Genomic DNA, 57,671 nt, shown 5'->3' with positions numbered 1-57,671 from the left:
GTTCATTTCCGCTTCGAACGCCGGCAACTGCTCCTTGGGCACCAACGGGTCCGATGCGCCATGCAGCACCAGTACCGAGCCCTTGATGCGTTTGCCATCTGCCGGATCCGGCGTGTCCAGGGTACCGTGGAACGACACGGCGGCCTTGAGGTCGGCACCGGTACGGGCCAGCTCCAGCGCGCAGCAACCACCGAAACAGAAACCGAACGCCGCGACCTTGCCCGGCTCGAGCAGCGCCTTCGATTGCCCCACCAACTGCGCCAGCACTTCCTGCATGCGCTTGCGCAGCTCAGCGCGATCATTCTTCAGCGGCATCATCGCCGCACCTGCCTCGTCGGCATTGGACGGCCGCACCGACTGACCATACAGGTCGGCGATCAACACCACGTACCCCTGCTCCGCCACTTCCTTGGCGATGCGCTCGGCGCCCTCGCCGATACCCATCCAGTTCGGCGCCATCACCAGGCCCGGCTGCGGCAGCGCGCCGGGGGTATAGACCAGGCGACTTTCATAGGCCTTGCCTGACAGGTGATAGACCAGCGACTCGACGATGACCTTGCTCATTCAGCTCTCCTTGGGCTTTCACGGGTCTGCACAGGATAGATGCATTCGTGGGTGCGGGCTTGCCCGGCGAAAGCGGCTTCGCGGGACAAGCCCACCCACAGATCAGCCGTGCGCAGACATGAAAAAGCCCGCCGAAGCGGGCTTTTTTTGCATCGGGTCAGGCAGACAGCTCGACCAGCAGCTTGTTCAGGCGACGGACATAGGCCGCCGGGTCCTTCAGGCTGTCACCAGCCGCCAGGGCCGCCTGGTCGAACAGGATGTGCGACAGCTCGGCGAAGCGATCCTCGCTCTGCTCGCCATCGAGCTTCTCGATCAGCGGGTGGGTCGGGTTGAACTCGAAGATCGGCTTGGAGTCCGGCACCTTCTGCCCACTGGCCTCGAGGATCTGGCGCATCTGCAGGCCCAGGTCCTGCTCGCCGATGGCGAGGATCGCCGGCGAGTCGGTCAGGCGGTGCGAGACACGCACCTCGGCGACGCTGTCACCCAGGGCACCTTTCAGGCGCTCGACCAGGCCTTCCTTGTCCTTGGCGACTTCTTCCTGGGCCTTCTTGTCCTCTTCGGAGTCCAGCTTGCCCAGGTCCAGGTCGCCACGGGCAACGTCGACGAAGGCCTTGCCATCGAACTCGTTGAGGTAGCTCATCAGCCACTCGTCGATACGGTCGGTCAACAGCAGCACTTCGATGCCTTTCTTGCGGAAGACCTCCAGGTGCGGGCTGTTCTTGACCTGGGCATAGGATTCGCCGGTCAGGTAGTAGATCTTGTCCTGGCCTTCCTTGGCTCGGGCCAGGTAGTCGGCCAGGGAGACACTCTGCTCGCCGCTGTCGTCGTGGGTCGAGGCGAAGCGCAGCAGGCCGGCGATCTTCTCCTTGTTGGCGAAGTCTTCGGCCGGGCCTTCCTTCATCACCTGGCCGAAGTTCTTCCAGAAGCCCTTGTACTGCTCAGGCTCGTTCTTCGCCAGTTTCTCCAGCATGTCCAGCACGCGCTTGGTCAGCGCCGTCTTCATCGAATCGATGACCGGATCCTTCTGCAGGATCTCGCGCGAGACGTTCAGCGACAGGTCGTTGGAGTCGACCACACCCTTGATGAAGCGCAGGTACAGCGGCAGGAACGACTCGGCCTGGTCCATGATGAACACACGCTGCACGTACAGCTTCAGCCCGCGTGGCGCTTCGCGCTGGTACAGGTCGAACGGTGCACGGGCCGGCACGTAAAGCAGCGAGCTGTACTCGAGCTTGCCTTCGACCTTGTTGTGGCTCCAGGCCAGCGGGTTCTCGAAGTCGTGACCGATGTGCTTGTAGAACTCCTGGTACTCCTCGTCCTTGACCTCGGTGCGCGGACGAGTCCACAGGGCACTGGCACGGTTGACGGTTTCCCACTCCTGCTCCGGCTGTTCCTCGCCTTCGGCGGCGGCAGCCTGCTCCTTGGGCAGCTCGATTGGCAGGGCGATGTGATCGGAGTACTTCTTGACGATATTGCGCAGGCGCCAGCCATCGGCGAATTCATCCTCGCCCGATTTCAGGTGCAGGACGATACGGGTGCCGCGCTGCGGCTTGTCGAGGGTGGCGACATCGAACTCGCCCTCGCCCTTCGACGACCAGTGCACGCCCTCGGCGGCCGGCAGGCCGGCGCGACGGCTGAACACATCGACCTTGTCGGCGACGATGAACGCGGAATAGAAGCCCACGCCGAACTGACCGATCAGGTGCGAGTCCTTCTTCTGGTCGCCGGTGAGGTGCTTCATGAAGTCGGCGGTGCCGGACTTGGCGATGGTGCCCAGGTGCGCGATGACGTCTTCGCGGCTCATGCCGATACCGTTGTCTTCGAGGGTGACCGTGTTGGCGGCCTTGTCGAAGCTGACGCGGATCTTCAGGTCGGCGTCGCCCTCGAGCAGCTCAGGCTTGGCCAGGGCCTCGAAGCGCAGCTTGTCGGCAGCGTCGGAGGCGTTGGAGATCAGCTCGCGAAGGAAGATCTCCTTGTTCGAATACAGGGAATGGATCATGAGGTGCAGCAGTTGCTTCACCTCGGTCTGGAAGCCCAGGGTTTCTTTTTGAGTCTCCACACTCATGGTCTTCAAAACTCCAATCTGTTGGTTGTGGCGCCTGGCGGCCGTCATGGCCTGCTTTTGCTGGCGGATGTCCAACAGATGGGGGCATGCCCGACTATTTCAAGGGCTTTTCCGGCTCAATCTTGAAATGCGCGCGCGCCGTGGCGATAGGCGAGTCGCGATCGCCCTGCCAGGCGGTGATGGCGACGTTGGTCACCCGCCTGCCCTGACGCCACAGGCGGCACTGGGCGAAGGTGTCGCGAAAATGCCCGGCGCGCAGGTAATCGATGGAAAAGTCGATGATCTTCGGAATGCTCGCGCTTTCGCTGTAGATCAGCAGGTACAGCGCCGCCGACAGCTCCATGAAGCCGGCGATGACCCCACCATGGATCGCCGGCAGCAATGGATTGCCGATGTTGTCCGGATTGGCCGGCAGGCGGAACAGCAGGTCGTCGCCCTGGCGCTCGCAGACGATACCGATCAGGCCGGCATAGGGAATCAGCGCCAGCAACGGCTGGTAGTCACCGCGGGCATGGGCCTCGTTCAGTTGCTGGCGAATATCGGCCGGAATCATGGGCGCGTCTCCTTAAGGCCGCGACCGAAACGCAGGCCGCCCTTGACCTCCTGGCCGAGGCGCATGAAGGTGCCAACCACCTGGCAGATCGGCTGCGTGGGATCATCCTGATAGGCCATGCCTCGGGTAAAGATCACATCGCGAGTCACCCGGTAGCACAGGGCATGACCGTAGATATCCTTGCCGGCCTCGGCCGGGTGCATGTAGTCGATACGCAGGTCCAGCGTGGGACACACCTCGAAGTCAGGCAGCGCACAGAGTGTAGCCATGCCACAGGTGGTATCCATCAACGTGGTCAGGGCACCACCGTGGATCGCGCCGTTCTGCGGGTTGCCGACGATCAGCGGCGACCAGGGCAGGACCAGGGTCATGCCTTCGGCATCGGCCTGATGCACGCGCATGTTCAATACCTGGCAATGTCTGAGGGCCGAGAGAAAACGCTCGGCCATGGCCTTCAAGGAATTGTCGCTCATTGATCCGTCACTGCATGAAATCGTTGGAAAGTCCATATAGCCCGGACAGTTATATATCTGTAACCTTTGTGGAACTTATTCGCCAGCGGCGAACTCGAAGGACCAAGAAAAGTTATTCCACCAAGGAGAGACACCCCCATGCGTAAACCTTTTGCTTTTGCTCTGATGCTGGCCGCTGCCATGGGTCTGGCTGCTTGCGATAAAGCGAGCGAAGACAAGGCCCAGGACGCACAGCAACACGCCGAGCAGGCCCAGGAAAAGATGGGCGAAGCTCAGGATAAGTTGAACGACGCCGCCAAGGAAAACGCCGAAGCTGCCAAAGATCAGGCCGAAGCGCAGCAGAAAGCCGCAGAGGAAGCCGCTCCGGCTACTCCAGCGCCAGAAACCGCGCCTGCTACCCCTGCCGAGCCTGCCAAGCAGTAATCGCGCAGCAGCTATAAAAAAACCCGACAATGTCGGGTTTTTTTATAGCTGGAACTTGCAATACCAAAAGGCTGAAAGGCTTCAGCCTGCAAACTCCGAAGTATCCTTGCCCGCCTCCGCAGAGGCACTTTCCGTCGGGGTGAACACCATCACTTCCAGCACCCTGGAATGAAACTCGCGGCGATACAAGATAAATACCACGCCCACACTCATGCCCATGAACAGCCACGGGCTGATGAACCAGCTCAACATCGCCATGCCGAAATAATACGAGCGCAGGCCGAGGTTGAACTGGTTGGCGGCCAGCGACAGTACCCGCGCCGCCCGCGAGGCAAAGGCCTTGCGCTCGAGCTCATTGACCAGGCGCTCGCCAATCATGGGCGCCGACCCCACCAATACGGCGGCGAAGTTGTATTGGCGCATGCACCAGCTGAAGGTAAAGAAGGCATAGACGAACACCATCGCCAGGCACAACAACTTTATTTCCGACATGCCCTGGGAGGCCTGCTGCACCAATGGCAGGTCGGCCAGCAGCGACAACGCCCGATCCGATGCGCCGAGCACGGTGAGGATACCCGCGAGGATGATCAGGGTGCTGGAGGCAAAGAACGAGGCGTTGCGCTCGAGGTTGCCAATCACGCTGGCGTCGGCGATACGGTTGTCGCGCAACAACATGCGGCGCATCCAGTCCTCGCGATAGAGATGCAGGACGCTGGCCAGGCATGCGGTGTCACGCCCTTTCCAGATGGCATAGCGGGTATAGCCACCCCAGCAGATGGCGAACCAGCAGGCTGCCAGGAGGTTACCCAGGTTGCTTTGAATGAAGCTCATGCGGGAATCCCATGAAACAGAGACAGACCAGCTTTCGACGCCCGGGCTCGGGAAAAGACACGCCCGGATTCGCTGCAGCGCCTGGCGTGGGAGCGGGCTGGTCCCGCGATAGCGCGTCGGCACAGCCACAAAAAACCCCGCTCCTTTGCAGGAAGCGGGGTTTCGATATCCACCTTCGGCGAGCGCCTTTCGGCTTGTGGCCGGCGCCCGCCCCTGGGTTTCAACCTGTCAGGCCAACGCCTCGCGCGGCTTGCCGAGCATGCGGTCGCACGCCACGGCCAGGGCCAGGGTGATGACCGAAGGCACCAGCCAGGCCAGCCCCTGATCACTCAGCGGCAAGTGGGCCATGAAGTCTGGCAGCACATGAGCGATGTCGCTGCCCTTGACTGCATCGACTACGCCGAACAGCAGCGAGACCAGCATCACTGGCGCCAGAATGCGGGTCGGCGAGTTCCACAGCTCCTTCACGAAGCTCAGGCCCACCACCACGATGCACGGCGGATAGATGGCGGTCAGCACCGGGATCGAGAACATGATCAGCTTGGTCAGACCCAGGTTGGAGATCACCAGCGAGAAACCGGCCAGGATCACCACCAGGGTGCGGTACGACAGCGGCAGGATCTGGCTGAAGTACTCTGCGCAGGCACAGGTCAGGCCTACCGCGGTGACCAGGCACGCCAGGGCGATCAGCACGGCGAGGAAGCCACTGCCGAGCGAACCGAAGGTGTGCTGCACGTAGGCATGCAGGACCGCGGCGCCGTTGGTGGCGTCCGCGGCAATGTCATGGCTGCCGGCGCCCAGGCGGAACAGGCTGACATAGACCAGAGCCAGGCCGACACCTGCGATCAGGCCGGCAATGATGGCATAGCGGGTGATCAGCTTTGGCGACTCGACACCGCGCGAGCGGATGGCATTGACGATGACGATGCCGAAGACCAGCGCGCCCAGGGTGTCCATGGTCAGGTAGCCGTCGGCGAAGCCCTTGGAAAACGCGGCAGCGGCATAGGCCGGCTGCGCTTCGCCGATGGTGCCGGCAGGAAGCGCGAAGGCCGCGATACCCAGCACGGCCAGGGCGATGATCTTCAGCGGGGCGAGGAAGCGGCCGACGGTATCGAGCAGCTTGCCCGGATACATCGACACCGCCAACACTACCAGGAAATACACCAGGCTATAGATGAACAGCGCGGTCGGGCTTTCGCCGGTCAGTGGCGCAACGCCCACTTCGAACGACACGGTCGCGGTACGCGGAGTGGCGAACAGCGGGCCGACCGAGAGGTAGCACACCGCCGCCAGCAGGCCGCCGAAGAACTTGCCGATCGGGCTGCTCAGGGCGTCCATGCCGCCGCCGACCTTGGCCAGGGCGACCACGGTGATGACCGGCAGGCCGACTGCGGTGACCAGGAAGCCAAGCGCCGCCATCCACACGTGTGGACCGGACTGCAGGCCGACGATGGGCGGGAAGATGATATTGCCGGCGCCGACGAACAGCGCGAACGTCATAAAGCCAAGCGCCAGGATATCCTGGCCTTTTAACACTTTCATTTAAGGAAATACCACACTGCTGAATCGGGAGTCGGAGGGGATTTCCCACAGGATTAAGGGAAATGCTGCCCGGCTTGGTGAGCCAGACCCGTTTAGCGTGTCGTTCCCTTTTGGGGTACGGGCACAGAGTGAACGCGTAGGGTACCTGTTTTGTCTGACAAACGCACTGGCACAGTGCTGCTTGTCCGATGTGCGTATGTGTTTGTCGTCTGGTTGAATGTGTTGGACGACAATTTATTGCTCATTTGCGCAGATGTCTGGTTGAAAATTCTGATTGAGGTGATCGAAATTTCTGTAGGAGCTGGCCTTGCCGGCGCCGGCACGAGGCCGTGCACTGCCATGGAAACGACAAAGGCCACCCGAAGGTGGCCTTTGTGCGCGTGGGGGGTCTTACGTGTTGCTTACTTCTTCATTTCCCAGCCGGTCAGCTCGGCCAGGGCCTTGCCGATGTCAGCCAGCGAACGCACGGTTTTCACACCAGCGTCCTGCAGGGCGGCGAACTTCTCGTCCGCAGTACCCTTGCCACCCGAGATGATGGCGCCAGCGTGGCCCATGCGCTTGCCCGCAGGTGCAGTCACACCGGCGATGTAGGAAACGACAGGCTTGGTCACGTTGGCCTTGATGTAGGCCGCGGCTTCTTCTTCAGCCGAACCGCCGATTTCGCCGATCATGACGATCGCTTCGGTCTGCGGGTCTTCCTGGAACAGCTTCAGGATATCGATGAAGTTGGAGCCCGGGATCGGGTCACCGCCGATGCCGACGCAGGTCGACTGGCCGAAGCCGGCGTCGGTGGTCTGCTTGACGGCTTCGTAGGTCAGGGTGCCGGAACGCGACACGATACCGACCTTGCCCGGCAAGTGGATGTGACCCGGCATGATGCCGATCTTGCACTCGCCCGGGGTGATGACGCCTGGGCAGTTAGGGCCGATCAGGGTAACGCCGAGCTCGTCGCACTTGACCTTGGCGTCCAGCATGTCGAGGGTAGGAATACCCTCGGTGATGCAGACGATCAGCTTGATGCCGCCAAAGGCAGCTTCAAGGATCGAGTCCTTGCAGAACGGAGCCGGAACGTAGATCACCGAAGCGTCAGCGCCGGTAGCTTCTACCGCTTCCTTGACGGTGTTGAACACTGGCAGGCCCAGGTGGGTGGTACCACCCTTGCCTGGGGTAACGCCGCCGACCATCTTGGTGCCATAGGCAATGGCTTGTTCGGAGTGGAAAGTACCCTGCGAGCCGGTGAAGCCCTGGCAGATGACTTTGGTGTCTTTATTGATCAGGACGCTCATTACTTGCCCTCCGCAGCTTTGACAACTTGTTGAGCAGCGTCGGTCAGGCTGGTTGCCGCAATTATGTTCAAACCGCTTTCTGCCAGTACTTTAGCGCCCAGTTCGGCGTTGTTGCCTTCGAGGCGAACGACGACCGGAACCTTGACGCCGACTTCTTTCACAGCACCGATGATGCCTTCGGCAATCATGTCGCAGCGAACGATGCCGCCGAAGATGTTGACCAGAACGGCCGCGACATTGCTGTCGGACAGAATGATCTTGAACGCTTCGGTAACGCGCTCTTTGGTAGCACCACCGCCAACGTCGAGGAAGTTGGCCGGCTTGCCGCCGTGCAGGTTGACGATGTCCATGGTACCCATGGCCAGGCCGGCACCGTTGACCATGCAGCCGATGTTGCCTTCGAGGGCGACATAGTTCAGTTCGAACTTGGCAGCGTGGGCTTCACGGGCGTCGTCCTGAGACGGGTCGTGGAAGGTCTTCAGCTTTGGCTGACGGTACATGGCGTTGGCGTCGATGTTGATCTTGGCATCGAGGCAGTGCAGATCGCCATCGGCCTTGATCACCAGCGGGTTCACTTCCAGCAGGGCCAGATCGTGATCCTTGAACAGCTTGGCCAGGCCTACGAAGATCTTGGCAAACTGTTGCACCTGCTTGCCTTCCAGGCCCAGCTGGAACGCCAGTTCACGACCCTGGAACGGCTGAGCGCCGACCAGCGGATCGATGGTGGCCTTGAGGATCTTCTCAGGAGTGTCGTGAGCGACTTTCTCGATGTCCACGCCACCTTCGGTGGAGGCCATGAACACGATGCGACGGCTCGAACGATCGACTACAGCGCCCAGGTACAGCTCTTTGGCGATGTCAGTGCAGGATTCGACCAGGATCTTGGAAACTGGCTGGCCATTGGCATCGGTCTGGTAGGTCACCAGATTCTTGCCCAGCCACTGTGCAGCGAACGCCTTGGCGTCTTCCTTGCTGCGAACCAGCTTGACGCCGCCCGCCTTGCCGCGACCACCAGCGTGAACCTGGGCTTTGACGACCCACTCGGAACCGCCGATCTTGTCGCAGGCTTCTGCCGCTTGCTCAGGGGTATCGACAGCGAAACCCTTGGAAACTGGCAGGCCGTATTCAGCGAACAGCTGCTTACCCTGATACTCGTGAAGATTCATGCTTTTTACCGTCTTCGTTAGGTACTGCGCTTCGGCGCTGCGCCATCACTGGCGCCGCACCACCTGTGACCGTTGACCCCGGGTTATCCCATGTGATCCGGTCCGGCGGACGTTCCGCGGTGAGTCTTGCACGCAAGACCCACGACGGGCAGCCCGCCGTGGTTTCTTATAATTAACGCTTCTTACGGTTGGCGACGTGAATGGCACCGCCATTCACCGCCAGCGCTGCTTCATGCAGCGCTTCGGACAGGGTTGGATGGCTGAAGACCATCATGCCCAGGTCCTCGGCACTGGTGCCGAATTCCATTGCGATCGCGCCCTGCTGCACCAGTTCGGCAGCCGATGGGCCGATCACGTGAACGCCCAGCACGCGGTCGGTCTTGGCATCGGCGATGACCTTGACGAAACCACCGGTGTCGTTGGCCGCCATCGCACGGCCGCTGGCCGCGAACGGGAAGGTGCCCACGTTAACCTCAACGCCTTCGGCTTTCAACGCCTGTTCGGTCTTGCCGACCCACGCGATTTCCGGGTGGGTGTAGATGACCGACGGGATCAGGTCGTAGTTCATCTGGGCCTTGTGGCCCTTGATGCGCTCGACGACCATGATGCCCTCTTCCGAGGCCTTGTGCGCCAGCATCATGCCGCGCACCACGTCACCGATGGCGTAGACGCCCGGCACGCTGGTGGCGCAGTGATCGTCGACGAAGATGTAGCCACGCTCGTCGATGGTCACACCGCTGTCGGCGGCCAGCAGGTCGGTGGTCACCGGACGGCGGCCGACCGCGACGATCAGCTTGTCGAAGACGATCTTCTGCTCGCCTTCGGCGTTGGTGTAGGTCACTTCGACTTCGTCGCCGTTGACTTTCGAGCCGGTGACGCGCGCACCCAGCTTGATGTCCAGGCCTTGCTTGGTCAGGGTCTTCTGGGCTTCTTTCGACACCGCGGTGTCGGCAGCCATCAGGAAGGTGTCCAGGGCTTCCAGGACGGTGACTTCAGCACCCAGGCGCGCCCAGACCGAACCCAGTTCCAGGCCGATGACACCTGCACCGATGACGCCCAGGCGCTTCGGAACGGCCTGGAACTCCAGGGCACCGGTGGAGTCGACGATGACTTTCTGGTCGACCGGCGCCGGCGGAATGTCGATCGGACGCGAGCCGGAGGCCAGGATCACGTTCTCGGCTTCGATGATTTCGGTGGTGCCGTCAGCCTTGGTGACCTCGACCTTCTTGCCAGCCAGCAGCTTGCCGTGGCCCTGGATCGAAGTGACGCCATTGGCCTTGAACAGGGTGGCGACGCCACCGGTCAGGTTCTTGACGATGCCAGCCTTGCGGCCAACCATCGCGGCGACATCCATCTTCACTTCACCGGTGGAGATGCCGTGGACGTTGAAGCTCTCCTTGGCTTCCTTGTACTTCCAGGAGCTGTCCAGCAGCGCCTTGGAAGGAATGCAACCTACGTTCAGGCAGGTGCCGCCCAGGGCCAGCTTGCCCTCGGCGTCGGTGTATTTCTCGATACAGGCAGTCTTCAGACCAAGCTGGGCAGCCTTGATGGCAGCCACATAGCCGCCAGGACCTGCACCAATCACCACTACGTCGAATTTCTGGGTCATAAAAGATTCCTTTTTAGCTTCAAGCGGCAAGCTGCGAGCCGCAAGACCGGCAGGCTTCTATCCGAAGCCTGCCGCTTGCAGCTCGCAGTTGAGCGTTAGATGTCCAGCAGCAGGCGGGACGGATCTTCCAGCAGGTTCTTGATGGTCACCAGGAAGGTTACCGCTTCCTTGCCGTCGATCAGGCGGTGGTCGTAGGACAGCGCCAGGTACATCATCGGACGGATCACCACTTGGCCATTGATGGCCATCGGGCGCTGGATGATGTTGTGCATGCCCAGGATCGCGGCCTGCGGCGGGTTGACGATCGGGGTCGACATCATCGAGCCGAAAGTACCACCGTTGGTGATGGTGAAGGTACCGCCGGTCATCTCTTCGATGGCCAGCTTGCCGTCACGGGCCTTCTTGCCGAAGGTGGCGATGCCGTTCTCGATCTCGGCCAGCGACATCGATTCGGCATTGCGCAGCACCGGAACCACCAGGCCACGGTCGCTGGAAACAGCGACGCCGACGTCGGCATAACCGTGGTAGACGATGTCGTTGCCGTCGATCGAGGCGTTGACCGCCGGGAAGCGCTTCAGCGCCTCGGTGGCCGCCTTGACGAAGAACGACATGAAGCCCAGGCGCACGCCATTGTGGGTCTTCTCGAACAGGTCCTTGTACTTCGAACGCAGGGCCATGACTTCAGTCATGTCGACTTCGTTGAAGGTGGTCAGCATGGCCATGTTCGACTGGGCTTCGACCAGACGCTCGGCAATTTTGGCGCGCAGGCGGGTCATCGGCACGCGCTTCTCGGTGCGGTCGCCAGCGGCAACGACAACCGGGGCAGCGGCAGCTGCGGCGGCAGGCTTGGCAGCCGGGGCCGGGGCCGACTTCTTGTTGGCGACGGCAGCGACGACGTCTTCCTTGGTGATGCGACCGCCCTTGCCGGTACCGGCAACGGTAGCCAGGTCGATGCCGTTCTCTTCAGCCAGCTTGCGCGCGGCCGGGGCGGCAACCGGGTCGTCTTCGCCGGCGTCGGCAGCAGCGGCAGCCGGAGTAGCAGCGGCCGGGGCCGCAGCCGGGGCGGCGGCGGCGGCGGCGGCGCCACCTTCAACGATCGAGCCCAGGACTTCGTCGGACAGGACGGTGTCGCCCTCGCCCTTGACGATGGCGCCCAGCACGCCATCGGCGGTGGCCAGGACTTCCAGGACGACTTTGTCGGTTTCGATGTCGACGATCAGCTCGTCACGCTTGACAGCGTCGCCCGGTTGCTTGTGCCAGGTGGCAACGGTGCCGTCGGCGACCGATTCCGGGAAGGTTGGGGCTTTGATCTCGATAGCCATTATCAGTGTTTCCTTAAATTCGGTTTCAGGTGCGCGAAGGCGTTAGACAGTGAAGGCGTCTTGCAGCAGTTTTTCCTGCTGTTCGGCGTGCTTCGATGCGTAACCACAGGCTGGCGCGGCGGAAGCGTCGCGGCCGGCGTATTCCAGGACCAGTGCCTTGTTGTGGCGGCCCAGGATACGGCGCATGTGGTGCTGGCTGCTGTACCAGGCGCCCTGGTTCATCGGCTCTTCCTGACACCAGACCGCATGCTTGAGGTTGGTGTAAGGCGCCAGGATCTCGACCAGGTCGTCCTCGGGGAACGGATACAGCTGCTCGATACGCACGATGGCGATGTCTTCGCGGCCTTCGGCACGGCGTTTTTCCAGCAGGTCGTAGTAGACCTTGCCACCGCACAGGACCAGGCGCTCGACCTTGGCCGGATCGATCGCGTCGATTTCCGGGATCACGGTCTGGAACGAGCCATCGGCCAGGTCTTCCAGGGTCGAGATGGCCAGCTTGTGGCGCAGCAGCGACTTCGGCGTCAGCACGATCAGCGGCTTGCGCAGCGGACGGATGACCTGGCGACGCAGCAGGTGGTAGATCTGTGCCGGGGTGGTCGGTACGCAGACCTGGATGTTGTGCTCGGCGCACAGTTGCAGGTAGCGCTCCAGACGCGCGGAGGAGTGCTCCGGCCCCTGACCTTCATAACCGTGCGGCAGCAGCATGGTCAGACCGCACAAACGGCCCCACTTGTGCTCGCCACTGGTGATGAACTGGTCGATCACCACTTGCGCACCGTTGGCGAAGTCGCCGAACTGGGCTTCCCAGATCACCAGCGCGTTCGGCGTGGTGGTCGAGTAGCCGTATTCGAAGGCCAGTACGGCCTCTTCCGAGAGGAAGGAGTCGTACAGATCGAAGCGCGGCTGGCCCGGGAACAGGTTCTTCAGCGGTACGTAGGTGCTGGCGTCCTTCTGGTTGTGCAGCACCGCGTGACGGTGCGAGAAGGTGCCACGGCCGATGTCCTGGCCGGTCATGCGGATCGGGTGACCTTCGAACTGCAGCGTGGCGTAGGCCATGGTCTCCGCGTAACCCCAGTTGATCGGCAAGCCACCGGCCTGCATCTTCTGGCGGTCTTCGTAGATCTTCGCGACCTGGCGCTGGACGACGAAGCCTTCTGGCAGTTCCAGCAGCTTGGCCGACAGTTCCTGCAAGGTCTTGAGGTCGAAGCGGGTGTCGTGACGCGCGGTCCAGGCGTGACCCAGGTACGGGCGCCAGTCGACGAACAGCTCGCGATTCGGCTCCTTGACCAGGCTCTTGACCACGTGCAGGCCGTTGTCCAGCGCGTTGCGGTACTCGTCGATCTTGGCCTGGGCGCGCTCGGCATCGATGCGACCGGCCTGGATCAGCGCATCGGCGTACAGCTCACGGGTGGTGCGCTGCTTGCTGATCTGCTGGTACATCAAAGGCTGGGTGCCGTTCGGCTCGTCGGCCTCGTTGTGGCCGCGACGACGGTAGCAGACCAGGTCGATGACCACGTCACGCTTGAACTGCATGCGGTAGTCGATGGCCAGCTGGGTGACGAACAGCACCGCCTCTGGATCATCGCCGTTCACGTGCAGGATCGGCGCCTGGATCATCTTGGCAACGTCGGTGGCGTACTCGGTGGAGCGCGCGTCCAGCGGGTTGCTGATGGTGAAGCCAACCTGGTTGTTGATCACGATGTGCACGGTGCCGCCGGTCTTGAAACCGCGGGTCTGCGACATCTGGAAGGTTTCCATGACCACGCCCTGGCCGGCGAACGCAGCGTCGCCGTGGATCGAGATCGGCAGAACCTTGTCACCCACGGTGTCGTTGCGACGGTCCTGACGGGCGCGCACCGAACCTTCCACCACCGGCGAGACGATTTCCAGGTGGGAGGGGTTGAACGCCATGGCCAGGTGCACTTCGCCACCCGGGGTCATCACGTTCGAGGAGAAGCCCTGGTGATACTTCACGTCACCGGAGCCAAGCTCGTTCATCTTCTTGCCTTCGAACTCGTCGAACAGCTCGCGCGGGTTCTTGCCGAAGGTGTTGACGAGCACGTTCAGGCGGCCACGGTGGGCCATGCCGATCACGACTTCCTTGGTGCCGTAGGAACCGGAGCGCTGGATCATCTCGTCCAGCATCGGGATCAGGCTTTCGCCGCCTTCCAGGCCGAAGCGCTTGGTGCCCGGGTACTTGGTGCCCAGGTACTTCTCCAGGCCCTCACCGGCCGTGACGCGCTCGAGCAGGTGGGTCTGCACGTCGGCGGAGAATTCCGGACGGCCACGTACGCTTTCCAGACGCTGCTGGAACCAGCTGCGCTGCTCGGAATCGACGATGTGGGTGAACTCGGCGCCAATGGTGCGACAATATGTCTTCTCGAGCGCTTCGAAAATTTCGCGTAGGCTCGCTTCCTCTTTGCCGATGAACAGGTCGCCGGCACGGAAGGTCGTATCAAGATCGGCATTGGTCAAGCCGTAGTGATTGATCGACAGGTCTACGGGCGCGGGACGCTGCCACAACCCCAACGGGTCGAGCTTGGCAGCCTGATGGCCGCGCATACGATAGGCCTGGATCAGTCGCAGAACTTCAACCTGCTTCTTCTCGTGTTCACTGCTCACGCTCCCGGCGGATACCGGTTGGGCGCGGCGCTGGTTCTTTGCCAGCAGTACGAAATGGTCGCGGATTGTCGAGTGCGATACATCGGTAGCGGTGCTGCCGTCGGCGGGCAACTTCTGGAAGTAGGTGCGCCACTCTTCTGGCACAGCGTTAGGGTCGTGCAGGTAGAGCTCATAAAGCTCTTCCACATATGCAGCGTTACCACCTGAAAGGTGGGCGCTATCCCACATGCGCTGCATCACGCTTTCTTGCATGCTTGGTCACCCTCGATTAGGGGACTGATCGGCGAGAGCCACAGCAAACCTGGAAAAGTCCGAAAACAGCGACTGAACCACGCCACCTGGATCCTGCTGATTTTCCGGGTACCAGCCCGGAAGCCCCTGCTGGTCTCATATCTTCATAGGTAATGAGCGCGGGCTTTGTGGGCCCTTGCTCGGGTTTTACCTCAGTGCGGGCTCACCACCCGCACCTCGGCTTACTGCAGGTACAACACTTTGTATCAGGTGCCGCTTTGCAGCAGCATGTTACGTACGTGACCGATTGCCTTGGTCGGGTTCAGACCCTTCGGGCACACGTTCACGCAGTTCATGATCCCGCGGCAGCGGAATACGCTGAACGGGTCATCCAGGGACGCCAGGCGCTCCTGAGTCTTGGTGTCACGGCTGTCGGCCAGGAAGCGATAGGCTTGCAGCAGCGCGGCCGGGCCCAGGAACTTGTCCGGGTTCCACCAGAACGATGGGCAGGACGTCGAGCAGCAGGCGCACAGGATGCACTCGTACAGACCGTCCAGCTTGTCGCGATCTTCCGGCGACTGCAGGCGTTCGATGGCCGGCGCCGGAGTGTCGTTCTGCAGGAACGGCTTCACCTTCTCGTACTGCTTGTAGAAGATGCTCATGTCGACAACCAGGTCACGAATGACCGGCAGGCCAGGCAGCGGGCGCAGGACCAGCTTGTTGCCCTTGACCACGGAGGACAGCGGCGTGATGCACGCCAGGCCGTTCTTGCCGTTGATGTTCATGCCATCGGAACCGCAGACGCCTTCACGGCAGGAACGACGGTAGGAAAAACCTTCGTCCTGCTCCTTGATCAGCGCCAGCACGTCCAGGACCATCAGATCCTTGCCGCCAGTGTCGACCTGGAAGGTCTGCATCTTCGGCGCAGAATCGGTGTCCGGGTTGTAACGATAAACTTCGACTTGCAACATAGCGGCCACCCTTAGTAAGTCCGGACTTTTGGTTCGAAGGCAGGAACTGTCTTCGGCGCAAAGTTGACGCCACGCTTGGCGACGCGCTTCTCACCCGGGTAGTACAGGGTGTGGCACAGCCAGTTTTCGTCGTCACGGTCTTCGAAGTCTTCACGGGCGTGAGCGCCGCGGGACTCTTTACGGGCCTCTGCCGCAATGGCGGTGGCTTCGGCGACTTCCAGCAGGTTCTGCAGCTCCAGCGCTTCGATACGCGCGGTGTTGAAGGCCTGGGACTTGTCGTTGATCTTGACGTTGGCGATGCGGTCACGCAGGCCGGCCAGTTGCTCGATACCCTTCTGCATGTATTCGCCGGTACGGAACACACCGAAGTAGTTCTGCATGCAGCTCTGCAGCTCGCGCTTGAGGCTGGCGACGTCTTCGCCAGTGGTGCGCTCGTTGAGCTTGTTCAGGCGGTTCAGGGCAACATCGACATCGGTGTCGCTGGCATCGCGGTACTCGACGCCATCGCTCAGCGCCTTCTCCAGGTGCAGGCCGGCGGCGCGACCGAAGACCACCAGGTCGAGCAGCGAGTTGCCACCCAGGCGGTTGGCACCGTGCACCGATACGCATGCCACTTCACCCACGGCGAACAGACCCGGGATGATGTGATCCTTGCCTTCGGCGTCCATGGTGATGGCCTGGCCATGAATGTTGGTGGCAACGCCGCCCATCATGTAGTGGCAGGTCGGGATGACCGGCACCGGCGCGACCACAGGGTCGACGTGGGCGAAGGTCTTGGACAGCTCGCAGATACCTGGCAGGCGGCTGTGCAGCACTTCCTCGCCCAGGTGGTCCAGCTTCAGCAGTACGTGGTCCTTGTTCGGGCCCACGCCGTTGCCGGCGATGATTTCCTTGACCATGGAACGGGCGACCACGTCGCGGCCGGCCAGGTCTTTCGCGTTCGGCGCGTAACGCTCCATGAAGCGCTCGCCGTGGGCGTTGATCAGGTAGCCACCCTCACCGCGGCAACCCTCGGTGACCAGTACTCCGGCACCGGCGATGCCGGTCGGGTGGAACTGCCACATCTCGATGTCCTGCACCGGCACGCCGGCACGCAGGGCCATGCCGATACCGTCGCCGGTATTGATCAGGGCGTTGGTGGTGGAGGCGTAGATACGGCCGGCACCGCCAGTGGCCAGCACGGTGGCCTTGGACTTGATGTACATGGTCTCGCCGGTTTCGATGCAGATCGCGATCACACCGACGAAGGCGCCGTCCTGGTTCTTCACCAGGTCAACGGCGTAGTACTCGTTGAGGAAGGTGGTACCTGCCTTCAGGTTGCCCTGGTACAGGGTGTGCAGCAGCGCGTGACCGGTACGGTCGGAAGCGGCGCAGGTACGGGCAGCCTGGCCACCCTTGCCGAAGTCCTTGGACTGACCGCCGAACGGACGCTGGTAGATGCGACCGGTTTCGGTACGGGAGAACGGCAGGCCCATGTGGTCCAGCTCGAAGACCGCGGCCGGACCTTCCTGACACATGTATTCGATAGCGTCCTGGTCACCGATGTAGTCGGAACCCTTGACGGTATCGTACATGTGCCAGCGCCAGTCATCGTTCGGGTCGGCCGAAGCGATGGCACAGGTGATGCCACCCTGGGCGGAAACGGTGTGCGAACGGGTCGGGAACACCTTGGTGACCACGGCGGTCTTGTGGCCGCCCTGAGCCAGCTGCAGCGCTGCGCGCATGCCGGCGCCGCCGCCACCGATGATGATGGCGTCGAAGGAAATCGTTGGAATGTTAGCCATGAATCAGATACCCCAGAGAATCTGCACACCCCAGACGAAGTAGGCGAACATGATGACGCCGCATACCGCTTGGGACAGGAAACGAATCGCAGTCGCCGACTTGCCGAACGCCATCGGCGTCAGGTAGTCGGTGGTGATGGTCCACATGCCGACCCAGGCGTGAGCGCCGAGGGCAACGAGGGCCAGGAGACTGAAGATTCGCATCGCGCTGTTGGAGAACAGGGCGTGCCACTGGGCGTAGTCGATACCCGGGTGGGCGGCGACGTAGCCGATCAGGAAAATGAAGTAAGCCGCGAGAACGACCGCCGAGACGCGCTGTGCCATCCAGTCATAGAGGCCCGAACGCGACAGGTTCGTGACATTAGTTACCATACCCAAACTCCTGCCAGAACGATCAGCACCACGGAGATGACAATCACGATTTTCGAGCCCAGCTTGCCGCCTTCCAGCGTCTCACCGATACCCATGTCCATGATCAGGTGACGCACACCTGCCACGAGGTGATACAGCAGGCCGGACAGCAGGCCCCAGGTCACGAACTTGGCCAGCGGGCTGGTCAGACACGCCTTCACCTCGGCAAAGCCTTCCTCGGAACCCAGCGATTTGCCCAGTGCATAAAGCATGATGGCAATGCCGAAGAACAGGATGACGCCGGAGATACGGTGAAGAATGGACGTGTACGCAGTGACAGGAAGCTTGATGGTCCTTAGGTCTAGGTTTACAGGTCGTTGGCTTTTCACGGCTTTTTTCACACTGAAGAGCCCCTAGCTAACAGGGCAAAGTTGTTGGTAAGTGTACTGGTCAGGTACCCACCACCCAGGAGAGCGACGACACCCAGCAGGACAGGCTTGAAAGCCTCTGGGAGTCGGCTGTCGAGTATAGACAGTTAGGCTGCTCATGACAACGCAAGGGGCTAGCCCGAATAGCGCATTGCCTTTAGTGAACAAAAGGCGTAAATGGGCGGGAATTTCGCGAAAAATCAGGCATCAGAGGGCGTTTCAACCAGCCTTTAGGCAAATTGACATTCGATTTTATCCCTCTATAGTGGTGCGGGCCCTGCGTGGGGGGTCTGTCTGATGATTTCAAGCATTAATAGGAGGCCACATGGCTGACAAAAAAGCGCAGTTGGTCATCGAGGGCAATGCCCCCGTCGAGCTGCCCATTTTAACCGGCACCGTTGGTCCCGATGTTATCGACGTCCGCGGGCTGGGGGCATCCGGTCACTTCACCTTCGACCCTGGTTTCATGGCAACCGCCTCGTGCGAATCCAAGATCACCTACATCGACGGCGACAAGGGCATCCTGCTGCACCGCGGCTACCCGATCGAACAACTCGCCGAGAAATCGGACTACCTGGAAACCTGCTACCTGCTGCTCAACGGCGAACTGCCGAATGCCGAGCAGAAGGCCCAGTTCGTCAGCACCGTGAAGAACCACACCATGGTTCACGAGCAGCTGAAGTCCTTCTTCAACGGCTTCCGCCGCGACGCTCACCCGATGGCGGTGATGTGCGGCGTGGTCGGTGCCCTGTCGGCGTTCTATCACGACTCGCTGGACATCAATAACCCGCAGCACCGCGAAATCTCCGCAGTGCGCCTGGTCGCGAAAATGCCGACCCTGGCCGCGATGGTCTACAAGTACTCCATGGGCCAGCCCATGATGTACCCGCGCAACGACCTGTCGTACGCGGAAAACTTCCTGCACATGATGTTCAACACCCCGTGCGAGATCAAACCGATCAGCCCGGTGCTGGCCAAGGCGATGGACCGGATCTTCATCCTCCACGCCGACCACGAGCAGAACGCCTCCACCTCCACCGTACGCCTGGCGGGCTCCTCGGGCGCCAACCCGTTCGCCTGTATCGCCGCCGGCATCGCCGCCCTGTGGGGCCCGGCCCACGGCGGTGCGAACGAAGCCGTCCTGACCATGCTCGATGAAATCGGCGATGTCTCGAACATCGACAAGTACATCGCCAAGGCCAAGGACAAGAACGATCCGTTCAAGCTGATGGGCTTCGGTCACCGCGTCTACAAGAACCGCGACCCGCGCGCCACCGTGATGAAGAAGACCTGCGACGAAGTGCTGGGCGAGCTGGGCATCAAGAACGATCCGCAGCTGGAACTGGCCATGCGCCTGGAAGAGATCGCCCTCACCGATCCGTACTTCATCGAGCGCTCGCTGTACCCGAACGTCGACTTCTACTCGGGCATCATCCTCAAGGCCATCGGCATCCCGACCAGCATGTTCACCGTGATCTTCGCCCTGGCACGTACCGTGGGCTGGATCTCGCACTGGAAGGAAATGCTCTCCGGCCCGTACAAGATCGGTCGTCCGCGCCAGTTGTACACCGGTCACGAGCAGCGCGACATCGTTGACCTGAAAGACCGCAAGTAAGCCTTCGGGCCCAACGCGAAAAGGCTGCCCTCGGGCAGCCTTTTTCGTTTCTGTGGCAACCTTGTCGCAGGGCAAGCCCACGACAGGACCACCCCATGCCGATCAAGGTTTCTCGGCTTTCTCGCGCAACCCCTTGAGGGTATTGAACGGCGCATCCACCACGAACTTGTTGGCCAGCCACGACGGCACACTGCCGCCCGGCTCGGTGTGCACCTGGTAGGTCACTTCGGTACTGTCGCCCTTGGGCACCAGCTTCCAGAAACCATCCACCTGGGCAACCCGGACGAACCCCTTCTCTTCCGGCAGGTAGGTCGGCTCCTCCTTGAGCTTGCGGGTGACACTGCCATCGGCGTCCTGCACCGTGGTCACATGCAGGATCGAATCACGCGCGGTCACCGGCCACGGCGTATTGAACTGGGTATAGGTCCAGCTCTGGTCGCCTTCGGCCTTGAGCAGCTTCTGGGTCTTGCACTCATGGATCCAGGCACAAGCGCCTGCCACATCTTCCTGTAGCGCCTTGACCTTGGCCAGCGGCGCCTTGATCACGGTCACGCCTCGGTAGGCCTTGTACTTGGAGCCCGCCACCTCGCTGAGGGAAACCTTGATGCCCTCCTCGTCCTTGGCCACCTGCCAGTTCTCGGCCCAGGCTGCCGGGGCCAGCACCACACCCATGCCACACAACAGAGCAATACGCTTGATCGATCTCATCATCTTGTTCCTTGTTGTCGAAGATCCAACCTGTCACGCCGCCGTCATCTGCTCCAGCCATCCGATGATACGGATGGCGTCGTCACGATCGTTGCCGCAAATCTCCGCCTCTGCCTTGAAGCCACCACACACCTGCGGCCGTTCGGGCCTGCCGAACAGCGCGCAAAGGTTTTCGACATTCAGATGCAGGCAGCGTTCGCCAGCCGGCTTGCCATGAGGCATGCCAGGAATCGGCGAACTAATGGACGGGGCGATGCAGCAGGCACCACAGCCCTCGCGGCATTTCATGACAACAGGACTCCCAGGAGCAAAACGGGACGAACGTCCCTGGATACTAACCGCCCAAACATACGTTTGAAATTGCCAGGAGGATGATTTCACCCGTGACCCGGCAGTCAGTTGCGGAATTGAAACTCGATGGCCGCGCCCTCTACTTCCTTGCGACTATCGTTGCGCAACTGCAGCTGCATTTCGTTGCTGATCAGCCGGCCATTGAGCTGAAAAGGACTGTCATCGGCTTCAGGCTTGTCCGAGAACATCGCCGGCAATAACGGTTTGCGCGCAGCCGGCGCAGCGCCACCGACCTGGGGCTTGAGTTCACGCACCATGTCGCTGGGCAGGCTGAGATCCAGCCTGGCCTTGGGCAGCGGTTGCGCGACCGCCTTGCTGACCGGCTTCGCGCGAGGCTTGGATTTGGACGCAGGCTTGGCGACCGGCTTGGTGGCCGGCTTGCCGGACGCTTTTGCTGGCGCCTTGGTTGTCCCGCCCTGCGCCTTGGCCGCTGGCTCCGCAGCCTGGGCCATCACACCCTGGAGACAGGGCACGGCGAGGCAGAACAGAAGGACAAGTGGTCGAAGCGCTTTCATAAGTACCGGGAACAAGCTGGAAAAACGCGTATGCTCCCTGTTCCCCGCTCATCTGACAAGCCTACAAAAGTGAGACTGTCGACTCCCGGCACAATTGCCGCGCCAACAAGCCAAGCGTCACCACCGCCCGTTCGGCCTCCTTGTTCCAGGGAATGCCACAGTTGAGCCGGATACAGTGGTTGAATTGTTCGGTATTGCTGAAGATCAGCCCCGGCGCAATGCTGATGCCCTGCTGCAATGCCCGCACATGCAACTCCTGAGTGTTGATCCGTCCCGGCAGGCTGACCCACAGGATGAACCCACCGGTCGGCCGCGTCATTTGGGTACCCTCGGGAAAGTGCTGCTGCACCGCCAGTTGGTAGGCGCTGAGGTTCTTGCGGTATTCCTGGCGAATGAAGCGCAGGTGACGATCATAGCCACCGTTCTCCAGGTACGCGGCCACCCCCATCTGGGTCACGCTGCACGCCGAATGGGTGGTGAAGGTCTGCAATCGCTGGATCTCGTCCTGGTAGCGACCAGCGATCATCCAGCCGACCCGCACCCCTGGCGACAGGGTCTTGGAGAAGCTCGAGCAGTAGATCACCCGGTCCAGCCGGTCGAAGGCCTTGAGCGCCTTGGTCCGCCCCTGCTCGAACATCAGCTCGCCATAGATGTCGTCCTCGACGATCTGGATATCGAAGTCCGATGCCAGGCGCAGGAGCTGCTTCTGCCGCTCCTCCGGGATGGTGCCACCCAATGGATTGCTCAGTCTCGCAGTCAGCACCAGCGCCTTGATCGGCCACTGGTTGGCCGCCAGTTGCAGAGCCTCGAGACTGATGCCGGTGGCAGGATCACTGGGAATTTCGATCACCTTCAACCCCAGCAGATCGGCCAGTTGCAGCAACCCGTAATAGGTCGGCGACTCGGCGGCGATCAAGTCCCCCGGACGGGTCAGCACCCGCAACGCCATCTGCAGGGCATCGACGCAGCCATGGGTGACGATGACTTCGCGCGGATCGACCAGCACCCCGGCATCACGCATGCGAATGGCGATCTGCCGGCGCAGTGGCTCGAACCCGGGGCTGAACATGTAGCTGAAGGCGCGCGGACTATGGAAGCGAGTAACCTTGGCCAACTGCTGGTGCAACGCGCGCACCGGCAGGTAGTCGACGTGCGGCACCGCCGCACCGAACGGAAACACCCCGTCACGCCGCGCCTCGACCAGCACTTGCTGGATGATGCTGGCCCGCGTCACCAGGCCTGGTCGCTCGACCCGGGCGATATCCGGGGTCTGCGCGGTCAGCGCCGGGGTCTGGTGCACGTAGTAGCCCGACTGCGGACGGGCACGAATCAGACCCTGGTCCTCGAGATTGGCGTAGGCCTGCAGGACAGTGGCATGACTGACATTGAGCTGGGCGCTCATCTTGCGCACCGACGGCACCCGCTCCCCCGGCTGATAGACGCCACGACGGATATCGTCGGCCAGTTGCTGGGCGATACGCTGATACAGCAGCAGGTTGGTCATGGCGTGGTCTCGAAACGCGGACGGGATCGTTGTTCTTGTGCGGCTCACTGCGGAGCCAGAATACCGTAACAGTTGCAAAGTGTACTGGGACAGATCGCAGGATAGTCAACAATACAGTGGCGTGACAGCGAAACGGTGAACAACAACGTCAACGCGCGACGAACGCGTATCCGCCGATCGCAGCGCAACCCCACCTCACGCGACGCCATGGAAGGAGTTTGCCCTGCGATCGGGATGCCCGGCCTCAGCGCGCCGGCGCGAGCTTGCCCTTGTCGTCGGAGAACACGATCTCGACCCGGCGATTCTGCGCCCTGCCCCGCTCAGAGGCATTGGCCTCCACCGGATACTGGTCGCCATAACCCTCGACCAGGATACGCTTCTCGTCGACGCCCAGGTCCGCCAGCATGTCGGCCACCGACTGGGCCCGCTCCCGGGATAGCCGCACGTTGTCCTCAGGCGTGCCGGTGCTGTCGGTATAGCCTTCGATACGCACCACGCGCCGCGGATTGAGCTGCAGGAACTGCACCAGCTTGAGCACGGTGCGGCTGGCCGAATTCTTCAGCTCGGCCTCACCGGTATCGAACAGTACATCCCCCAAGGTCATGACCAGGCCACGATCAGCCTGCTCCGAAGCCATGGCGACGATCTGCGCCTCGACGAACTTGCCTTGCTGCTGCACGCTGGCCAGCTTGGCCTCGCGCAACCCCAACTGCAGGCGCTGTCGCTCCAGGTCGAGCTTGGCCAGGCGCTCCTGGTTCAGCGCCAGCTTGGCGTGCTCGCGAGCAATCTCGCTGTAACGCTGGCTCAGGTAGGCATAGTGGCGCACATCACTGCCCGTACCGACATAGCCGGCAAGGCGCTCGGCCCGCGCCAGCGATTCGCCAGCACGGATCACGTCACGCGGCGCACTGCGCAGCACATCGGAATCGTCCTTGACCTTGAGGAAGGCGGCATTGGCTTCATCCAGCGCCGATGCGCTGCGCTGGCTGGCGCACCCCTGCAACCCGACCAGCGCGAGCAGGGCCAGCGCGGACATCGCCTTGATACGGCTCATGGCTGCACCTCCAACTGCTTGCGCAGGCGCTTGACCCTCGACTGCAGCAATTGCAGCTGCTCGTCGCTCTTCTGCGTCAGCACCTGCGCCTCGGCCAGGCGCGCATCGAGCTCGGCCTGCTCGGCACGCATGCGCGCGTCGCGGTAGCTTTCGCTGATCATGTTGCTCTTGGCCCGCTCCAGCTTGTCCTCGGCCAGCTTGAATGCCGGCACCTGTTCATTGGCACCGACTGCCTTGGCCTGCTCCAGCGCCTGTTCCGACAGACGCAACTGTTCATTGGGCGCCGGGTCGTTGGCGCAGCCGGCGAGACCGACGAAAGCCAGGGCCAGGGCCAATGCCCGAGGAGCCTGGGATGAGAAGGGTGTATTCAAGCCGTTTGAGCCTCTTGCGCTTGATGACAGGGCCCGCGGATGGCTCGCGGGCAAAGCGGCAATAGTAACCTTTCTTTGGCCTCGGTAAAGCCAGGAGCGAGCATCCGCATGCGCCATCCAGACGCCGAGACAGCTCAGCACCGCCAATCTGCAGCGTCGGTCAGCGAGCAACCGGCTGCATCTGCGCCTTCCAGCGCTCGACATTGCGCTGCAGCACCGCCTCGGTGGCGCCGGAAATCGGCAGCTCAGTGAGTTTCTGTGCCAACTGCCCACGCAACCAGCTGTCATTGCATGCCGAGTTGTGCGACACCGCCAGGTACAGTCCCGGCCGATCGACTGGCAGGCCACGGCCGACCAGGTCATCGCCTACCCCGAGGCTCTGGGCCATGGCCATCCCGGCATAGCGTCCGGCAAGCGCATAGTCGACCTGGCCGAGCACCAGCTTCTGGAAGGCTTGCGTGAGGTTCTGCGCCGGCTCGAGCTGCAGCTGGGCCTTGGCGAAGGCGTCGAAGGCCGGCGTCAGGCGCGCCTTCTCCGACAAGCTGCCCCGGTAACGGGCAAGGTCGGCGGGACCGCTGAATTCGAGCGGACTGTCGTGCCGAGTCCAGACCAGGTACTCGTTGAGTTGCAAGGCCGGGTGGATATAGTCCAGGGCGGTCAGCTGGGCAACCTGCATCGGCGTGTCGAGCAGCAGGTCCATGCGCCCGCTGCGGACCTCTTCCAGCGCCTGCTCGCGCTTGCCCGCATGCAGGACCTCGACCTTGAGCCCCAGCGACCCCGCCACCTGGCGCAGCAGGTCGACATTGGCGCCGATCAGGTGTTTCGGATCCTCTGGGTCCTGCCAGGAATACGGCGGGGCATCCGGGCTGCCGGTAGCCACCAGGCGCTCGCACTTGCCCACCGCCCACGCCGGGGCCGACAGCAGCGCCAGTACCAGGACCAGCCCTCCCTTGCTCCTATGCAACACCATGCAACCACTCCCCGACCTTGGCGCGAGCGCCATAAAAAAACCCGGTCCGCCAAGGGCGAACCGGGTTCTTTATAAGTGAAGCAGGCGGATCAGACCAGCTTTTCCAGCTCCGGAACCGCTTCGAACAGATCGGCGACCAGGCCATAGTCGGCCACCTGGAAGATCGGGGCCTCCTCGTCCTTGTTGATCGCGACGATCACTTTCGAGTCCTTCATGCCAGCCAAGTGCTGGATCGCGCCGGAGATACCGACGGCGATGTACAGCTGAGGCGCGACGATCTTGCCGGTCTGGCCGACCTGCATGTCGTTTGGCACGAAGCCAGCGTCGACCGCGGCGCGCGAGGCACCGACCGCGGCACCGAGCTTGTCGGCCAGGGCGTACAGGTGCTTGAAGTTGTCACCGTTGCCCATGCCGCGACCGCCGGAAACGACGATCTTGGCGGCGGTCAACTCAGGACGATCGGACTTGGCCAGCTCTTCGTTGACGAAGGCCGACTTGCCGGCGTCGTGGGCAGCGGCAACCGCTTCGACAGCGGCCGAGCCACCTTCGGCGGCGACGGCGTCGAAGCCGGTGGTGCGCACGGTGATGACCTTGACGGCAGCGCTCGACTGCACGGTAGCGATGGCGTTACCGGCGTAGATCGGACGCTTGAAGGTATCGGCGGATTCGACCGCGATGATCTCGGAGATCTGGTCGACGTCCAGCAGCGCAGCGACGCGCGGCAGGATGTTCTTGCCATTGGTGGTGGCCGGGGCCAGCACGTGGCTGTAGCCCTTGGCCAGCTCGACCAGCAGTGGCGCGACGTTTTCCGGCAGGGCGTGGGCGTAGGCCGCATTGTCGGCGACCAGCACCTTGGCAACGCCGGCGATCTTGGCGGCGGACTCGGCAACGCCACCGACGTTCTGGCCAGCGACCAGCACGTGGATATCACCACCGATCTTGGCGGCAGCGGCGACAGTGTTCAGGGTGGCCGGGGCTACGGCACCGTTTTCGTGTTCAGCGACAACCAGGATAGTCATTTAGATTACCTTCGCTTCGTTCTTCAGCTTCTCGACCAGTTCGGCCACCGACTTGACCTTGATACCGGCGCTGCGGGCAGCCGGGGCTTCAACCTTCAGGGTCTTGGTGGTGGAGGCGATGGAGACGCCCAGCGCATCCGGAGTGACAGTCTCCAGCGGCTTCTTCTTGGCCTTCATGATGTTCGGCAGCGACGCGTAGCGCGGCTCGTTCAGGCGCAGGTCGGTGGTGACGATCGCCGGCAGGTTCAGCGCGACGGTCTGCAGGCCACCATCGATCTCACGGGTGACGTTGACCTTGTCGCCGGCAACCTCGACCTTGGAGGCGAAGGTGCCCTGGGCGAAGCCGGTCAGCGCGGCCAGCATCTGGCCAGTCTGGTTGTTGTCGCTGTCGATGGCCTGCTTGCCGAGGATGACCAGTTGCGGCTGCTCCTTGTCGACAACGGCTTTCAGCGCCTTGGCCACGGCCAGGGAGTTCAGCTCGTCAGCAGCTTCGACCAGGATCGCGCGGTCGGCACCCAGTGCCAGCGCGGTACGCAGTTGCTCCTGGGCGGCAGTCGGGCCGATGCTGACGACGACGATTTCACTCGCCACGCCCTTCTCTTTCAGGCGGACGGCTTCTTCCACGGCGATTTCGCAGAAGGGGTTCATGGACATCTTGACGTTTGCAAGGTCGACGCCGGAGTTGTCCGCCTTGACGCGAACCTTGACGTTGTAGTCGACCACTCGTTTGACAGCTACAAGAACCTTCATGGATTCCTCGTTACTCTCCGGTGAAAAGAAGATCGCCTGGGGACTGCCCGGCGAATGCGCGTGGGTACAAGGGCACCTCTAAAAACGTGTCGACACCGGCAATGTTCAAGTGACCGATCAGTCCTGTCCCGACCTTCACGGGCAAAACCCGCGAGTCATTTTCTGTCGTGGCGTGTAGACTCCACTACAAGACCCGATCCGGCCCGTAAACCCTGCTCTACGCCTGGTCTTTAGGGGTGCACCTGCGCCCGACGGTCAGCCTACGGCGAACGCGAAAGCGCTCGTATCTTGACCGTAACACCCAATCCGGTCAATACGGCAAATTGGCCAGCCTCCAGCCGCCCACCTGTGATTTTACGGGCCTCCGGCAAATTCAAACAAACGTTTGTATTGGACCCGCCAAGTGGTGTAGATATAATGCGCGGCCAAGACAAAACGGTGTAGTCCGTCGCCTGCGCAGCTACAGCAGCTGCACGCCGCGCGTGACCGTGAACACCCATAAAAGACCAGCAACAGCGATGAGCCTTGAGTAGGAGAGAACCTGTGGAACGCGAATACATGGAATTCGACGTGGTCATCGTCGGCGCAGGCCCGGCGGGCCTGTCCGCCGCCTGCCGCCTGAAGCAGAAGGCCGCCGAAGCCGGTAGCGAGATCAGCGTCTGCGTGGTCGAGAAAGGCTCCGAAGTCGGCGCCCACATCCTCTCCGGCGCGGTGTTCGAGCCCCGTGCGCTGAACGAATTGTTCCCCGACTGGAAGGCCATGGGTGCGCCGCTGAACACCGAAGTGAAGCGTGACGACATCTATGTACTCAAGGATGCCGGCAGTTCGACCAAGGTCCCGGACCTGTTCGTGCCCAAGACCATGCACAACCAGGGCAACTACATTATCTCGCTGGGCAACCTGTGCCGCTGGCTGGCCCAGCAGGCCGAGAACCTGGGCGTGGAGATCTACCCAGGCTTCGCCGCCCAGGAAGCGCTGTTCGATGAAAACGGCGTGGTCCGCGGCATCGTCACGGGTGACCTGGGTGTCGACCGCGAAGGCAATCCGAAGGACGGCCTGTATACCCCTGGCATGGAACTGCGCGCCAAGTACACCCTGTTCGCCGAAGGCTGCCGCGGCCATATCGGCAAGCAGCTGATCAAGCGCTTCGACCTGGACAACGCCTCCGACGTCCAGCACTACGGCATCGGCCTCAAGGAAATCTGGGAGATCGATCCGGCCAAGCACGAGCAAGGCCTGGTGGTGCACACCGCCGGTTGGCCGCTGGACGTGATGAGCGCCGAGAACACCGGCGGTTCGTTCCTCTACCACCTGGAGAACAACCAGGTAGTGGTCGGCCTGATCGTCGACCTGTCCTATGCCAACCCGTACCTGTCGCCGTTCGACGAATTCCAGCGCCTGAAGCACCACCCGGTGCTCAGCCAGTACCTCGAAGGCGGCAAGCGCATCAGCTACGGCGCCCGCGCCATCTGCAAGGGTGGCCTGAACTCGCTGCCGAAGATGGTGTTCAACGGCGGCGCGCTGATCGGCTGCGACCTGGGCACCCTGAACTTCGCCAAGATCAAGGGCAGCCACACCGCGATGAAATCGGGCATGCTCGCCGCCGACGCGGTGGCCGACGCGCTGATCGCCGGCAGCGAGGGTGGCAACCAGCTCGATGGCTATGTCAGCGCCTTCAAGGCCAGCTGGCTGTATGAAGAGCTGTACGCCAGCCGCAACTTCGGCCCGGCCATGCACAAGTTCGGCCCGATCCTCGGCGCGGCATTCAACTATGTCGACCAGAACTGGTTCGGCGGCAAGTTGCCGTTCACCCTGCACGACACTAAGCCGGACTATGCCTGCCTGAAGCTGGCGGCGGACGCGCAGAAGATCGACTACCCAAAACCGGACGGCAAGCTCAGCTTCGACAAGCTCAGCTCGGTATTCCTCTCCAGCACCAACCATGAAGAGGAACAACCCTGCCACCTGAAGCTGACCGATCCGAACATCCCGATCGCCAGCAACTTGCCGCTGTACGACGAACCGGCGCAGCGCTACTGCCCGGCGGGCGTCTACGAGGTGGTTACCCAGGAAGACGGCAACAAGCGCTTCCAGATCAACGCGCAGAACTGCGTGCACTGCAAGACCTGCGACATCAAGGACCCGGCCCAGAACATCACCTGGGTCACCCCTGAAGGCGCGGGCGGGCCGAATTATCCGAACATGTAAGCGCCCTGCCCGCGCGGCAAGAAGAAGCCCCCAGGCCGCAAGGTCCGGGGGCTTCTTCGTTTCAGGCGGTTCGCACTTCTTCGAACAGTTCCGGGTGACGGTCGAGCAACTTGAACAACTTGATCAGTGCTACCGGAGGCTGGGTCTTGCCGTTCTCGTAGCGGGAGAAAGCGTTCACTCCCCCGCCGAAGATCTCGCCAGCCTCACGCTGGTCGAGATCGAACTTGCGACGCACGGCGGCGATGAAGCCTGGGTCGACCAAGTCAGCATTGACCCGCTTATTGAAAGACAGCATCACGTCACTGATACGCGCCGCCTCCTCCATGCCCAGGACGGCTTCGCCGCACGCAGGACAATAGTCACCGAAAACAGCAGGAATGACCGTCGATTCGCCCTTGTACCGGTAAGGCATGTCCTGAGCGTCTGCAACCAGCTCTGCCCCCCCACAAATTGGACATTTCATTTCAAAGCTCCTTGAAGGAAACGATCAGCACACCCTCTACCACCATCAGTTTGAGATACACCCTGCCGATGGCAGTCCGGGGGCGGTAGACATCCTGCCAGGTACGGTGATCAGCGTAAGTCGTCATGCTTTTATGGAAATCACCGGGACACAAAGCCTGAACGACTTCGATCACGTCTCTGGAGTGCAACCCCATCAAGGCGGCACTACGGCTCGCCTCACGGGTCATGCCGAATCGGCCCTGCCGCAGTAGCAGGCGCACCCGTTCCAGCGGGCAATGAGGCGTTCTCTTTTCCATGAGAAATTAACCTTCCAGGTTATTTTTGGCTAATAGGTTATTCCAATACCCTACGCCCGGAAGTCTGCCTCACCGCCCCGCAAGCCTTACCGCCTCATTTGTCACCACACATGAGCGGCATCGACTCCGCGCCGAACGACAAAGGCTCGCGCCGCCCGAAATACAGTGCTGTCAGCAGCCCGACCGCGCCCATGGCCAGACAGAAGCCGACACACACCCACGGGCTCCACGGCATCAGCGCGATCAACGCCAGCGGCGTGGTGCTGGCCCACAATGCATAGGCAACGTTATAGGTGAAGGAGATGCCCGACACACGAATCTCGGCCGGGAACAGCCCGACCATCACCGACGGCACCACCCCCACCACGCCACAGGACAGCCCCGCCAGCGCGTAGGCCAGCCAGGCCATGCTCCACTGCCCCACCAGGTTGGCATACAACACGCCGATCCCCAGTGGCAGCAGCAGGCTGTAGATCATCAGGGCGCGCCAGGCGCCGATGCGGTCCACCAGCAAACCGGCCAGCACGCAGCCAAGATTGAGAAAGACGATACCCACGCTGCTCAAGGCAAAGGTCTGCCCGGCCCCCATGGCAAAGCGCTGCTGCATCACGGTCGGCGTGATCACCACCAGTACCACCACCGCCGAGGTCAGCACGCAGGTCAGCAGCGCCGCCGGCATCAGCGCCCGACGATGCCGGCCCAGCACGCTGCGCAGCGGGAACGCCACCGGCTGCGCCTGTTGCGCGCGCAGCGCCAGGAATACCGGGGTCTCGCTCAGCCAGCGGCGCAACCAGACGCCAATGACCCCGAACACGCCGCCCAGCAGGAACGGGTAGCGCCAGGCATAGTCCAGGATCTCCTGGGGCGTGAACACCTGCGCCAGCAGTGTCGCGGTCAAGGCGCCGAGCAGATAGCCGAAGGTCAGCCCCGCCTGCAGGAAGCCCAGTGCGTAACCACGCCGTCCAGGCGGCGCGTGCTCGGCGACGAAGGTCCAGGCACTGGGCACCTCGCCGCCGACCGCGGCCCCCTGGAGGATGCGCAGGGCCAGCAGGATCAAGGGCGCGGCATAGCCGATGTCGGCGTAGGTCGGCATCACCCCGATCAACAGGCATGGCAGGGCCATCATCAGGATGCTCAGGCTGAACACCCGCTTGCGCCCCAGGTGATCGGCGAAATGGGCCATGAGGATGCCGCCGAGCGGGCGTGCCAGGTAACCGGTGACGAAGATGCCGAAGCTCTGCAGCAGGCGCAGCCATTCGGGCATCTCGGGCGGAAAGAACAGCTGGCTGAGGGTCAGCGCGAAGAACACGAAGATGATGAAATCGTAGATTTCCAGGGCACCACCCAGCGCCGCCAACCCCAGGGTCCGGTGGTCGGCGCGGCTCAAACGCGACGGGCAGGCGGTATCGATGGCAGTCATGGGCAGGTTCCGCGGCTCGGCAAAAGGCCAAGAGGATAGCAAAACAGCACGCTGTCGCGGATCAGGGAGTACGGCTGAACAAGGGGTCGGTGTAGTTCAATGACCGCCGCACCTTCAGGTGGCCGGTGGACACGCCCAGTGGCAAGGACAATAGGCCGACCAGCACTGGCTGGTCGATGATCGCCATGAACGACTCCAGCGCCTCTGCATCCGGCGCGCGCGGCAGACTGACACTGACTGCCTGGCGCTCACCCTGTGGCACGGACGGTATCTTCAACTGGCGGGAATGGTACAGCAGCGCATGCTGGACCTGCGGGCTGACCCGGCAGAAACGGGCCAGGTCGACACCGACACGGCTGGCCAGCTCGATGTTGCCCAGCAGCAGGTTGAACGGTTGCAAGGCACTGTGTACCAGGCGTTGCAGGTCGCCGAAGCTCTCTACCGGCGCGATGCGGTAGTAGCCCAGGCCATTGAGCAGCTTTTCCAGCTGCAGGCGCTGGTCGGGGTACTCGTCAGCGATGAGGATGCGCATGGATTTGTTCGGCATCGTTCAGACCTGGTCAGCAAGGTGATCAAGGCAACTCCATGACCATACTGCGCCAATGCAGGCAAACGACGGGCGAGGCCCGGACGGGGTCTTTATTGATAGTTGCCCTGAAACATCTGGAAATCAAGTGGCCAGCACAGGAATTTTTCACCCCGCCTTGACGCCGCGTTCAGGACTCCCACTGGCGCATGCGCACTCGGCAATGCTTCATGGCGTTGACGATGTGCTTCTCCACCAGGCTGCGGGAAATGCCCAGGCGCTCGGCAATCTGCGGATGGGACAGGCCGTCGAGCTTGCGTAGCAGGAAGCTGTCCCGGCACACCGGGGCAAGTTCGTCCAAGGCCCGCTGCATCAGCGCCAGGCGCTGGTCGAGCTGCATGTGCTGGGTCGGTGCCGGGCTGTGCCAGCGCTCGTCGTGATCCAGCACTTCGAGGGGTTCGACCTGGCGCACCTGTTGCCGTCGATGACGATCGATCACCAGGTTCAACGCCGTGCGATAGAGGAAGGCACGCGGGTGCTCGATCTGCTCGCCCTCGCCACGCTCCAGCACCCGCAGATAGGCGTCATGGGCAACATCCTCCGCCGCCTGCCGGTTACCCAGGCGTGCGCTAAGGAAGCTCACCAACTCGCGATAGTAATGTTCCACGACGGCACCTGGCGTGTCCCTGCGCAAGCGCTGGCAGGCATGGGCAGTGGGTCTGGCTGATATCAGGGTGCGATCTTACAAATTATAATTATTCTCAGCAACACACCGCCCCACCTCCCCCGCCATCGGCTAAATCCGCCCATCTGCCCTTCGTCTAACTGGCACCCCGAGCACGTGCCGCTGGCCGCCCTCGGCCACCTTCTCCGGCTGGAAGCTCGTATGACACGCACCCACATCCTGCGCCGCAGACTGTTGCTCACCAGCCTGGGCCTGCTCGGCCTGGGCAGCCTGCTGGCCCTCAAGGGCCTGCCCTTCGGCGGCAAGTCCATCAGCACCGTGGCGGTGACCCGGGCCGATATCGAAAGCAGCGTGACCGCCCTGGGCACCCTGCAGCCACGGCGCTACGTCGATGTCGGCGCCCAGGCCTCCGGGCAGATCCGCAAGCTGCATGTGGAGGCTGGCGAGCCGGTGCGCCAGGGCCAACTGCTGGTGGAAATCGATCCGTCCACCCAGCAGGCCCGGCTCGACGCCGGGCGCTATTCGATCGAGAACCTCAAGGCCCAGCTCGCCGAGCAGCGCGCCAACCTGCGCCTGGCACGCCAGCAGCACCAGCGCCAGCGCGAACTGGCCGATGCCGGCGCCACCCGCCAGGAAGACCTGCAGGCCGCCGAGGCCCAGCTCAAGGTGACCCAGGCCCGCATCGACCGGTTCCAGGCCCAGATCCTCGAGGCCCAGGCCAACCTGCGCAGCGCCGAGGCGGAACTCGGCTACACGCGCATCTACGCGCCGATGGACGGCACCGTGGTGGCGGTCGACGCCCGCGAAGGCCAGACCCTCAACGCCCAACAGCAAACGCCGTTGATCCTGCGGATCGCCCGGTTGTCTCCAATGACCGTCTGGGCCCAGGTGTCGGAGGCCGATATCGGCAAGGTCAAGCCAGGCATGCGCGCCTACTTCACCACCCTGGCCGGCGGCAAGCGTCGCTGGAACAGCCAGGTCAGACAGATCCTGCCGGTACCGCCCAAGCCCCTCGAGCAGGCCGGCCAGGGTAGCGGCAGCCCAGCCAGCGCCAGTGCCGGCAGCGCCGCCGGCAAGGTGGTGCAGTACACGGTGCTGCTCGATGTCGACAACCCCGACGGCGCGCTGATGGCCGAGATGACCACCCAGGTGTTCTTCGTCGCCGGCCAGGCCAGCCAGGTGCTCAGCGTGCCGCTGGCGGCCCTGGACGAGGCCCCCGGCGATGGCCTGCACCTGGCCCAGGTGCTCGCTGCCGATGGCCGGATCGAGGCGCGCCAGGTGCGCACCGGCCTGAGCGACCGCCTGCGGGTGCAGGTCCTCGACGGCCTGCGCGAAGGCGAACGGCTGGTGATCGGCGCCCCCGCCAGCAGTGGAGGCTGAATGAGCACGCCCCTGATCGAACTGTGCGACATCCGCAAGGCCTACGGCGGCATCGACTCGCCGAAGGTCGAGGTACTGCGCGGCATCGACCTGCGCATCCACCCCGGCGAATTCGTCGCCATCGTCGGCGCCTCGGGCTCCGGCAAATCGACGCTGATGAACATCCTCGGCTGCCTCGACCGCCCCAGCAGCGGCCAGTACCGCTTCGCCGGCCGCGACGTGGCGGCACTGGACAGCGACGAACTGGCCTGGCTGCGCCGCGAGGCCTTCGGTTTCGTGTTCCAGGGCTACCACCTGATTGCATCCGCCTCGGCCCGGGAGAACGTCGAGATGCCGGCCATCTATGCCGGCACGCCACCGGCCGCGCGCCATGCACGGGCCCTGGCCCTGCTCGAACGCCTGGGCCTGGCCAGCCGTACCGGCAACCGCCCGCACCAGCTCTCCGGCGGCCAGCAGCAACGTGTGTCGATCGCCCGGGCCTTGATGAACGGCGGCCACATCATCCTTGCCGACGAACCTACCGGCGCACTGGACAGTCACAGCGGCGCCGAAGTGATGAGCCTGCTCGACGAACTGGCCAGCCAGGGCCACGTGATCATCCTTATCACCCATGACCGCGAAGTCGCGGCACGTGCCAGACGGGTGATCGAAGTACGCGACGGTGAGGTGGTGGGCGATTCGGCCAGCGTGCAGCCAGTGCTCCAGCCTGTGCAGCAACTGCAGGCCGGCGAGCTGCGCCAGCGCCTGGATCGCGGCGCCACCTTGCGCGGCGCCTGGAAAGGCGAGTTGCTCGAAGCACTGCAAGCCGCCTGGCGGCTCATGTGGATCAACCGTTTCCGTACCGCCCTGACCCTGCTCGGCATCGTCATCGGCGTGGCCTCGGTGGTGGTCATGCTGGCGGTCGGCGAAGGCAGCAAGCGCCAGGTGATGGCGCAGATGGCCGCCTTCGGTTCGAACATTCTCTACCTCAACGGCAAGCATGCCACTGCGCGTGAGCCGGCCGGCATCGTCACCCTCGACGATGTCGCGGCCATCGGCGAATTGCCCCAGGTGCGCCACGTCATGCCGGTGATCGGCGGCAAGCTGATGGTGCGTCAGGGCAACAACAGCCAGCCGTTCTACGTGGGCGGCAACAACACCTGGTTTCCCGAGGTCTTCAACTGGCCGGTGGTGCACGGCAGCTTCTACAGCGAGGCCGACGAGGCCAGCGGCGCCGCCGTGGCGGTGATCGGCCAGAAGGTCCGCAGCAAGATGTTCGGCGAACACCGCGATCCGCTCGGCCAGTACCTGCTGATCGGCAACGTGCCGTTCCAGGTGATCGGCGTGCTCGCCGGCAAGGGCGCAAGCTCGGGCAGCGAGGACAGCGACGAGCGCATCGTCGTGCCCTACTGGGCCGCCGCCATCCGCCTGTTCGGCGGGCGCGACCCGGAGTACGTCGCCATCGCCGCTCACGACTCGGGCCGGGTCGACGAGACCGAGGCGGCCATCGACCGCCTGCTGCGCCAGCGCCACCAGGGCAAGCACGACTTCGAACTGACCAACGACGCTGCGCTGATCCAGGCCGAGGCGCGCACCCAGAACAGCCTGTCGCTGATGCTCGGGGCGATTGCGGCGATCTCCCTGCTGGTCGGCGGCATCGGCGTGATGAACATCATGCTCATGACCGTGCGCGAGCGCACTCGCGAGATCGGCATCCGCATGGCCACCGGCGCCCGCCAGCGCGACATCCTGCGCCAGTTCCTCAGCGAGGCGGTGTTGCTGTCGATGCTGGGAGGTGTCACCGGCATTGTCCTGGCCTTGTGCATCGGTGGCGGCCTGCTGCTGGCCGGCATCAGCGTCGCCTTTACCCCGGCAGCGATCCTCGGCGCCTTCACCTGCGCGGTACTCACCGGCGTGGTGTTCGGTTTCATGCCGGCGCGCAAGGCCGCGCGCCTCGATCCGGTCAAAGCCCTTACCAGCGAATGAACCATGCCCATGCCCATGCCCAGCCGTATCAGCTTGTTGTCCCTGTGCCTCTGCCTCGCTGCCTGCGCCAGCACCCCGCTGGCGCCCTCAGCAGGCATCCAGCCCCCCGCAGCCTGGCAGGCGGGCAACGCCCTGCCCCCCTCCTGGCCAGAACGCCAATGGTGGCGCGCCTTCGCCAGCCCTGAGCTGGACCAGTTGATCCAACGCGCCCGCGACAACAGCCATGAGCTGGCCGCTGCCGCGGCACGGGTGCGCCAGGCCCAGGCCAGCGCGGTGATGGCCGGCGCGCCCTTGTGGCCCGAGCTGCGCCTGGGCCTGGACGGCAAGCGTCAGCACCTGCTGCACGGTCAGGACAGCGACGCGCTCGACAGCAGCCGTGGCCAACGCACCACCACGTCGTTCGGCACACGCCTGAGCGCCAGCTACGAGATCGATTTCTGGGGCGGCCTGCAGGCCGCCCGCGACAGCGCCCTGCGTAGCCTCGACGCCAGCCGCTTCGAGCGCCAGACCGTAGAACTGACGCTGCTCGGCGCCGTGGCCGACAGTTATCTGCAGGGTCTGGCCCTGGACGAGCGGTTGCGCATCGCCCAGCTCAACCTGGCCAACGCCGAGGATGTGCTGAAGCTGGTCGAGACCCGTGAGCGCTCAGGTTCGGCCACCCGCCTCGAACTGGCCCAGCAACGCAGCCTGGTGGCCGCCCAGCAACGTCAATTGCCGCTGCTCGCGCAGCGTCGCCAGGACAACCGCGTGACCCTCGCCACCTTGCTCGGCGAACCGGTGCAGCGCCTGTCCGTGGCACAGCAATCGCTCGACAGCCTGCGCTGGCCGGCAATCGACAGCGGCGTGCCCAGCGACCTGCTGCAGCGCCGCCCCGACATCGCCGCGGCCGAGGCACGCCTGGCCGCCGCCAGCGCCAATGTCCAGGTGGCCAGAGCCGCCATGCTGCCAAGGCTGCTGCTCGGCGCGGAACTGGGCAGCGGCGCGCGAACCTTCTCCAACCTGCTCGACAGCCCCTACCATACCCTGACCGCCGGCCTGCTCGCGCCGGTCTTCGACAAGGGCCGCCTGGCTGCCGCCCGAGCGTTGGCCCGGGCCCAGCAGCAAGAGTTGCTGGAGGACTACCGCGCCAGCATCCTCGCCGGTTTCGCCGATGTGGAGAAAGCGCTGAACGCGATCGATGGCGTGGAGCACCAGCGTCGCTGGCAGAACCAGGAAGTGGCACAGGCCCGCATCGCCTTCGACCTGGCCCAGCAGCGTTATGCCGCTGGCGCCGAGACACTGCTCAGCGTGCTGGAGACCCAGCGCACCTTGTACCTGGCCCAGGATCAGCAAGCGCAGTTGCGCCTGGCCCGGTTGCAGGGCAGCGTGGCACTGTACAAGGCGCTGGGAGGTGGCTGGGAGATCGCCCAGGCGCTGCCGGATCGGTGAGCAGCCCTGGGCCTCTCCAGGCGCTACCCACACCGGCCCGCTACCACGAAGGACGAGCCCGCCCGGCTCAGGACAGGATGTTCTTCATCGACAGGTGCCGCGCATACCAAGGCCGTTGCGGCACCTTGCGCAGGAACCCATCGATCTTGTCGTCCTGGCCGAAGGTGATGCGCAAGGCCAGTTTCATGACCTCGACATCCATCTCCACCGACTTGCCCGGGCGGGTGCCGGGCTGGGTGCTGCAGCCATGGGTGTCCGGCCCGAGCCAGGGGTCGCCGACCTCGACCCAGCGACCGGGGGCGAACCAGGGCACGCCGTTGACTTCCAGGCGCCGGACCTGGCCGGGATGGTAGCGCTCATGGGCACGGAACCAGTCGTCGATGCGGTCGTCGATCCAGCCATGAAACCCCCAGAACACCGGATTGACGTGGGACGAGAACGGATCGCCGAGGAAGTCGTTCTCACGCAGGAACCAGCGCCCGGCGAAGTCCGACGGATCGCGGGCGAACGGCACCGGGGCGCCGTTGACCGGATCGCGGGGGACGCTCGCCCAGCACATGTGCAGCCAATCGTGCAGGTTCATCTCCAGTTCCGAACCGAACGCGCCCAACGACAACCGCGACAGGTAAACCGGATCCTGGTACTGCGACTCCCACACCTGGAAGTTGCTGCAGAACGTCTCGCCGGCCTTGATCGCCGCCACCCACTGGCCATAGGCATCGTCCCCCGGGGCCTGCCAGGCCGGTGGCACCCGATGGCCGTCATGGTTGTCGTGATAACGGGCAAATCCGGCCCGATCGAACTCGACGCCCGGCTGCGGCAGCGGAAAGCGCTGCCACGACGGCAGGTCCTGCAGGGTACGGGCGTGCATCAGCATGTGCCGGTGCATGAACAAGAAGTCGATGCCCGAACCATTGCGGTGCTTGCGCGGGCCCCGGGCATCGCGCTCGACATCCCGCGGCCCAGGCTGCCAGCCCAGGCCACGCAGGGCGTTCTGCTTGTCCTTCGACAGCTTGTGCCACTTGTCCCGGGTGGCATGCCACAACTGGTGGAACAAACGGTGCTCGGCGCCGATCACCCAGGCCTGCATCCGTGGGGTGTAGGCGATGCGCTCGCGGGCTTCGGGAAACGGTCGCTTGGTCGCGACGAAGCGGTTGTCCTGCAACGGCAGGGTCAGTGGCCGGTCAAGGCGCTGCAGGTGTCCACTCAAGGTACCGCTACCGGCATTGGCGAACGCGCCCCAGACTTCGTCGAGCTTGGCCACGCACTCGTAATCCACCCCGCCCGAACGGGCGAGCAGACGCCAGCGCACTTCGCCAGTGCCGGCACCGACCAGGTCGCCAAGCACCCGGTAGGCTGCCTCGCCTTCACCACGCAGGCGCTCGCCAAGGTCGACGAAGCCGCGCAGGCCACGGCCTTTGGTGGCCACGTCGAGAAACACCTCGACACCCTCGAGCGGCAGGCCTTCGAGACCGCCATCGACACCTTCGAAACGCAGGTCCCATACGCCACGCAGGCGCTCGGCCAGGATCTGCCCGGCCGGATCGGCCAGTTCCACGCTCGCCTCCCCCGGGGTGACGATGTCATCCTCGGGGTCATGGGTCAGCTCCCTGTGGGCGTAGTAAGCGGCAGAGCCGGCAGCACCCGCCACGGCCAGGCCCGCGATGAATCCTCGTCGAGAAATTGTCATTGCGCCTCAGTCCACTCCCGCCCGCGGCGGTTTCTATCCAAGCTAGGACGTAACCTGCACGGTGAAATTTAAGCCGGGGCAGCCCGCTGCTAATTCGCGCCTTCAGTGACTCGTCTGTTCAGTACCCCTTGCCGACAGAGGCTCGACCATGACCGCCCTGATTGACCGACTGATCCGTCCAGCCAAAGCCACTCCCTACCGGATCTTCGACCTTCGCCTCAAGGCCATCGAGCGCCTGAGCCCTTCGCTGTGCCGCTTCGTCTTCAGCGGCGAGGACGTGACGCAGATGACCACCCTCGCCCCCGACCAGCGCGTCAAGCTGTTCTTCCCCACGCCATCCGGCGCCGCGCCCGGCTTGCCCAAGGACGGCCAGTGGCAACAAGCACGCCGCAACCTCGCGCCCGAGGACACGCCACCGATGCGCACCTATACCATCCGTGCCCTGCGCCGCGAAGCCCGCGAGGTGGACGTCGACTTCGTCCTGCACGGCGTCAACGGCCCCGCCTCGGCCTGGGCCACCCACGCCCGGATCGGCGACCGCCTGCAGATGGCCGCGCCCAACCTGGCGTACGCCGGCGACCCCGGTGGCTATGAATGGAAGCCGCCGCGCAGCGCACGGCGCATCCTGCTGGTGGGTGACGAGACCGCCTTGCCAGCCTTGGCCGGTATCCTCGAGGCGCTGGCCGACAACGCCACCGAACTGCCGGTGGAAGCCTTCATCGAGGTGCCCCTGGAGACCGATTGCCTCGACCTGCGCCACAGCCCGGCGACCCGCCTGCACTGGCTGCCCCGCGACCTGCTGCGCTGCGATCATGGCCAGGGCATGCAGCATGCCGTGCGCGAACTGGCCACGCTGCCAACGCCCAAGCCCGGCAAGGCGGTCAGACTGGAGGACGTGGATATCGAAAAGCGCCTGCCGTGGGAACAGGCCAGCGGCGAACGCAGCGACTTCCATGCCTGGGTCGCCGGTGAGTCGGGTACCGTGATGGACATTCGCCGCCACCTGATCCAGACCTGCGGGCTGCCACGGGACAGCCTGTCGCTGATGGGCTACTGGCGCGCCGGACGAACCTTCGGCGACTGAACGCCAGACCGAGACGATGGGGCCGCAAGCGGCCCCGGACAGACCTCAAGCAACCGCCGCCCGCAGTGCCTCGGCGAAACGCCCCGCCACCTCGTCGACCTGGGCGGCGTCGATGATCAGTGGCGGCAGGAAGCGCACCACCGCGCCATGACGCCCGCCCAGTTCGAGAATCAGCCCGCGGCGCAGGCACTCACGCTGCACCTTCGGCGCCAACAGCCGGCACGCCGGCGGATGTCCCAGCGCATCGAGCGTGCCTGCCGGGTCGACCAGTTCGACCCCAAGCATCAGGCCGCGCCCACGGATATCACCCAGTTGCGGATAGTCCCGGGCCAGGCGCTCGAGGTGTCCACGCAGGCGCTGCCCCATGGCCTCGGCGTGCTCGCACAGACGTTGTTCGACCAGATAGTTCATCACCGCCGAGCCGGCGGCCATGGCCATCTGGTTGCCGCGGAAAGTGCCGGCATGGGCGCCTGGCGACCACTGGTCGAGCCAGTCGCGGTAGACCGTCACCGCCAGCGGCAGGCTGCCGCCGATAGCCTTGGACAGGGTGACCACGTCCGGCACGATGCCCGCGTGCTCGAACGCGAACATCCGCCCGGTGCGGGCGAAACCGCTCTGGATCTCGTCGACGATCAGCGCCACCCCGGCCTGCTCGGTGATCCGCCGCAGGCCACGCAACCACTCGATGTCCGCCGGGATCACCCCACCCTCGCCCTGCACCACCTCGACGATCACCGCCGCTGGCAGCGCCACCCCGGCCTCGGGATCGCCCAGCAGGTTTTCCAGGTAGTGCAGGTTGGCACGCACCCCGGCCTCGCCCCCCAGGCCGAACGGGCAGCGATAGTCATAGGGGTACGGCAGGAACTGCACGCCACTGTTGAGCAGCGCCCCCAGCGGCTTCTTCGGCCCGAGGCTGCCCATCAGGCTCAACGCGCCCTGGCTCATGCCGTGATAGGCACCCTGGAAGGCCAGCACGGTGCTGCGCCCGGTGGCGGTGCGCACCAGCTTGAGCGCCGCCTCCACCGCATCGGTGCCGGTCGGTCCGCAAAACTGCACCTTCGCCTCACGCCGCAGGGGCTCGGGCAACAGGGCGAACAGGTCCTGGACGAACTGGTCCTTGACCGGCGTGGTCAGGTCCAGGGTATGCAACGGCAACTCGTCGGCCAGTACCCGCTGGATCGCCTCGACCACCACGGGGTGGTTGTGCCCCAGGGCCAGGGTGCCAGCGCCGGCCAGGCAGTCGATGAACTGGCGACCCTCGACATCCTCGACATGGATGCCACGGGCACGCCTGAGTGCCAGGGGAATGCGCCGTGGATAACTGCGGGCGTTGGACTCTTGCTGCTGCTGACGCAGCAACAGCGGGGAATCGGCAAATTCGTACAGGGCCTGCGCCGCAGTGGCGGGCTGGCGCTGGGCAAGGCTGGAAGCGGTCGACATCGGAAAAGCCCTCGCAAGCAAGCGAATGTGCCCGCCACGCTTCCTGTAACCGGATGTGTGCGGGTGGTTGTCGCAAGGAAAACGCTTTGGCGAGGCAAGGATTTAGCGCTTGGTGCGGGATTTGTCGGGCCAGCCCGACCTGATCGCGGGGCAAGCCCGCTCCCACGAACCGTGCCGCTCGCCGGAAGTGGGCCGGGTGGCGCTTTCACGGTCAGCCAGCCGGGCGCGCCGGCACCTGCAACCACACCCGCAGGCCGTCGGCCTGGCTGTCGAAACGCAAGCTGCCAGCGCAACGCTGGACGATCGCCTGGACGATGGCCAGGCCCAGGCCGCAACCACCGCTCTGGCCGTTGCGCCAGAAACGCTCGGTCAGGTGCTGCAGGTCTTCTTCGGGAATCCCCGGCCCATGGTCACGTACCAGGAAACCCACCTGCCCATCCCGCGCCTGTACCTCCAGCTCCACCGCCGCGTCGCCGCCATGGCGCAGGGCGTTGTCCAGCAGGTTGCGCAGGGCCGCCACCGCCAGTGGCGCCGGCATGCCGAGGTAGACCTGCGCCGCCTCGTCAGGCAGGCGCAGGAGGATGCGCCGGTTGTCGCCACCACCGGCATCCTGCACCGCCTGGCGCGCCACCTGTTCGGCGCTGCACTGCACGCCATCGTCGAACGACAGGCTGCCCTCGACCCGGGCCAGCATCAGCAACTGCTCCAGGGTGCGATGCATGCGGTCGGCGCCCTGTTCGGCATGCTCCAGCGCCTGTTCGCGTATGGCGCCATCGGTCATCCGTGCCACCTGCAAGTGGGTCTTGATCGCGGTCAGCGGACTGCGCAGTTCGTGAGCGGCATCGTCGGTCAGCCGGCGTTCGCGTTCGATCGTCTGGGCAATGCGCAGGAACAGCTGGTTCTGGGTGTCGAGCAACGGCTGCAACTCGCTCGGCAGCCCAGCCACCCGCAACGGCTCGACACTGTCGGCCCGCCGCCTGCGCAAGGCATCGCGCATGCGGTTGAGGGGGGCCAGCCCCTTGCCCAGGCCGATCCACACCAAGCCCAGGCTGCCCAGCAGGGCCATCAGCACCGGCGCCGAGGCGGCCAGCAGGATCGACTGGTTGAGCGCCTCGCGCTCCATGTGCCGGTCGGCGGTGGTGATGCGCACATCGCCGTGGTTATAGGTGAAGGTGCGCCACGAGGCACCGTCGATGGTCTGGTCGCGGAAACCGCTGCGCTGATCGTCCATCGCACCATCGTGCTTGTGGTTGCTGGCAAGGATCTCGCCACGCAGCGAACTGACCTGGCAGGCCATGCCGTCCGGCACGCTGAACTGGTCGGCCGAGAAGTGCGCCTCCTGGCCCTTGGCCGCCAGTGGTTGCGGCAGTTGGTCGATCAGCCCGGCGACCATTCGCGCCGATGCCACCAAGCGCTGGTCGAGGGAGAACATCATCTGCTGGCGCAGGTCGCGCAGCATCCAGGCGGCGGCCAGCACCCAGATGACGATGAAGGCGCTGCCGAGGATCAGCGACAGGCGTACCCGCAGGCTCACGAGACGGCCTCTCCGGGCGCCTGCGCAGGGCCCAGGCGGTAGCCGAGCCCGCGCACGGTCTCGACGATGCCATTGCCGAGCTTGCGCCGCAGGTGGTGGATATGCACGTTGAGGGCGTTGCTCTCGACTTCATCGCTGAAACCGTAGACGCAGTCCTTGAGCTGCTCGCCGGACAGCACCCGCCCGGGGTTCTGCAGCAAGGCCTGGAGCAGCGCCTGCTCGCGGCGCGACAGGTCCACCGGTTGCCCGGCCAGGGTCGCCGCGCAACTGCTCGGGTCGTAGCACAGCGGGCCATGTTCGATGACATTCACCGCGCGCCCGGCGACCCGACGCAACAAGGTGTGCAGGCGTGCGGCCAGTTCGCGCAGGTCGAAGGGTTTGAGCAGGTAGTCGTCGGCACCGGCCTGCAGGCCGTCGACCCGGTCGGTGACGGCGTCGCGCGCGGTGAGCACCAGCACGGGCAGGGTCTCGCCTTGCTGACGCAGGCGCCGCAGCAGTTTCAGGCCGTCTTCGTCGGGCAGGCCGAGGTCGAGGATCATCACGTCGAACTGCGCGGCCTGGAGCATCTGACGGGCCTGCGAAGCGCTCGCCACCCGGTCCACGGTCAGGCCCTGGGCCGAGAGGCCGGCGCAGATGCCGCTGGCGATCAGGTCGTCGTCCTCGCAGAGCAGAACGTGCATGGGGGAGTCCTCGGGGTGGGATGCGGGCATTGCACAGGGTGGTGATTAAGGGGGGATTATGGACCTTTTCGGTGGGTGCGTCGTTTGGGATTGTTGATAAGGGGATGTGGGGGGCAACAGGGGGTTGTTGGAGGTTTTGTGGTGTGGTCGAGCATGCTCGTCGGAAGATTTGTAGCGCTCTTGAGATCGAGCGCCGCCCGCGCGGCGCATCGCGGGCTATCGCCCACTCCCACATTTTTTTCGGGCGATGCAGTCCTGTGATGTTGTCGCTGTGCGCCTTGGTGCATGCCTCAAGCCAGGGGGAGCGCCAGCAGCGCCCACGCCGAAACCTCGCCATGCCAGCAGGGCGCATCGCGGGCTATCGCCCACTCCCACATCTGTTTCGGGCGATGCAGTCCTGTGATGTTGTCGCTGTGCGCCTTGGTGCATGCCTCAAGCCAGGCGAAGCGCCAGCAGCGCCCGCGCCGAAACCTCGCCATGCCAGCAGGGCGCATCGCGGGCTATCGCCCACTCCCACATCTGTTTCGGGCGATGCAGTCATGTGATGTTGTCGCTGTGCGCCTTGGTGCATGCCTCAAGCCAGGCGAAGCGCCAGCAGCGCCCGCGCTGAAACCTCTCCATGCCAACAAGGCGGACCAGGCAATGCCACAGGAGAGATTGGCCCGAAACAAATGTGGGAGTGGGCGATAGCCCGCGATGCGCCGCGCGGGCGGCGCTCGATCTGACAGGCCCCCACAGACTATCGCCAGACACCTGCCCACCCTCGCCCAATCTGCTTCCCCCGGTTAACCTTCCGTTAATAAGCCAAGGCCAGCATGCCACCATCCCAAGCTCTACCAAGGCGTCGACATGCGTGTTCTCCTGCTCTTCCTGACATTCCTGCTCGCCGGCCCGCTCCAGGCCAACCCCTTTGCCGTCAAACCGGACTTCCTGCCAGTCGACCAGGCCTTCGTGCTGACCCACGAGCGCCTGCCCGATGGCCAGATGCGCCTGCATTTCCAGATCCAGGACGGCTACTACCTCTACCAGAAACGCCTCAAATTCGACGGTCTGCCCGTGGACCAGCAGCCCGCGCTGCCCCAGGCACAAAACCACCACGATGAGTTCTTCGGCGACAGCGCGGTCTACCGTCAGCAACTCGAGCTGCTGCTGCCTGCCAGCGCCAGCGGCGAGCTGCGCCTGGGCTGGCAGGGCTGCGCCGACGCCGGCCTGTGCTACCCGCCACAGACCACCCCGATCGCCCTCGGCGGCGAAACTGTCGCCAGCCAGGCGCCCGCCCAGGCCAGCGACCAAGCCCTGGCCAGCGGCCTGCAGCAAGGCACCCTGGCCTGGAGTCTGCTGGCCTTCTTCGGCCTCGGCTTGCTGCTGGCCTTCACCCCCTGCTCGTTACCCATGCTGCCGATCCTCGCCGGGCTGGTCCTGGGCAACGGCGCCAACACCCGGCGCGGCTGGCTGCTGGCCGGCGTATACGTGCTGAGCATGGCCCTGGTGTACGCCGCCCTGGGCGTGGTCGCCGCGCTGCTCGGTGCCAGCCTGCAGGCCTGGTTGCAGCAACCCTGGCTGCTGGGCAGCCTGGCAGCGCTGTTCGTGCTCCTCGCCCTGCCGATGTTCGGCGCCTTCGAACTACAGTTGCCTGCCACCCTGCGCGATCGCCTCGACCGCGCCGGCCGGGGTACCCGTGGCGGCAACCTGTACGGCGCGGCGCTGCTCGGCGCGCTGTCGGGCCTGCTGCTCGGCCCCTGCATGACCGCGCCGCTGGCCGGCGCCCTGCTGTACATCGCCCAGAGCGGCGACGTGCTGCAAGGCGCCCTGGTGCTGTTCAGCCTGGGCCTGGGCATGGGCGTGCCGCTGCTGTTGCTGGTGACCCTGGGCAACCGTTTCCTGCCCCGCCCAGGTGCCTGGATGAACCGGGTCAAGGGCGTGTTCGGCTTCGTGTTCCTGGCCATGGCGCTGTACACCGTGCGCAGCCTGCTGCCCGAGGCGCTGCTGCTGGCCCTGGCCGGCGCCTGGCTGATCGCCCTGGGCTGGGCCGCCTGGCCGGCGCTGCACAGCCTGCCCGCCTTGCGCGCGGTGCCCCTGCTGGGCGCCCTGTGGGGCGGCCTGCTGCTGGTCGGTGCCGCCGCCGGTGGCAACGATCTCTGGCAACCCCTGCAGCCCTTCGTCGGCCAAGCCACGGGCCCGGCGCCAGGCAGCAGCCACGACGCCTTCACCACGGTGGACAACCCAGCCGACCTGCAACGCCAGCTGGAGACCGCCAAGGCCAATGGCCAATGGGTGCTGGTGGACTACTATGCCGACTGGTGCGTGTCATGCAAGGTCATGGAAAAACAGGTGTTCGCCCGGCCGGATGTCCAGGCCAGCCTCGCTGGCGTGCACCTGCTGCGCCTCGACGTGACCGCCGACACCCCGGCCAGCCGCGAACTGCTGCGTCGCTACCAGGTACCAGGCCCGCCCAGCCTGGTGTGGATCGGCCCCGAAGGTGACGAGCGCCGTGCCCGACGCATCACCGGCGAGGTGGATGCCGCCGCCTTCCTGCAACACTGGGCCCAGACCAGGAGCCAAGGCTGATGCTGACCGTCACCCTGGGGCCGTTGACCATGGCCCTGAACCACCTGCTGCTGCTCGCCGCCCTGGGCATCGCCAGCCTGGTCGGCTGGCGCGTGGCCAAGCGCGGCGGCGAGAACCCCGAGTCGGCGCTGTTCAACCTGTTCCTGCTGGGCCTGCTGTTCGCTCGCCTGGGTTTCGTCTTTGCCTACTGGCCGATGTACCGCGACGATCCGCTGCAGGTCATCGACATCCGCGACGGTGGCTTCCTGCTCTGGGGCGGCCTGTTCGGCATCGTCCTGGGCACCCTGTGGCAGGGCTGGAGACGCCCGGGCCTGCGCCGGCCGCTGGGCTGGGCGCTGGTCAGCGGCGCGCTGTTCTGGGGGCTCGCCAGCCTGGCCAGCCACCTCTACAGCAAAGGCACCGAACTGCCGCAGATGGCCCTGCGCGACAGCCGCGGCCAGGCCGTGGCCCTGCACGACTACCGCGGCAAGCCGCTGGTGATCAACATCTGGGCCACCTGGTGCCCGCCCTGCCGACGCGAAATGCCGGTGCTGCAACAGGCCCAGAGCGACTACCCTCATGTGACCTTCCTGTTCGTCAACCAGGGAGAAACCCCGGAAAACGTCAGCACGTTCATGGCCACCACCGGGCTGAACCTGGCCAACGTGCTGTTCGACGGCACCGGCGAACTGGCGCGCAAGGTCGGCTCCATGGCCCTGCCCACCACCCTGTTCTACAACGCCGACGGACGTCTGGTCGGCAGCCACCTGGGCGAGCTGTCCCGCGCCAGCCTGCGTCACGCCCTGGAACCCTTCGACAGCGCCGAGGCGCCTGTACCACAAGGAAAATGACATGCGATTGAATGCGCTACTGCCCCTCACCCTCGCCCTGCTCGCCGCCCCGGCGCTGCAAGCCGAGGAACTGCCCAAGGCGGTCCAGCAACTGCAAGCCAAGGGCGCCGTGATCAAGGGCAGTTTCGACGCGCCCGACGGCCTGCGCGGCTATGCCGCCGAATACCAGAACAACGGCATCGCCCTCTACCTGACAGCGGATGGCAAGCATGTGCTGGTCGGCAGCCTGTTCGACGAACAAGGCAAGGACCTCAGTGCCGAGCCGCTGGAAAAGCTGGTGTACGCGCCGATGAGCAAAGAGATCTGGGCGAAGATGGAAAAGACCGCATGGATCGCCGACGGCAAGGCCGACGCGCCGCGCGTCGTCTACCTGTTCAGCGACCCCAACTGCCCGTATTGCAACATGTTCTGGGAACAGGCCCGACCATGGGTCGAGTCAGGCAAGGTGCAGTTACGCCACATCATGGTCGGCATCATCCGCGAAGACAGCCCCGGCAAGTCCGCCGCGCTGCTCGCGGCCAAGGACCCGGCCACGGCCTTGCTGAGCCATGAGAAGGCCGGCAAGGCCAGCACGCTCAAGCCACTGGCGAAAGTGCCGGAGGCGGTGCAGAAGAAGCTCGAGCTGAACATGGCGCTGATGGAGGAGTTGGGGCTGGCAGCCACCCCGGCGATCTTCTACCAGGACGAGCACGGCAACCTGCAGAGCCAGCAGGGCGCGCCGCGCCCGGAAATGCTCGGCAAGATCCTCGGCAAGCGTTGAACGCCGTCGCCGGCCCCACCCGCACCCTCGAACAAGGGTGCGGGTGGGGCCGGCGAGGGTCCGAGGCTACAACGCCTCCAGCTCCGCCATCAGGTCGCTCAGCCGATCGACCTTGTCCGTGTCCAGCGCGCTGTCCTGCAACCCCCTCACATACTCGGCCAACGCCTCCACGGTGCTGCACTCGAACATCGCCCGCAGTGGCACGTTCAACTGCAACGCCTTCTGCACCCGCGAGGCGATCTGCGTGGCCAGCAGCGAGTGCCCGCCCAGTTCGAAGAAGTTGTCGCGCACCCCGACCCGTTCGGCCTTGAGCACTTCGGCCCAGATACCGGCGAGGGTCTGCTCCAGCTCATCGCGCGGCGCCAGGTAGTCCTGGCCGTGTCGACCGCCGATGTCGATGACGGGCAAGGCCTTACGGTCGAGCTTGCCGTTGGCGTTGTGCGGCAGGCCGTCGAACCAGCCCCAGTGCTGCGGCACCATGTATTCCGGCAACTCGGCGCGCAGGCGCTGCCTGATCCGTTCGAGCAGCGCGCCATCGGCAATCACGTCCTGGCGTGCCACCAGGTAGCCGACCAGATGCTTGCCATTGGCGCCCTCCTGCACGCCCACTGCGGCATCGCGCAGCTCCGCCTGTTCATGCAGGCGCGCCTCGATCTCGCCCAGCTCGATGCGATAGCCGCGAATCTTCACCTGGTGATCGATGCGCCCGACATACTCGAGCACGCCATCCGGACGACGACGAGCCAGGTCGCCGGTGCGGTACAAGCGCTCGCCCGGCGCGCCATGGGGATGCGGAACGAAAGCCTGGGCGGTACGCAGCGGGTCACCGACATAGCCACGGCCGATACCGCTGCCGGCGACGCACAACTCGCCCACCGCCCCCAGCGGCACCAGGGCATGATCCTCGCCCAGCAGGTACAGCCGGTTGTTGTCGGTCGGCGTGCCGATCGGCAGGTAGCTGCCACGGGTAGAGGCCTCGTCGACCCGGAAGAACGCCACGTCGTCCGAGCACTCGGCCGGGCCATAGGCGTTGACCAGGCCAATCGCCGGGTAACGCTGCAACCACTGCGCGGCCAGTTCGGGGGGCATCGCCTCGCCGGTCGGCAGCATCCAGCGCAGGCCGTCGAGCGCCTGGTGGTCACCCGCCAGCATGCCCTGGATCAGCGACGGCACGCTTTCCAGCACGGTGATACCGGTGGCCTGGACGTGCGCCAGCAACCCTTGCGGGTCATGGGCGATGGCGTTCGGCACGATCTGCACCGTGGCGCCGAACAAGGGCGCGGCGAGGAACTGCCAGACCGAGATGTCGAAGCTCTGCGAGGCGGTCTGGGCGATCACGTCCTGCTCGTCCAGCGCCAGGTACGGCACTTTGCTCAGTTGGTTGTTGAGCATGCCGCGCTGCTCGACCATCACGCCCTTCGGCAAGCCGGTGGAGCCTGAGGTGTAGATCACGTAGGCGAGGTTGTCCGGCCTGCTGTGGATGCCTGGGTTGGCGCAGTCCACGCAACTTGCCTGCACCGTTTCCCAGACCAGCAGCTTCGGGCGCACCGCGCCGGCCACTTCATCGAGCAGCAGGCGCGCCTGTTCGGCGCAGGCGGCGCTGCACACCAGCACCGGCGTGCGGCTAAGCTCGACGATACGTTGCAGGCGCGCCGCCGGCAGGCCCGGGTCCAGCGGCAGGTAGCCGGCGCCGGCCTTGAAGCTGCCGACGATCATGCCCAGCAGGGCCAGGCCGCGCTCGGCCAGCAGCGCCACCGGCTGGTCGATGGCCACGCCCGCCGCCACCAGGGCATGGCCCAGGCGGTTGGCCGCCACGTTCAGCCCGGCATAGTCGTAGGACGCCTCCTGGCAGCGCGCGACCGTGCGCTGCGGATGAGCGGCGACCCGCGCCTCGAACAGCTCGACATAGCTCTGCTCCAGCGCATAGACGTGTTCGGTGCGGTTGCAGTCGTCGAGCAGGAAGCGTTGCTCCTGCGCGCCCAGCAATGGCAGTGCGTCCACGTCGCCCTCGAAGCCGTCCAGCAGCGCCAGCAGCAGGCGCTTGAACTCGCCCAGCAGGCGCTCGATGGTGGGGAAGTCGAAGTAACGCTGGTCGAACGACAGGTGCAGGCCAAGGTCATCGCCCGGGTAGCACACCGCAGTCAGCGGGAAGTTGGTGTGGGTCCGGCCCGAATCGGAACTGGCATTCAGGTGCTGGGCATGGTCGAGCACGGCGCTCTCCACCGGCGCGTTCTCGAACACGAACAGGCTGTCGAACAAGGGTTGGCCCTTGGGCAGCTCGCTGCATTCCTGGATGGCCACCAACGGCAGGTACTCGTACTCGCGCAGTTGCATGTTGCATTCGAGCAACGCCTGCAACCATTGGCGCACGCTGCGGCGCTCGCCTGGTCGGGGCAGTTGCACGCGCAGGGCGATGCTGTTGATGAACAGCCCGACCGTTCGTTGCATCTGCGGCAGGCTCACCGGACGCCCGGCCACGGTGACGCCGAACACCACGTCGCGCTCGCCGCTGTAGCGTGCCAGGGTCAGGGCCCAGGCCGCCTGGGCGAAGGTGTTGACGGTCAGCTGATGGGCCTGGGCCAACTCGCGCAGACGCGCGCCTTGGCTGACCTCCAGGCGGGTATGGCAGTCTCCCACCTGCATGCCGTCGCCGGCATGGTCATGGCGCAGCGGACGGTCGCTGGGGACGGCCGTGGCGCGTTCGAAGCCGGCCAGGTTGTCCTGCCACCATTGGCGCGCCTCGGCAAGGTCCTGACGTTGCAGCCAGCCGATGTAGTCGCGGTAGCGCGGCGGCACCGGCAACGCCGCCGGGCGGCCTTCGCCAAGGGCCTGGTACAGCTCGAAGAAGTCGTTCATCAGCAGCGAACGACACCAGGCATCGATCAGGATGTGGTGGTTGCTCATCATGAACCAGTAGCGCTCATCGGCCACCCGCACCAAGCGCAGGTGGAATGGCGCCTCGCGCAGCAGCTCGAAGCCGGCCTCGCGCTCCTCTTTGTGCAAGGCTTGCAGGCGCTGTTCCTGGGCGGCCTCGTCAAGGTCACGCCAATCCTGGTAGTCCACCGGCAGGCGGCCCGGCTTGTGGATGATCTGCAGCATCGCCTCGCCGGCGTTCCAGCTGAACGATGCGCGCAGTGCCTCATGGCGTGCCACCACGGCCTGCCAGGCCTGGGTGAAACGCTCGGGATCCAGGGCGCTGTCGATCCGATAGCGGTCCTGCATGTAGTACAGACCGGTGCCTGGCTCCAGCAGGGTATGCAGCAGCAGGCCCTCCTGCATCGGCGTCAGTGGGTAGACGTCTTCGATCTCGGCGGCCGGCACCGGCAACGTATCGATCTGCTCCTGGGTCAGTTGCGCCAGCGGGAAGTCCGACGGCGTGAAGCTGCCGTTGCCCTCGGCCAGGCAATGCGCGACCAGGGCCAGCAGTTCCTGGCGATAGGCTTCGGCCAAGGCCTCGATGGTCGATACCTCGAAGCGCTCGTTGCTGAAGCGCCAGCGCAACTGCAGGGCACCGCCATACACCTGGCCATCGACGCTCAGCCAGTTCGGCAGCGGCGCCTCCAGGTCATGGGGCAGGCCCGCCGGTTCATCCAGCGGCTGGAACAGCGCCGTGGCGTCGAACTGCTGGTCGAACTGGCCGAGGTAGTTGAAGGTGATGCGTGCCTGGGGCAACGCTGCCATGCGTTCGCGCACGGCCGGATCGGCCAGGTAGCGCAGCACGCCATGCCCCAGGCCCTTGTGCGGGACCTGGCGCAGTTGCTCCTTGATGCCCTTGATCGACGCCGCCCGGGCCGCCTCGTCATCGCCCGGGACGGGGCTCAGGCTCAGCGGATAGGCATTGGTGAACCAGCCGACGCTGCGGGTCAGGTCCATGTCTTCGAACAGACCGTCACGGCCATGGCCCTCGAGCTGCACCAACACCTGCGCATCGCCGGTCCAGCGGCACAGGGTGCGCGCCAGGGCGGTCAGCAGCAGGTCGTTGACCTGGGTGTGGTACGCCGCCGGGGCTTGCTGCAGCAATTGCCGGGTCTGTTCGGTGTCCAGCTCGATGGCCAGGCTTCGGGCATGACGCTGCAGGTTGCCGCCCTGAGGGTGGTCGCAGGGCAGTTCAAGGCAGGCGTCGCCCAGCTGGGTTTCCCACCAGTCCAGCTCGTCGCGCAGCGAATCACTGCCGGCATAGCTGGCCAGGCGCGCGGCCCAATCGCTCATGGCATGGGTCTTGGCCGCCAGCGTGGCGCCGCGGTACAGCGCCTGCAGGTCTTCCAGCAGCACCCGCCAGGACACGCCATCGACCACCAGGTGATGGATCGCCAGCAGCAAGCGTTGCGCCCCCTGCCCGTCGGTCAGCAGCAACCCTCGCAGCAGCGGCCCCTGATCGAGGTCCAGGCTGCGTTGCACATCGGTGTACAACGCCTGGCAGTCGGCAAAGTCGCTGACCGTGGCGGTCCACAACAGCGGTTGGCCGCCCGCCTGGGCGTAGTCGCCGTGCCAGCGGCCATTGGCCTGGACGAAGCGCAGACGCAGGCTGTCGTGGTGCGCCACCAGCGCGCCGAGGGCCCGCTCCAGGCGCTCGGCCTGCAGTGGCTGGCGTCCCTCGAGCAGCACCGCCTGGTTCCAGTGCTGTGGTTGCGCCACTGCGCTGTCGAAGAACCAGTGCTGGATCGGCGTCAGGGCGGTGCGGCCCTGGCGTAGCCCCTGCTCGATGTCGCTGGGCGCCGCGCTGCGGGTGACCACCGCCGCCAAGGTCTGGATGGTCTGGTGCTGGAACAGGTCGCGCGGGGTGAACTGCAAGCCCAACTGACGAGCGCGGCTGACCACCTGGATCGACAGGATCGAATCACCGCCCAGCTCGAAGAAGTTGTCCTGCACGCCAATGCGCGGCACGTTGAGCACTTCGCGCCAGACCTGCGCCAACTGGCTTTCCAGCGCATTGGCCGGGGCCAGGTAATGCTGGCGCGCCTGTTCCAGGTCCGGTGCCGGCAGTGCGCGGCGGTCGAGCTTGCCGTTGCCCATCAGCGGCAGGCGCTCGAGCAGCACCAGGTGCGCCGGCACCATGTACTCCGGCAGATGCCGGCGCGCATCGACCTTGACCGCGTCGCGCAACAGGGCCTGCGCCTCGCTGTCGGCCGAGGCCTGCGCGCACACCAGGTAGCCGACCAGTTGCCTGCCACCCGGAAGGTCCAGGGCCAGGACGACGGCCTCCTCGACATCCGCGTGCGCTTGCAGACGGCTCTCGATCTCGCCCAGTTCGATGCGGAAACCGCGGATCTTCACCTGCTGGTCGGCGCGCCCGACATACTCCACCAGACCGTCGGCGCACAACCGCACCAGGTCGCCGGTGCGATACAGGCGGCCACCGTCATGACTGAACGGGTCGGCGACGAAGCGCTCGGCGCTGAGGCCTGGACGGTCGTGATAGCCCTGGGCCAGGCCGGCGCCACCGATATACAGCTCGCCGATCCCGCCCGGCGGCAGCAAGGCCAGGTCCTCGTCGAGGATGTAGGCGCTGCGCGCCCCGATCACCCGCCCGATCGGCACGCTGCCGGCCTCGCCGGGCAGCGTGTCCGGAGCCAGGCAGGCCAGTGGCATGACCACGGTTTCGGTAGGCCCGTAGGCGTTGAACAACTGCTGCGGCGCGAACGCCTGGCGGATGCGTTGCAGGTGCTCGCCGGTCAGCGCCTCGCCGCCGGTGATCACCAGGCGCACCGGCAATCGCTGGCCTTGCCCGGCCAGGTGCTGGGCCAACTGGCTGCCATAGCTCGGGGTGCAGCCGAGAATGCTCACCTGCTGCTCGCGCAGCAGTTGGCAGATCTCTTCGGCGCCCCACTGGCCCTGGGCCCGCAGCACGACGCGGGCGCCGCACAGCAACGGGGTCAGCAGCCGCTCGCTGGCGGCATCGAAGTTGATCGAATAGAAGTGCAGTTCGCAGTCGTCGCTGCGCATGCCGAACGCGGCGATCACCGCCTGGCAGTGCATGGCGATCTCGCCATGGCTGACCACCACACCCTTGGGCTGGCCGGTGGAACCGGAGGTGTAGATCAGGTAGGCCTGGTGCTGCGGCAGGTTGAGGTTGTCCAGCGGAGCATCGCTGTAGCCCGACAGGTGCGCGGCGTCATCCTCCAGGCACCAGCTGGCCACGCCCTCGGGCAGCGGCGCCAGGCGCTCGAGCAGCCCGCGCTGGCCAAGCAGCAGGCCCAGGCGGCTGTCCTCGATCATGTAGCGCAGGCGGTCGATCGGGTATTCCGGGTCCAGCGGCACATAGGCGCCACCGGCCTTGAGGATGGCCAACAGGCCGACCACCATGTCCGGCGAGCGCTCCAGCGCCAGGCCGACGCGGACCTGCGGGCCGACCCCGCGCTCGCGCAGGGCGCGGGCCAGGCGATTGGCCCGCTGCTCCAGCTCGGCGTAGCTCAGGTGCTGGCCGGCGAAGGTCAGCGCCAGGGCGCCGGGCGTGCGCTCGGCCTGGGCGGCGAACAAGCCGTGCAGGGTCTGGTCGAGAGCGCAGTCCTGCTCGCCCTGGAGCTGGCCGATCAACAGTTGCCGCTCGGCCGCGCCAAGCATCGGCAGCTCGCACAGCCGCTGCCCTGGATCGTCGAGCATGGCCACCAGCAGCTGTTGCCAGTGCTCGGCCATGCGGGCGATGCGCGGCTCGTCGAACAGGTCGCGGCTATAGGTGAAGCAGCAGCCCAGGCGGCCATCGAGGTCGGTCACCTCGAGATACAGGTCGAACTTGGTGGCGCTGGCGTCGTTGACCAGGTAGTCCACCTGCATGCCGACCAGCTCGCGACTCTGCTGGAAAGCCCAGCGCTGTACGTTGCACATCACCTGGAACAGCGGATTGTAGGCGCTCGAACGCGGTGGTTGCAGTGCCTCGACCAGTTGCTCGAACGGCAGGTCCTGGTGCGACTGGCCTTCGACAATGGCCTGGCGCACCTGCTCGAGCAACGCGGCGACGCTCATCTGCCCGTCCAGCTCGCAACGCAGCACCTGGGTGTTGAGGAAGGCACCGATCAGCCCTTCGCTTTCCGGGCGGATACGGTTGGCCACCGGCGCGCCGATGCGCAGGTCGCGCTGGCCGCTGTAGCGGTGCAGCAGGACGGCCAGGGTGGCGGTCATGGTCATGAACAGGGTCAGGCCACGCTGGCCGTTGAAGGCGTGAACGCGTTCGACCAGTGTCGGGGCGAGGTCGAAGCGGTACAGCCCGCCACGATGGCTCTGCACCGCCGGACGCGGGCGGTCGCTGGGGAGGCTCAGCACTGGGTGCTCATCGCCCAGGCGTGCCTGCCAGTAGGCCAGCTGGCGCGCACCCTCGCCGCTCTCCAGCCACTGGCGTTGCCACACGCTGTAGTCCAGGTACTGCACCGGCAGCGGTGCCAGCGGCGACTCGCGCTCGTCGACGAAGGCCTCGTACAGCTCGGCCAGCTCACGGGCGAAGATGTCCATGGCCCAGCCTTCGGTGACGATATGGTGCAGGGTCAGCACGAAGTAGTGTTCGCGCTCGGCGGTCTTCACCAGGCAGGCGCGCAGCAATGGCCCCCAGGCCAGGTCGAACGGCTGGTGCGCCTGGTCGTCCGCCAGTTGCTGCAGGCGTCGCTGCCGGGTGTCTGCGGCGCCAGCAGTGAAATCGTGCCACTGCAGTTGCAGGCTGCTGTCGTCGGCCACGCACTGGCACGGCTTGCCGTCGACGCTGGGGAAGGTGGTACGCAGGGTCTCGTGGCGCACGATCAACGCCTGCAAGGCGCGTTCGAAGGCATCCACATGCAGCACGCCGCTCAGGCGCGCCATGCCGCCGACGTTGTAGGCGGGGCTGTCCGGCTCCATCTGCCAGAGGAACCACATGCGTTGCTGGGAGTAGGACAATGGCACGGCCTGGCGTCGATCGACCCGGGCAATCGCGCCCTGCCGGTTGCGCGCGCCGCTTTCGTGCAAGCGCGCGACCTCGGCGCAGAAAGCCCCCAGCTCGCGGGCCTCGAACAAGGCCTTGAGCGGCAACTCGACATCCAGCGCCTGACGGGTGCGCGAGACCACCTGGGTCGCCAGCAGCGAGTGACCACCGAGGGCGAAGAAATCATCCCGCAGGCCGACCTGCTTCAACCCAAGCACCTCGCGCCAGATCGCCGCGACCTGCTGTTGCAGTGGGCCCTGCGGCTCGACATGTTCACGCTGCTGCCAGACCGGCGCCGGCAGCGCCCTGCGCTCGACCTTGCCACTTGGCCCCAGGGGCATCCGCGCCAGGTGGATCAACTGCGCCGGCACCATGTAGGACGGCAGGCGCTCGGCCAGGGCCTGCAGCAACGCGGCATCCTGCTCGACACCACTGTAGTAGCCGACCAACTGGGCGCCGACGGCGTCCTGGTGAATCAGCACCAGGGCCTGCTCGACGCCAGGCTGGGCCAGCAGCACCGCCTGCACTTCCTCGGGCTCGACACGAAAACCACGCACCTTCACCTGCTGGTCGAGGCGTCCGAGGTAGTCCAGCGACGCACTGGGCACATGCCAGCGCGCCCGGTCACCGCTGCGGTACAGGCGCGCGCCGTTGCCGTCGGGCTGGGGCACGAAGCGCTCGGCGGTCAGGCCCGGGCGACCAAGGTAGCCTCGGGCCAACCCTGCGCCCCCCAGGCACAGTTCACCCGGCACACCTGGCACGCAAGGTTCGAAGCCATCGTCGAGCACCCGGCACAGGACATTGCCCAGCGGCCGGCCGATCGGCGAGCGCTCGCCATCGCTGGCCTGGCATTGCCAGTGGGTGACGTTGATAGCGGTCTCGGTCGGGCCATAGCGGTTGTCCAGCCGTACCTGTGGCAGCAGGTGCAGCACCCGGTCGCGCAACGCGGCGGACAGCGCCTCGCCACCGCTGAACAACCGGCGCAGGCTGGTACAGGCAGCGGCCTGCGGCTCCTGGACGAACACCTGCAACAGCGGCGGCACGAAGTGCAGCGTGGTCACCCCATGCTGCTGGACCAACTGGGCGATGCGTTGCGGATCACGGTGTTCGCCCGGCCCCGCGAGCACCAGCTTGCTGCCGGTGACCAGGGGCCAGAAGCACTCCCACACCGATACGTCGAAACTGATCGGCGCCTTTTGCATCAGCACGTCGCTGGCCTGCAGCGCATAGGTCTGCTGCATCCAGTGCAGACGCTCGGCCAGGGCCGCATGGGTGTTGCCCACGCCCTTGGGCTGGCCGGTGGAACCGGAGGTGTAGATCACATAGGCCAGGTTGTCGCCGTGCAGGTGCAGGCCGGGCGCCTGGCTCGGCCAGTTGTCCAGGTGCAACTGGTCAAGGGCGATGGCGCCGACACCGTCGACCTGTGGCAGGCGCTCGAGCAGGTCGCTGTGGCTGAGCAGCAGGCCAGCCTGGCAATCGGTGAGCATGTAGGCCAGGCGATCGGCTGGGTAGTCGATGTCCAGCGGCACATAGGCGCCGCCGGCCTTGAGGATGGCCAGCAGGCCTACCAGCAGTTGCGGCGAACGCTCCAGGGCGATGGCCACGCGGGTATCCGGGCCGACGCCCTTGTCACGCAGGTAGTGGGCCAGGCGGTTGGCCTGCTGGTGCAGCTCGGCATAGTCGAGCTGGCCGCCCTCCCAGACCAGCGCGGTGCGCTCGGGGGTCAACCGCGCCTGCTCGTTGAGCTGC

The 57,671-nt window shown here is 64.9% G+C and carries 44 protein-coding genes (2 of these 44 running past the window's edge); 10 read left to right on the top strand and 34 right to left on the bottom strand.

The genetic code is table 11. The features are described 5' to 3' along the window. The 4 genes from F3J43_RS15080 to F3J43_RS15065 all read right to left on the bottom strand — a co-directional run. Positions 1–564, bottom strand: the 5' portion of a protein-coding gene (locus tag F3J43_RS15080) for a dienelactone hydrolase family protein (protein ID WP_166887839.1). It extends 162 nt beyond the left edge of the window; the window shows 564 of its 726 coding nt (coding positions 1–564); it begins with the start codon at positions 562–564; the stop codon falls past the left edge of the window. Positions 565–721: 157 nt separating this feature from the next. Then, positions 722–2,629: a molecular chaperone HtpG gene (htpG, locus tag F3J43_RS15075; protein ID WP_166887838.1), complete on the bottom strand. Its 1,908-nt coding sequence runs from the start codon at positions 2,627–2,629 to the stop codon at positions 722–724. Positions 2,630–2,723: 94 nt separating this feature from the next. Further along, a complete protein-coding gene (locus F3J43_RS15070) occupies positions 2,724–3,182 on the bottom strand; it encodes a PaaI family thioesterase (RefSeq protein WP_166887835.1) in 459 nt (152 codons plus the stop codon). Next, on the bottom strand, positions 3,179–3,655 hold the full coding sequence (locus F3J43_RS15065) for a PaaI family thioesterase (RefSeq protein ID WP_166887833.1): 477 nt from the start codon (positions 3,653–3,655) through the stop codon (positions 3,179–3,181). The genes F3J43_RS15070 and F3J43_RS15065 overlap by 4 nt, the downstream gene beginning before the upstream one ends. Positions 3,656–3,793: 138 nt before the next feature. Between F3J43_RS15065 and F3J43_RS15060 the strand changes: the two genes are divergently transcribed. After that, positions 3,794–4,078, top strand: coding sequence for a hypothetical protein (locus tag F3J43_RS15060; protein WP_134693145.1), 285 nt, complete (start codon positions 3,794–3,796; stop codon positions 4,076–4,078). 81 nt (positions 4,079–4,159) lie between these two features. Here the strand turns inward: F3J43_RS15060 and F3J43_RS15055 are convergent, their stop codons facing one another. From F3J43_RS15055 to sdhC, 11 genes are all read right to left on the bottom strand, one after another. Next, entirely contained in the window at positions 4,160–4,909 is a 750-nt protein-coding gene (locus F3J43_RS15055; RefSeq protein WP_166887831.1) for a DUF599 domain-containing protein, read from the bottom strand. 228 nt (positions 4,910–5,137) lie between these two features. Then, complete coding sequence (gene brnQ, locus F3J43_RS15050; protein ID WP_166887829.1) at positions 5,138–6,451, bottom strand: branched-chain amino acid transport system II carrier protein; 1,314 nt, start codon at positions 6,449–6,451, stop codon at positions 5,138–5,140. Positions 6,452–6,852: 401 nt separating this feature from the next. Further along, the gene (gene sucD / locus F3J43_RS15045; RefSeq protein WP_166887827.1) at positions 6,853–7,737 is read right to left on the bottom strand and encodes a succinate--CoA ligase subunit alpha; all 885 of its coding nucleotides are present in this window, start codon (positions 7,735–7,737) and stop codon (positions 6,853–6,855) included. Continuing rightward, complete coding sequence (gene sucC, locus F3J43_RS15040; RefSeq protein ID WP_029612068.1) at positions 7,737–8,903, bottom strand: ADP-forming succinate--CoA ligase subunit beta; 1,167 nt, start codon at positions 8,901–8,903, stop codon at positions 7,737–7,739. The genes sucD and sucC overlap by 1 nt, the downstream gene beginning before the upstream one ends. Positions 8,904–9,075: 172 nt before the next feature. Further along, the gene (lpdA, locus tag F3J43_RS15035; RefSeq protein WP_166887825.1) at positions 9,076–10,512 is read right to left on the bottom strand and encodes a dihydrolipoyl dehydrogenase; all 1,437 of its coding nucleotides are present in this window, start codon (positions 10,510–10,512) and stop codon (positions 9,076–9,078) included. A 95-nt stretch (positions 10,513–10,607) separates the two neighbouring features. Continuing rightward, entirely contained in the window at positions 10,608–11,837 is a 1,230-nt protein-coding gene (gene odhB / locus F3J43_RS15030) for a 2-oxoglutarate dehydrogenase complex dihydrolipoyllysine-residue succinyltransferase (RefSeq protein ID WP_502706612.1), read from the bottom strand. Between the two features lie 39 nt (positions 11,838–11,876). Beyond that, the gene (locus tag F3J43_RS15025) at positions 11,877–14,708 is read right to left on the bottom strand and encodes a 2-oxoglutarate dehydrogenase E1 component (RefSeq protein WP_166887818.1); all 2,832 of its coding nucleotides are present in this window, start codon (positions 14,706–14,708) and stop codon (positions 11,877–11,879) included. A 245-nt stretch (positions 14,709–14,953) separates the two neighbouring features. Next, positions 14,954–15,658 (bottom strand): succinate dehydrogenase iron-sulfur subunit, encoded by a 705-nt coding sequence (locus F3J43_RS15020; RefSeq protein ID WP_043211423.1) that lies wholly within the window; start codon positions 15,656–15,658, stop codon positions 14,954–14,956. Between the two features lie 11 nt (positions 15,659–15,669). Next, a complete protein-coding gene (gene sdhA / locus F3J43_RS15015; protein ID WP_166887813.1) occupies positions 15,670–17,442 on the bottom strand; it encodes a succinate dehydrogenase flavoprotein subunit in 1,773 nt (590 codons plus the stop codon). A gap of 3 nt (positions 17,443–17,445) precedes the next feature. After that, positions 17,446–17,814 (bottom strand): succinate dehydrogenase, hydrophobic membrane anchor protein, encoded by a 369-nt coding sequence (gene sdhD, locus F3J43_RS15010; protein WP_166887810.1) that lies wholly within the window; start codon positions 17,812–17,814, stop codon positions 17,446–17,448. Continuing rightward, entirely contained in the window at positions 17,808–18,194 is a 387-nt protein-coding gene (gene sdhC / locus F3J43_RS15005; RefSeq protein ID WP_353618236.1) for a succinate dehydrogenase, cytochrome b556 subunit, read from the bottom strand. The genes sdhD and sdhC overlap by 7 nt, the downstream gene beginning before the upstream one ends. Before the next feature lie 352 nt (positions 18,195–18,546). Here sdhC and gltA point away from each other — a divergent pair, with 352 nt between their 5' ends. Next, positions 18,547–19,836: a citrate synthase gene (gene gltA / locus F3J43_RS15000; RefSeq protein WP_166887807.1), complete on the top strand. Its 1,290-nt coding sequence runs from the start codon at positions 18,547–18,549 to the stop codon at positions 19,834–19,836. A gap of 102 nt (positions 19,837–19,938) precedes the next feature. On the opposite strand, the gene F3J43_RS14995 is transcribed toward gltA, so the two are convergent. The 9 genes from F3J43_RS14995 to F3J43_RS14955 form a co-directional block, all read right to left on the bottom strand. After that, positions 19,939–20,544, bottom strand: coding sequence for an START domain-containing protein (locus F3J43_RS14995; protein ID WP_166887804.1), 606 nt, complete (start codon positions 20,542–20,544; stop codon positions 19,939–19,941). A 33-nt stretch (positions 20,545–20,577) separates the two neighbouring features. Continuing rightward, the gene (locus F3J43_RS14990) at positions 20,578–20,832 is read right to left on the bottom strand and encodes a YkgJ family cysteine cluster protein (RefSeq protein ID WP_166887801.1); all 255 of its coding nucleotides are present in this window, start codon (positions 20,830–20,832) and stop codon (positions 20,578–20,580) included. Between the two features lie 107 nt (positions 20,833–20,939). Continuing rightward, on the bottom strand, positions 20,940–21,410 hold the full coding sequence (locus F3J43_RS14985) for a hypothetical protein (protein WP_166887798.1): 471 nt from the start codon (positions 21,408–21,410) through the stop codon (positions 20,940–20,942). 61 nt (positions 21,411–21,471) lie between these two features. Beyond that, complete coding sequence (locus F3J43_RS14980) at positions 21,472–22,914, bottom strand: aminotransferase-like domain-containing protein (protein ID WP_166887795.1); 1,443 nt, start codon at positions 22,912–22,914, stop codon at positions 21,472–21,474. 244 nt (positions 22,915–23,158) lie between these two features. Continuing rightward, positions 23,159–23,968, bottom strand: a complete 810-nt coding sequence (locus F3J43_RS14975) for an OmpA family protein (RefSeq protein WP_166887792.1) — start codon at positions 23,966–23,968, stop codon at positions 23,159–23,161. Beyond that, a complete protein-coding gene (locus tag F3J43_RS14970; protein WP_286184624.1) occupies positions 23,965–24,339 on the bottom strand; it encodes a DUF4398 domain-containing protein in 375 nt (124 codons plus the stop codon). Before F3J43_RS14970 ends, F3J43_RS14975 begins: the two co-directional genes overlap by 4 nt. A 160-nt stretch (positions 24,340–24,499) precedes the next feature. Beyond that, the gene (locus F3J43_RS14965) at positions 24,500–25,309 is read right to left on the bottom strand and encodes a substrate-binding periplasmic protein (protein ID WP_166887789.1); all 810 of its coding nucleotides are present in this window, start codon (positions 25,307–25,309) and stop codon (positions 24,500–24,502) included. 89 nt (positions 25,310–25,398) lie between these two features. Further along, positions 25,399–26,328: an electron transfer flavoprotein subunit alpha/FixB family protein gene (locus tag F3J43_RS14960; RefSeq protein WP_166887786.1), complete on the bottom strand. Its 930-nt coding sequence runs from the start codon at positions 26,326–26,328 to the stop codon at positions 25,399–25,401. Beyond that, positions 26,329–27,078: an electron transfer flavoprotein subunit beta/FixA family protein gene (locus F3J43_RS14955; RefSeq protein WP_166887783.1), complete on the bottom strand. Its 750-nt coding sequence runs from the start codon at positions 27,076–27,078 to the stop codon at positions 26,329–26,331. A gap of 558 nt (positions 27,079–27,636) precedes the next feature. Between F3J43_RS14955 and F3J43_RS14950 the strand changes: the two genes are divergently transcribed. Beyond that, positions 27,637–29,286 (top strand): electron transfer flavoprotein-ubiquinone oxidoreductase, encoded by a 1,650-nt coding sequence (locus F3J43_RS14950; protein WP_205297893.1) that lies wholly within the window; start codon positions 27,637–27,639, stop codon positions 29,284–29,286. A 61-nt stretch (positions 29,287–29,347) separates the two neighbouring features. Here the strand turns inward: F3J43_RS14950 and F3J43_RS14945 are convergent, their stop codons facing one another. The 5 genes from F3J43_RS14945 to F3J43_RS14925 form a co-directional block, all read right to left on the bottom strand. Next, entirely contained in the window at positions 29,348–29,749 is a 402-nt protein-coding gene (locus F3J43_RS14945) for a type II toxin-antitoxin system MqsA family antitoxin (RefSeq protein ID WP_166887777.1), read from the bottom strand. Between the two features lies 1 nt (position 29,750). Continuing rightward, positions 29,751–30,047 (bottom strand): type II toxin-antitoxin system MqsR family toxin, encoded by a 297-nt coding sequence (locus F3J43_RS14940; RefSeq protein WP_166887773.1) that lies wholly within the window; start codon positions 30,045–30,047, stop codon positions 29,751–29,753. Positions 30,048–30,141: 94 nt separating this feature from the next. Beyond that, the gene (locus F3J43_RS14935; protein ID WP_166887769.1) at positions 30,142–31,467 is read right to left on the bottom strand and encodes an MFS transporter; all 1,326 of its coding nucleotides are present in this window, start codon (positions 31,465–31,467) and stop codon (positions 30,142–30,144) included. Between the two features lie 61 nt (positions 31,468–31,528). Next, on the bottom strand, positions 31,529–32,014 hold the full coding sequence (locus F3J43_RS14930) for an ANTAR domain-containing protein (protein ID WP_166887767.1): 486 nt from the start codon (positions 32,012–32,014) through the stop codon (positions 31,529–31,531). A gap of 169 nt (positions 32,015–32,183) precedes the next feature. Then, positions 32,184–32,660: a sigma-70 family RNA polymerase sigma factor gene (locus F3J43_RS14925; RefSeq protein WP_166887764.1), complete on the bottom strand. Its 477-nt coding sequence runs from the start codon at positions 32,658–32,660 to the stop codon at positions 32,184–32,186. 219 nt (positions 32,661–32,879) lie between these two features. On the opposite strand from F3J43_RS14925, the gene F3J43_RS14920 reads away from it, so the two are divergent. The 3 genes from F3J43_RS14920 to F3J43_RS14910 are packed head-to-tail and all read left to right on the top strand — an operon-like array spanning position 32,880 to position 37,451. Then, positions 32,880–34,058, top strand: a complete 1,179-nt coding sequence (locus tag F3J43_RS14920) for an efflux RND transporter periplasmic adaptor subunit (protein WP_166887761.1) — start codon at positions 32,880–32,882, stop codon at positions 34,056–34,058. Next, complete coding sequence (locus F3J43_RS14915; protein WP_166887758.1) at positions 34,059–36,023, top strand: MacB family efflux pump subunit; 1,965 nt, start codon at positions 34,059–34,061, stop codon at positions 36,021–36,023. A 9-nt stretch (positions 36,024–36,032) separates the two neighbouring features. Then, positions 36,033–37,451 carry an efflux transporter outer membrane subunit gene (locus F3J43_RS14910; protein WP_166887755.1) on the top strand — a complete coding sequence of 473 codons (1,419 nt, stop codon included), beginning with the start codon at positions 36,033–36,035 and terminating at the stop codon, positions 37,449–37,451. A gap of 67 nt (positions 37,452–37,518) precedes the next feature. Here the strand turns inward: F3J43_RS14910 and pvdP are convergent, their stop codons facing one another. Continuing rightward, positions 37,519–39,141 (bottom strand): pyoverdine maturation tyrosinase PvdP, encoded by a 1,623-nt coding sequence (gene pvdP / locus F3J43_RS14905; protein WP_166887752.1) that lies wholly within the window; start codon positions 39,139–39,141, stop codon positions 37,519–37,521. A gap of 148 nt (positions 39,142–39,289) precedes the next feature. Between pvdP and F3J43_RS14900 the strand changes: the two genes are divergently transcribed. Then, positions 39,290–40,225: a siderophore-interacting protein gene (locus tag F3J43_RS14900; protein ID WP_166887750.1), complete on the top strand. Its 936-nt coding sequence runs from the start codon at positions 39,290–39,292 to the stop codon at positions 40,223–40,225. 45 nt (positions 40,226–40,270) lie between these two features. Here F3J43_RS14900 and F3J43_RS14895 read toward each other — a convergent pair whose 3' ends face one another. The 3 genes from F3J43_RS14895 to F3J43_RS14885 all read right to left on the bottom strand — a co-directional run bounded on the left by F3J43_RS14895 (position 40,271) and on the right by F3J43_RS14885 (position 43,879). Next, positions 40,271–41,665 (bottom strand): aspartate aminotransferase family protein, encoded by a 1,395-nt coding sequence (locus tag F3J43_RS14895; RefSeq protein WP_166887747.1) that lies wholly within the window; start codon positions 41,663–41,665, stop codon positions 40,271–40,273. 211 nt (positions 41,666–41,876) lie between these two features. Then, the gene (locus tag F3J43_RS14890) at positions 41,877–43,199 is read right to left on the bottom strand and encodes an ATP-binding protein (protein ID WP_166887744.1); all 1,323 of its coding nucleotides are present in this window, start codon (positions 43,197–43,199) and stop codon (positions 41,877–41,879) included. After that, the gene (locus F3J43_RS14885) at positions 43,196–43,879 is read right to left on the bottom strand and encodes a response regulator (RefSeq protein WP_166887741.1); all 684 of its coding nucleotides are present in this window, start codon (positions 43,877–43,879) and stop codon (positions 43,196–43,198) included. The genes F3J43_RS14890 and F3J43_RS14885 overlap by 4 nt, the downstream gene beginning before the upstream one ends. Before the next feature lie 849 nt (positions 43,880–44,728). Between F3J43_RS14885 and dsbD the strand changes: the two genes are divergently transcribed. From dsbD to dsbG, 3 genes are read left to right on the top strand one after another with little or no spacing between them, the layout of a single operon-like run. Beyond that, complete coding sequence (dsbD, locus tag F3J43_RS14880) at positions 44,729–46,447, top strand: protein-disulfide reductase DsbD (protein WP_166887738.1); 1,719 nt, start codon at positions 44,729–44,731, stop codon at positions 46,445–46,447. Further along, positions 46,447–47,277 carry a TlpA disulfide reductase family protein gene (locus F3J43_RS14875; protein ID WP_166887734.1) on the top strand — a complete coding sequence of 277 codons (831 nt, stop codon included), beginning with the start codon at positions 46,447–46,449 and terminating at the stop codon, positions 47,275–47,277. The genes dsbD and F3J43_RS14875 overlap by 1 nt, the downstream gene beginning before the upstream one ends. A gap of 1 nt (position 47,278) precedes the next feature. Next, positions 47,279–48,037, top strand: coding sequence for a thiol:disulfide interchange protein DsbG (gene dsbG / locus F3J43_RS14870; RefSeq protein WP_166887730.1), 759 nt, complete (start codon positions 47,279–47,281; stop codon positions 48,035–48,037). A gap of 66 nt (positions 48,038–48,103) precedes the next feature. Here dsbG and F3J43_RS14865 read toward each other — a convergent pair whose 3' ends face one another. Next, positions 48,104–57,671, bottom strand: the 3' portion of a protein-coding gene (locus F3J43_RS14865) for a non-ribosomal peptide synthetase (protein ID WP_166887727.1). The gene runs 3,371 nt beyond the window's last position; only the last 9,568 of its 12,939 coding nucleotides appear in the window; its start codon lies off the right edge, out of view — the gene reads right to left on this strand; the stop codon is at positions 48,104–48,106.

Origin of the sequence: Pantoea sp. Cy-639 (genome assembly GCF_011752525.1) — a bacterium.
Classification (GTDB): Bacteria; Pseudomonadota; Gammaproteobacteria; order Pseudomonadales; family Pseudomonadaceae; genus Aquipseudomonas.
The sequence above is the reverse complement of the archived record's forward strand: the minus strand, read 5'-3'. Positions and strand labels throughout refer to the sequence as shown.

Coding starts and splice junctions, on each gene's coding strand:
- F3J43_RS14895 (WP_166887747.1), bottom strand. CDS start 41,665: ATGTCGACCGCTTCCAGCCTTGCCCAGCGCCAGCCCGCCACTGCGGCG.
- htpG (WP_166887838.1), bottom strand. CDS start 2,629: ATGAGTGTGGAGACTCAAAAAGAAACCCTGGGCTTCCAGACCGAGGTG.
- F3J43_RS14955 (WP_166887783.1), bottom strand. CDS start 27,078: ATGAAGGTTCTTGTAGCTGTCAAACGAGTGGTCGACTACAACGTCAAG.
- F3J43_RS14985 (WP_166887798.1), bottom strand. CDS start 21,410: ATGAAAGCGCTTCGACCACTTGTCCTTCTGTTCTGCCTCGCCGTGCCC.
- F3J43_RS14965 (WP_166887789.1), bottom strand. CDS start 25,309: ATGGTGTTGCATAGGAGCAAGGGAGGGCTGGTCCTGGTACTGGCGCTG.
- F3J43_RS14960 (WP_166887786.1), bottom strand. CDS start 26,328: ATGACTATCCTGGTTGTCGCTGAACACGAAAACGGTGCCGTAGCCCCG.
- F3J43_RS14915 (WP_166887758.1), top strand. CDS start 34,059: ATGAGCACGCCCCTGATCGAACTGTGCGACATCCGCAAGGCCTACGGC.
- F3J43_RS15065 (WP_166887833.1), bottom strand. CDS start 3,655: ATGAGCGACAATTCCTTGAAGGCCATGGCCGAGCGTTTTCTCTCGGCC.
- sucD (WP_166887827.1), bottom strand. CDS start 7,737: ATGAGCGTCCTGATCAATAAAGACACCAAAGTCATCTGCCAGGGCTTC.
- F3J43_RS14940 (WP_166887773.1), bottom strand. CDS start 30,047: ATGGAAAAGAGAACGCCTCATTGCCCGCTGGAACGGGTGCGCCTGCTA.
- F3J43_RS14930 (WP_166887767.1), bottom strand. CDS start 32,014: ATGCCGAACAAATCCATGCGCATCCTCATCGCTGACGAGTACCCCGAC.
- F3J43_RS14935 (WP_166887769.1), bottom strand. CDS start 31,467: ATGACTGCCATCGATACCGCCTGCCCGTCGCGTTTGAGCCGCGCCGAC.
- lpdA (WP_166887825.1), bottom strand. CDS start 10,512: ATGACCCAGAAATTCGACGTAGTGGTGATTGGTGCAGGTCCTGGCGGC.
- F3J43_RS14885 (WP_166887741.1), bottom strand. CDS start 43,879: ATGCACGTTCTGCTCTGCGAGGACGACGACCTGATCGCCAGCGGCATC.
- F3J43_RS15055 (WP_166887831.1), bottom strand. CDS start 4,909: ATGAGCTTCATTCAAAGCAACCTGGGTAACCTCCTGGCAGCCTGCTGG.
- F3J43_RS14995 (WP_166887804.1), bottom strand. CDS start 20,544: ATGAGATCGATCAAGCGTATTGCTCTGTTGTGTGGCATGGGTGTGGTG.
- sucC (WP_029612068.1), bottom strand. CDS start 8,903: ATGAATCTTCACGAGTATCAGGGTAAGCAGCTGTTCGCTGAATACGGC.
- F3J43_RS14875 (WP_166887734.1), top strand. CDS start 46,447: ATGCTGACCGTCACCCTGGGGCCGTTGACCATGGCCCTGAACCACCTG.
- F3J43_RS14945 (WP_166887777.1), bottom strand. CDS start 29,749: ATGAAATGTCCAATTTGTGGGGGGGCAGAGCTGGTTGCAGACGCTCAG.
- brnQ (WP_166887829.1), bottom strand. CDS start 6,451: ATGAAAGTGTTAAAAGGCCAGGATATCCTGGCGCTTGGCTTTATGACG.
- sdhD (WP_166887810.1), bottom strand. CDS start 17,814: ATGGTAACTAATGTCACGAACCTGTCGCGTTCGGGCCTCTATGACTGG.
- F3J43_RS15070 (WP_166887835.1), bottom strand. CDS start 3,182: ATGATTCCGGCCGATATTCGCCAGCAACTGAACGAGGCCCATGCCCGC.
- pvdP (WP_166887752.1), bottom strand. CDS start 39,141: ATGACAATTTCTCGACGAGGATTCATCGCGGGCCTGGCCGTGGCGGGT.
- F3J43_RS14910 (WP_166887755.1), top strand. CDS start 36,033: ATGCCCATGCCCAGCCGTATCAGCTTGTTGTCCCTGTGCCTCTGCCTC.
- dsbG (WP_166887730.1), top strand. CDS start 47,279: ATGCGATTGAATGCGCTACTGCCCCTCACCCTCGCCCTGCTCGCCGCC.
- F3J43_RS15025 (WP_166887818.1), bottom strand. CDS start 14,708: ATGCAAGAAAGCGTGATGCAGCGCATGTGGGATAGCGCCCACCTTTCA.
- F3J43_RS14920 (WP_166887761.1), top strand. CDS start 32,880: ATGACACGCACCCACATCCTGCGCCGCAGACTGTTGCTCACCAGCCTG.
- gltA (WP_166887807.1), top strand. CDS start 18,547: ATGGCTGACAAAAAAGCGCAGTTGGTCATCGAGGGCAATGCCCCCGTC.
- F3J43_RS14975 (WP_166887792.1), bottom strand. CDS start 23,968: ATGAGCCGTATCAAGGCGATGTCCGCGCTGGCCCTGCTCGCGCTGGTC.
- F3J43_RS14900 (WP_166887750.1), top strand. CDS start 39,290: ATGACCGCCCTGATTGACCGACTGATCCGTCCAGCCAAAGCCACTCCC.
- F3J43_RS14950 (WP_205297893.1), top strand. CDS start 27,637: ATGGAATTCGACGTGGTCATCGTCGGCGCAGGCCCGGCGGGCCTGTCC.
- F3J43_RS14980 (WP_166887795.1), bottom strand. CDS start 22,914: ATGACCAACCTGCTGCTGTATCAGCGTATCGCCCAGCAACTGGCCGAC.
- dsbD (WP_166887738.1), top strand. CDS start 44,729: ATGCGTGTTCTCCTGCTCTTCCTGACATTCCTGCTCGCCGGCCCGCTC.
- F3J43_RS15060 (WP_134693145.1), top strand. CDS start 3,794: ATGCGTAAACCTTTTGCTTTTGCTCTGATGCTGGCCGCTGCCATGGGT.
- F3J43_RS14990 (WP_166887801.1), bottom strand. CDS start 20,832: ATGAAATGCCGCGAGGGCTGTGGTGCCTGCTGCATCGCCCCGTCCATT.
- sdhA (WP_166887813.1), bottom strand. CDS start 17,442: ATGGCTAACATTCCAACGATTTCCTTCGACGCCATCATCATCGGTGGC.
- F3J43_RS15020 (WP_043211423.1), bottom strand. CDS start 15,658: ATGTTGCAAGTCGAAGTTTATCGTTACAACCCGGACACCGATTCTGCG.